Genomic DNA, 57,671 nt, shown 5'->3' on the forward strand with positions numbered 1-57,671 from the left:
CAAACCCGGCTGAATTGTTAGGATCGAAATCAATGAAAGAACTTCTTGGACAAGCATACAGCATGTACGATCTAGTTATTTTTGATTTACCACCAATTTTAGCGGTTACAGATGCGCAAATTATGGCAAATGTATGTGATGCTTCTATTCTTGTCGTTCGTAGTGAAGCAACAGAAAAAGAAACGGCAGTAAAAGCAAAAGGATTGTTAGAATCGGCTAAAGGTAAATTGTTAGGTGTTGTTCTAAATGACCGTGAACGTGAAGAAGGCTTATATTATTATTACGGTGCAAACTAATGAAAAGAGTGAGATATGGTTGAAACATATCTCCTTTTTTCCCTTGAATATGAGATGTCTCATATTCAAGGGAAAAAAGATTACTAGGAGAGAGGGAGGATAAAATAAATGATTGATTTACATTGTCACATTTTACATGGCATCGATGATGGTGCACAAACTGTAACAGATAGTTTAGCGATGGCGCAGCAAGCCGTAGCAGAAGGAATACATACAATTGTCGCAACGCCGCACCACCAAAATGGGAAATATGTAAATGAGCGTACTTCCATTATTCATCAAGTGAAGCAATTAAATGATGAACTACAACAACATAATATTCCACTTACCATTTTACCGGGGCAAGAGGTCAGGTTATATGGTGATTTATTAGAAGACTATGAAGCTGGTAAAATTGTTACTTTAAATGAAACAAATAAATATATATTCATTGAATTTCCATCTAATCACGTACCACGTTATGCTGAACAATTATTGTACGAATTACGTGTTAAGGGAATGATTCCAATTATCGTTCATCCTGAACGTAATGCCGAGTTAATCGAGCGGCCAGATAAGTTATATAACCTTGTTAATAAAGGTGCACTCACGCAAGTAACGGCAGGTAGCTTACTAGGAAAGTTCGGTAAAAAAATTAAAAAGTTTTCATTTCAACTTGTGGAACATAATTTAACACATATGGTTGCTTCAGATGCGCATAACATAACGTCAAGAGGATTTCATTTAGCGGAAAGTTACGAATTAATTGAAAAGGAATTCGGAATGAGTGTTATGAGTGATTTAAAAGAAAATCCGTATTTATTAATTGGTGGGAAAGCAATTTATAAAGAAGACCCAGAACAAATTCGCCGCAAAAAATTGTTCGGTATTTTTTAATAAAGAACAGGTGATGTCTCCTGACCGTTATCAACGGAGGCACTCGGTCGTGCTGTGGGTAGAAAATTTATTTTCGAACCTACCTTAGACGCTTGTCGTCGGGAGTATGGCGTGAGGTTGGGTTAGATGCCCATATTTTATTTATAATAGAAACTCTACCTATGGAGTTATAGATATGACTCCATAGGTAGGGTTTTTGTTATTGTTACATATAAATAAAAAGATACGGGGGACTGAAATTGAAAAAAGTAAGAAAAGCAATTATTCCAGCAGCTGGTCTTGGGACAAGATTTTTACCAGCAACGAAAGCGATGCCGAAAGAAATGTTGCCAATCGTTGATAAGCCGACAATTCAATACATAATAGAAGAAGCGATAGAATCAGGGATTGAAGATATTATTGTTGTAACAGGAAAAGGAAAACGTGCAATTGAGGATCATTTCGATCATTCTTTTGAACTAGAACAAAACCTTTTAGAAAAAGGAAAGTATGAAATGCTTGAGAAAGTCCAAGCTTCTTCAAAAATTAACATTCATTACATAAGACAAAAAGAACCGAAAGGGTTAGGGCATGCAGTATGGTGTGCTCGTAAATTTATTGGAAATGAGCCATTTGCGGTATTACTTGGTGATGATATTGTACAAGCAGAAACGCCATGTTTACGTCAATTAATGGATCAATATGAAAGTACACAGTCGTCAGTTATCGGTGTACAAACAGTACTTGAAAATGAAACACATCGCTACGGTATTATCGATCCAGTTGAACAAAACGATCGTCGTTATCAAGTACGTCAATTTGTGGAGAAGCCAGCTCAAGGAACAGCGCCATCTAACTTGGCAATTATGGGTCGTTACGTATTAACGCCAGAAATTTTTATGTTCCTTGAAAATCAACAAACAGGTGCAGGTGGGGAAATTCAGTTGACAGATGCGATTCAAAGTTTAAATGAAATTCAACGAGTGTTTGCTTATGACTTTGAAGGAACCCGTTATGATGTTGGAGAGAAATTTGGATTTATTAAGACAACGATTGAGATGGCGCTTCAGCATGAAGAATTGAAAGAAGAATTGATGAAATATATGAATGAGCTTGTAAAGAAAGAAAATATACATGCATAAAGGTGAGGTGGGAGAGCATTGAACTTGGTAAAAGTATCAAGCGGAGAATTGGAAAAGGAAAATAATATAGAGCTTGATTTGAAAAAAGTAAATGCAAGTAAAGGATATTTAGTAGCTAAACGTTGTATTGATTTTATTGGAGCGTTATGTGGACTAATCTTATTATCTCCTGTTTTTTTGATTGTAGCAGTGTTAATTAAATATCAAGATCCGAAAGGACCTGTGTTGTTTAAACAGATTCGTATTGGAAAAGATGGAAAAGAATTTTATATGTACAAGTTTCGCTCAATGGTTGTAGACGCGGAAGAGAAATTAAAAGATTTATTAAAACATAATGAAGTATCTGGTGCAATGTTTAAAATGAAAGAGGACCCTCGAGTTACAAGGATTGGGAAACTTATTCGAAAAACAAGTATTGATGAACTACCACAGTTATTAAATGTATTAAAAGGTGAAATGAGCTTAGTAGGACCACGTCCACCACTTCCAAGGGAAGTAAAGGAATATACAGCATATGATAAGCAGCGTTTACTTGTTACTCCAGGATGTGCGGGGCTTTGGCAAGTAACGGAGAGAAATAGTGTTGGATTCAAAGAAATGGTCGAGCTAGATTTAGAATATATAAACAAACGAAGTGTAATCTATGATTTGAAAATTATTTTTAAAACGATTCAAATCATGATTAAGTCTAATGGCGCATCTTAGTAGTAGCTAACTCATAGAAAAGAGGTTGGAAAAATGGATAAAAAGATTTGTGTAATGGGTCTAGGATATATTGGATTACCAACTGCTAGTTTACTAGCAACTAAAGGATTTCAAGTACATGGTGTGGATGTAAATGAAAACGCAGTTGAAATGATTAATAGTGGTAAAGTACATATTTATGAACCAGATTTAGATATTTTAGTTAAGGCAGCTGTACAAAGTGGGAAATTGAAAGCTTCATTGAAGCCAGAAGAAGCGGATATTTTTATTTTAGCAGTTCCAACACCATTCCAAGATGAGCATAAACCTGATTTAGCATATGTAGAAGCAGCAGCTAAAACGATTGCTCCTGTTATAAAAAATGGGGATATCATTATACTTGAGTCTACAAGCCCGATTGGTACAACTGAAAAAGTTGCGGAATGGATCTTGGAAGAACGACCAGATTTAACAACTTCTGAGGAAATGCATAGTGATAAAGGAAGAATTTATGTAGCTCATTGTCCGGAACGTGTATTGCCAGGGCATATATTAAAGGAGCTAGTTGAAAATGATCGTATTATTGGTGGATTAGACAAAGAGTCTACAAAACGTACAGTTGAATTTTATAAACAATTTGTAAAAGGAAAAATTCTTGATACGAATGCAAGAACAGCTGAGATGGCAAAATTGACTGAGAACTCTTTCCGTGATGTAAATATCGCCTTTGCAAACGAACTCTCGTTAATATGTGATAAGTTAAATATAAATGTTTGGGAATTAATTCGTTTAGCAAATCGTCACCCTCGTGTGAATATTTTACAACCTGGTCCAGGCGTAGGTGGACATTGTATTGCTGTAGATCCTTGGTTTATTGTAGATGCTGCACCTGAAGAAGCAAAACTTATACATACTGCAAGAAATGTAAATGATTATAAACCGGTGTATGTGGTTGAGAAAGTAAAAGAAAAGGCTGATCGTTTTAAAAATCCGGTAATTGCTTGTTTAGGTTTATCATTTAAAGCCAATATTGATGATTTAAGAGAAAGTCCGGCCGTAGATATAGTAAATCATTTGGCGGAATCTAAGGTGGGGAACATCAAAGTCGTTGAGCCACACATTTCTACTCTTCCAAAGGTATTAGAAGAAAAAAATGTATCTCTTACTACATTAGAGTGGGCTGTGGAAAAAGCGGATATTATTTTATTGTTAGTAGACCATGATGTTTTTAGTATCCTAGGAGAAAATAAACTTCAAGAGAAAATTTTAATAGATACTAGAGGTTTCTTTAACTAAATATATTTTTGGAGGATGTTATGCCAGGATTTTTAGGAGTAATTGGTGATAAAAGGTCTAATAATGAATTAATCGATTTAAATAATCCTCGATATAATGAATTAATAACTAATGAAATTTATGGAGAGTCATTTTATTTAGCTCGTTTCGTTAACAATAAATTTTTAAATGATAAGGTTTTTTTTGAAAATGATAAATATATAGTAATAACAGATGGTGTATTGTTAAATAGTACTCTTTTAAAAGAAAAATATCACAAAGAAAGTATATCTGAGTTACTTATAGAAATGTATGAACAATGCGGGGAGACTTTCTTTGAACAAATCAGAGGAAGTTATTCTTGTATTTTATACAATAAAGAAGCTGATAATTGGTTAATTTATACAGATCACTTAGGTGATAAAAAAGTTTATTATAAAAACTCTTATCAAGGATTCTTTTTTGGTTCGAGAATTTATGAGCTAACGGAAATTTTAGATGAGGGCAGATTAGATAACGATAGTTGTCTTTGTATGCTAACGCTTGGTTACATGGTCGACGATAGAACGATGGTAAAAGATGTGAAAAGATTATTACCTGGTCACTATGTAAAGATAAATAAGGGTATAGTAGAAGTGCACAGATATTTCAATTTAAACAATACTCCTAGAGAAGATAAAAGTGAAGAAGCAATAATTGAAGAAATGGATAGTTTGTTTAGGGAAGCAATACGTTTACAATTTGAAAAGGATCGCGAATATGGATATAAGCATATTGCATCATTAAGTGGTGGTTTAGACTCTAGGATGGTCAACTTTGTCGCTCATGATTTAGGATATAAGGATATATTAAATTATACTTTTTCACAATCTAATTACCTTGATGAAAAAATTGCAAAGGATATAGCTAGTGATTTGAACCATGAATTTATTTTTAAGTCATTAGATGATGCCAAATTTTTATTTGACCTGGAAGATATTTTGAAAATAAATGGTGGAACTAGTATTTATTACGGTGTTGCCCATTCGAAGAATAATCTCGAAAAGTTAAATTTAAAAAGTTACGGGATGGTCCATACTGGACAACTTGGTGATGTGGTAATAGGTAGCTTTTTGAAAGAACCGAATTATAACCAGCCAATTGATTTAACATCCTATGTATATTCAACAAAGTATAAAGATAGGTTAGATACTATTGATAAAAAAGAGTATCCTGATGACGAGATATTCAAAATGTATAATCGTGGATTTAATTTTGCTTTAAATGGAAATTTAGCATTTCAGGAATTTACGGAATCAATGTCACCATTTTGCGATGTGGATTTTTTACAATATTGCATGAATATTCCGTTAAAACATAGGGTTGGTCATAATTTATATTTTAAGTGGATAGTAAAAAAGTATCCGAAAGCAGCAGAATATATATATGAGAGTATAAAAGCAAAAATAACTACACCAAAAGTATATATTCGTTCAAAAGACTTCTTTATTCGAGGAACTAATAAAGTATTAAGGAAATTGAATTTACCAACTCTTTATGGATATAATACAAAAAATGGAATGAATCCTTTTGATTATTGGTATAGAACTAATAGTGAGTTAAAGGAATTTATAGATTCATATTATAAGCAAAATATAAAATTATTAGATGCACTGAACGAAAAGGAATTAAAAGTTATGTGTGAAAATCTCTATAATAATGGTATTACTGTTGAAAAACTACAGGTATTAACTGTCTTGGCAACGGTAAAGCTAATTATTGGAGCTAAATTATGAATGAGCTAATAAAAAAGGTTAGAAAAAAAGGTTTTTTTCATATTTTTAGTGCAAACGTATTTAATAAGATTATTCAGTTTTGTAGTGGAATCTTTTTAGTGAGATTGCTTACTCAAAGTGAATTTGGTAATTACAGTTATGCTCAAAATATCCTTAATATATTTTTAATATTTAATGGGTTGGGGGTATTATATGCATTATTGCAATTTGGCAGTGAAAGTGATACTAATTCAAAAAGAAATACCTACTTTAAATTTGGTTTTAAAGTAGGTATTTCTTTTAATATAGTTATTGTTCTAGCGATGAGTGGATATGGATTATTTGTTGATTTTCCTAATCATCAGACTCAGTTAGCGTTATTTATGATGTTACTAATGCCCTTTATGATGTTCAGTTTTGAATATATTCAGAACTATTTAAGGACAGGTTTACACAATATTGAATTTTCAAGATTAAGTACGCTGAATACATTTCTTATCTTTGGATTTTCTGTTGTAGGTTCTATTCTAAATGGTGTATACGGAGTAATTATTGGAGTGTATATAGCATATTTAGCTTCAATTATTGTAGGCTTTTTCTTCATAAATAAGAAGGGAAAACTTTTCAGCCAAACAGGAAAAATTTCTAAGAATGATAAGAAGGAATTTTTGAATTACTCCGTAATTTCTATGTTTAGTAATGCTGTATCTCAATTGGTATATCTAATTGATATTTTCTTAATTGGTTTACTTATTAGAGATACAGAAGTATTAGCGATTTATAAAACAGCTACATTAATTCCATTTGCTTTAAATTTCATTCCGCTGTCAATAATGACATTTATTTATCCGTATTTTGCTAAAAATAGGGAAGATAAAAATTGGATTCGTGTAAATTATATTAAAATACAAAGATTACTAATTGTATTTAATGCCTTTGTAGTATTGATATTAATTATAGGGGCACCAATAGTTATTAAAGTATTATTTGGGGATAATTACCTGGAGAGTGTAACTTTACTTCGAATTTTGTGTATAGGATATTTTATTGGTGGAAGTTTCCGCATACCTGCAGGAAATGTTTTAGCTATGATGAGAAAAGTAAAATTCTTGTTTATTACTAATGTTATTGTTGGGATTATTAATATTTGCATGGATATTATATTAATAAAAACATTTTCAGCTATGGGTGCAGCTGTGACAACAGTATTTATTATCACTTTAACTTCAGCTATATATAATATATATTTATTTTTTATTCTAAAAAAGAATTGAATGTAATTACGGGAGTGAGAAAGAGTAGTATGCATAGACCTAAAATAGCAATTTATCAACAAGAGTATTTGACAATATCAATGACTTTTATTTATCGTCAGTTACAGGGAATACAGGAAAGTTATAATCCCATTGTTTTAGCAAGTAGGTTACAGAATACAGATGTGTTTCCTTGTGATTATATATATTCGCATCAAAAAAATGTATTTGAAAAAATTGTTAATAAATTGTATAGAAAATATACATCTAAATACGCAGCACTTTCCAATGTGCAATATAATTACTACATAGATGTATTAAATAAAGAAGATATAAAACTAGTACATTCACATTTTGGCCCTTCGGCTCTTGAAATATTACCAGTAGTGAAGAAACTTGATATTCCACTATTGGTAACATTTCATGGCTATGATGCATCTACCCTATTGAAAAATAGAGAGTATGTTAATCAGTTGAAAGAATTATTTAGTTATGCTGAAGTTATCACTGTATCTCAAAAAATGGCAACGGATTTAATAAAATATGGAGCAAATCCTTCCAAGGTACATGTACATTATATAGGTGTGCCAGTAAATGATTTTATCTTTAATGATAAAAAATCAATAAAGGATAAGGTAAACAGTAAAGAGACTATTAGATTTCTGCAAGTATCAAATTTTGTTGAAAAGAAAGGACATAAGTATACAATACAAGCATTCGCTGAATTTTCTAAAAAACACCCTAATAGTGAACTTATATTAGGTGGAGATGGGCCTTTACGTGAATCTATCGAAAAACTTTGTATAGATTTAAAGGTGCAAGAAAAAATTAGATTTATGGGTAAGGTTGTTAAAGAGGAAGTAGTGACACTTATGCAAGAAGCAGATGTGTTTTTACATCATAGTGTTACAGCTGAAAATGGAGATCAAGAAGGGATTCCTACAGTAATTATGGAAGCTATGGCTAGTGGGCTTACTGTTGTTAGTACATATCACGCGGGAATACCAGAATTGATAAAGGATAGAGAAACTGGATATCTAGTTGTGGAAAAAGACGTAGATAGTTATGTGAAACAGTTGGAAAATGTAATGTACTCTGATAATACGATTAGAGATAATGCTCTTAAACATATACGTGAAAACTTTAATATTGATGTTCAAAATAAAGAGCTTATGAAAATATATCGAAATATATTAGCAAGATAAATTTAAATAAATCCAGAGGTTTTTAGAAAATGTTGAGGGAAAGGAATATGTTGTTGGATTATTAATTGCATTAGCTAGTATTTTCATTTTACTAAAAAATGATGAAAAGAAATTATTTTATCTATTTATTTTTACAGTTATAGCTATACCAAATAACTATAATATAAAACAATCAGTTGGGATAATAATTTTTAATTTTGATTTTATTTATTTCCCATTAATTTCAGGATTCTTAATGGTGTTAATTTCTATCTTTGCAGGAAAGGTTAGGATTCCTGTTTTGAAGAGAGACATAGGATTTTTTATGTTTTTTTTATTAATTATTATCTATAGTAGGATTTTATAATAGGAATTACTTTTTTGCCGAGGATTTAAAAATTTATATAACACTTTTTATGGTATTCTTTCTTTCAAGAATGGTATTAAGTAAAGCTGAGGATTTTTTAAATGTATTAAAGGTAATTTGTATTGGTACTTTGGGATACTCTTTAGTTGTTATATATATATACTTATTCAAAAGTGATCAATTATATTGGATTTATGGTGAAATGCTAGGGAATTGGTGGGGAAACCGGATAACTTTCGGTAATACATCTTTATTGGTAATTTCTTTGATACTATCTATGTATTTTTGGGTAGAACGGAAAATACTATATTCACTTGTAATAGTAACGAATATAGGTGCTATCTATCTTTCACAAAATAGAACAGTTATAATGATGAGTCTGCTAATTTTTGTTATTGGTTATCTTATTTATATGTTAAATAATAAAAGTTTAAAAGTTTTTAGTAAAAAGATTGCTTTTTCAACATTGCTATTCTTTTTATTAGTTGCGTGTACAGGGATGTTTATTAAAAATGATATTGATTTTCAAGATAATATTATAATACAACGTTTTCTGGAAACTGATAATTTAAATGTAAGGAAAGTAAGTAATGAAAAGGCCTTTGATAGTTTAATGGATAATCCACTTGGTTATGGGATAGGAAAAGAAGTAGTACTATATAATATAGATACATCTATAGCAAATACAGGTTTGTTTATTGATAATGTATTTGCGACAATAGGTGTTAAATTTGGAATATTGGGTATTATGATATTCAGTTGGATTTTATTAATGACACAATTATATATATAATGTATCGCTTAAATAATGAAAAATTATGTTTATTATTATTTATTATTCATCCCGCATTTTTAATTGTTACAGCATATATGAATGCATAGATAATATATTCTTTTCCAGTTATGGTGTTTTATGTTACTTTTAGTTCTTTGATTAGTATAAAATATAAAACGTATAAAAAACAGAAAAATTCCTTAATATAAGGAGGAATCATAGAAATGAAAAATGAAATCCTTTATGTAGTTATGAGTGATTTAGATAGTAATAATATTAATTCTGGGCCATCTGTTCGTTCATACTCCATGTTAAAGGAATTTGAAAATCTAGATGCAGATGCAGATGTAGATGTGGTATATGGAAGTAATCCTAAGGAAAGATATGAAAAGGTTAAAAGTCTAATAGATAAAAAAAAATCATATAAATATTGTTATATTGAATCTAGGGTTGGTGTAACTAGATTTTATGATACGTTATTACTTATTTTATTGAAGAATTCGATTAGGCCTTTGAAAATTGGATTTTACTATAGGGACATGTATTGGAAATATGGAATTAATTTAAGTAATGGTAGATTAAAGCAAAGTTTTGTACCATTAATGAATAAAGTATATTTAAAGCTAATAGATAATGTTTGCGATGTAATCTATGTACAAAGTAATGCTTTTAAGAAGGCTTTACAACCATTAGTTAAAAAAGTAGATATTTTATTATTGCCTCCAGGTTGTGAAAAAATAGTATGTAATGATTTGATACAAGAAGATGCGTTTTATGTTGGAGAAATTGATTCGGTATTTAGTGGAGTAGAATTATTGATTCAAGCTTTTGAAATTATAAATATGAAAAAAGAAATAAACCTTAATTTAGTTTGTAGAAAACATGAATACGAAGAAAATCTTTTTTTAAAGGAGGCTAATCAAAAATTTAGTTGGTTAAAAATTTCTCATCATAATAAGGCAACTATAGGAGAAGTATATCAGAGAAGTAAAGTTGCTATAATTCCGAGAAGTGGAAATGAATATACTAAATTATGTTTACCTATAAAATTGTTTGAATATATATCACAAGAAAAACCAATTGTGGCAGTAAATCACGGTGAAACAGCAGATTTTTTAAATTATAATAAGTTAGGATTACTTTCTAATGATACACCTGAAGGTTTAGCTAGCTGTGTCTTAGATATGTTTAATAACGATAAATTGTATGAAGAATTTAGGATGAATATAAAACAATATAAAAAAAATAATTTATGGATGGATAGAGTTAAGTATATTAATAAAACGTTAGGATAAGATTTTAATATGAATATTAAGGAAGTTTAAAGATGAATATTTTGCACATTTCTTTGGGGCTACCGCCATATCGTACAGGTGGCTTAACAAAATATTCATTGGATTTAATGATTGAACAATCCAATGAACATAATGTATTTCTTTTATACCCTGGAAAGTTTACTATTTCTCAAAAAGTAGCTATTAAAAAGAATAAACCATATGAAGGCATAGGGGTTTACGAATTAGTAAACCCTTTACCTATTTCTTTATTAAATGGTATTAATCAACCGCCTTTATTTATGAAAAAAATAGATAAATGCATTTATGAAGATTTTCTAAAAAAGATAAACCCAGATGTTATTCATGTTCACACATTAATGGGAATGCATAAAGAATTTTTTGAAATAGCAAAAGAGTTATCTATAAAAATAATATTTACTACACATGATTATTTTGGCCTTTGCCCCAAAGCAAATTTAATGGATGCAGAAGGGAAAGTTTGTGAGGATTATGAATCTGGTCGTAGTTGCCTGTCGTGTAATGTTAATGCTCTAAGTATTCCAATGATATATGCCATGCAATCCTATCCATATCGTTATTTAAAAGATAGCCGGATTGTCAAGAGATTAAGAAGGTTAAAAAAGAACCAAACCAAAGAGAATATAGGAATAGCCGATGTAACAGGCGAGGTAAAAAAATTAGATGACAGTCTGGCAATTCAATATGTAGAATTACGCGAGTATTATTTAGACATATTGAAATTGGTAGATTATTTTCATTTCAATAGTTCGATTGCAAAAGAACAGTTTGAAAGTTTTTTAGATTTAAAAGGAAAAGTCATTTCCATTAGTCATAATAATATTCATGATTACCGTAGAGAGCGTCCTTCTAGAAAGAAAAACAGTTCGATTTTAAGGTTGGGCTACTTGGGTCCTATAGATGTGTATAAAGGATTTTATGCTTTAAAAGATACATTGGACTGTTTAAAAGGAAATGGATACAAAAATTGGCATTTAGATGTGTATGGTGATTTTATGAATAATCCAGAAATCTATAGTCCAGAACATTATACTTTTCATGGTCGATATGAATACAGCCAGTTGAAGAAAATGTTTGATCAAATTGATTTATTAATTATTCCGAGTGTTTGGAAAGAAACATTTGGATTTATTGGGCTAGAAGCTCAATCTTATGGCGTTCCAATCATGGTTTCTGAACATGTGGGATTTAAGGATCTAATAAAAGACGAGGAGACTGGATTTATTTATAAAACAGATGGAAATGATTTTATTAGTAAATTATCTTCAATATTAGATAACCCTTTGAAACTAGAGAGAATAAATGAAAATATATCTAAAATGAAATTTCCTTACATTATGCAACAACATACGAATGAAATAATAAACCTATATCAAGAGGTAAGAGCAGGAGTAGAAGAATAAATGAGGCATGTATTTATAATCGGATCCAAAGGGATTCCCGCAAAATATGGTGGATTCGAAACATTTGTAGAATACTTAACAGCTCGAAAGCAAAGCGAAGATATTCAGTATCACGTATCTTGCCTAGCTAATAATAATGATGAGTTCAAGCATAATAGTGCAAGATGCTTTAATGTAAAAACACCTGAAATCGGTAGTGCTAAAGCAGTAGCATATGATATTTTAAGTTTAAAAGAGTGCATCCGTTATATTAAAAGAAATAACCTGACAAACTGCATTGTCTACGTGCTTGCTTGTCGTATTGGCCCATTCTTTTCTTTCTATAAAAATAAACTAGAAAAAATGGGTGTAAAAGTATTTGTAAATCCAGATGGTCATGAGTGGAAGAGAAGCAAATGGAGTCCTGCTATTAGAACGTATTGGAAAATATCTGAGAAGCTAATGGTCAAACATGCAGATTTATTAGTATGCGATTCTAAAGGAATTGAGTCATATATTAAAACAGACTATAAAAATTATACCCCTAAGACGACATTTATTGCTTATGGTGCGGATGTCACAGCATCATCTTTAACAGACGATGATGTAAAATTAAATGAATGGTATAAGAAGCATGATATAAATGATAATGAATATTATTTAGTAGTTGGTCGTTTTGTTCCAGAGAACAACTATGAGCTAATGGTCCGTGAATTTATGAAATCAGATTCTAAAAAAGACTTTGTGATTATTTCTAACGTTGAACAAAATCAATTTTATCAAGATTTATTAGCAAAGACGAATTTTGATAAGGATCCTCGTGTTAAGTTTGTTGGAACTGTATATGATCAAGAACTATTAAAGAAAGCTCGTGAAAATGCATTTGCATATTTCCATGGGCATGAAGTAGGTGGAACGAATCCATCATTATTAGAAGCGTTGGCTTCTACAAAATTAAATATGCTTTTAGATGTAGTGTTTAATAGAGAGGTTGGGGAAGAAGGAGCTGTTTACTTCTCTAAAGAAAGTGGCTCTTTAGCTAACTTAATTCATGATGTCGAGAGATATTCACAAGAGCAAATTGATGAATTGGGTAGTAAGGCGAAAGATAGAATTATCCATGAATACTCATGGGAGAAAATTGTAAGTGATTATGAATCTTTATTTTTAAAGTCATAACAGAAATTAGAAGGGGATGAATCGAGGCAGATTTATTCCCTATTTCTATGATATAAAAAGGAGTGCGAGTAATTTATGAAAGGTATTATTCTAGCTGGAGGTAGTGGAACGAGATTATATCCACTGACACAAGCTGTATCAAAGCAATTGTTACCCGTTTACGATAAGCCAATGATTTATTATCCATTATCAGTATTAATGCTTGCTGGTATTCAAGAAATTTTAATTATATCTACACCACAGGATACGCCTCGTTTTAAAGAGCTATTGGGAGATGGTTCACAGTTTGGAATAAAGCTTGAATATGCTGTACAACCTTCTCCAGATGGCTTAGCTCAGGCATTTATTATTGGAGAAGAGTTTATTGGTGATGACTCTGTAGCTCTTGTTCTTGGTGATAATTTATTCTATGGACATGGTTTAACAAAATTATTACAAAACGCTGTAGAACGTCAAGAAGGGGCAACTGTTTTTGGATATTATGTAAATGATCCAGAACGTTTTGGGGTAGTGGAATTTGATGAAGATGGAAAGGCTATTTCTATTGAAGAGAAACCTCAAGAGCCAAAATCGCATTATGCTGTAACGGGTTTATATTTTTATGACAATCGGGTTGTGGAAATTGCAAAGAATATTAAGCCTTCACCTCGTGGTGAATTGGAAATTACTGACATAAATAAAGTTTATTTACAATTACAAGAGTTACACGTTGAAATTCTTGGACGTGGTTTTTCTTGGTTGGACTCTGGAACGCACGAGTCATTATTAGAAGCATCTCAATTCATTGAAACAATTGAAAAACGTCAAAGTTTAAAGGTAGCTTGTTTAGAGGAAATAGCGTTTAGAAAAGGATATATTACCCGTGAGCAACTACTTGAATTAGCAGAGCCAATGAAAAAAAATCAATACGGTCAATATTTAATTCGATTGGCAGAACAAAGTAAACAAAAACAACCAATTTATCAATAAAGGAGTACGTATAATGAAGATTGTTGAAACTAAAATTCCTGATGTAGTTATTTTAGAGCCTAAAGTATTTGGGGATCATCGCGGATATTTTATGGAAAGTTATAATAAAGAGATTTTTAATAAGCTTGGTTTAGATTATGAATTTATTCAGGATAATCAATCTTTATCCGTACCAGCCGGAACATTACGTGGATTACATTTTCAGTTAAATCCTAAAGCACAGACAAAGATAGTACGCTGTATCACAGGTGCTATTTATGATGTAGCTGTTGATATTCGTAAAGGTTCACCTACATATGGCCAATGGATTGGTGTTATTTTAAGTGAACATAATAAGCGCCAATTAGTCGTACCAAAAGGATTTGCACACGGATTTTGTACATTAGTGCCAAATTCGACAGTGGCTTACAAAGTAGATGAATACTATTCTCCTAATCATGATGCAGGTATTCTATGGAATGATCCAGCATTAGGAATCGATTGGCCGGTAAGTGAACCGATTCTTTCAGAAAAGGATACTAAACATCCACTATTAGAAGAAGCAAATATTAATTTTGTGTACGAGAAATAAGGAGGAATAACATGAAAGTATTAGTAACGGGTGGCGCAGGGTTTATTGGAAGTAATTTTGTTCGATATATGGTGAAGAAGTATCCTGAATATAATATTGTAAATTTAGATGCGCTAACATATGCAGGGAATTTAGAGAATCTAAAAGATATTGAAGAATTATCTAATTACAAATTTATCAAAGGCGATATAGCAGATCGTCAGTTTATTAATCAATTATTTAAAGAAGAAAATTTTGATTATGTGTTAAATTTCGCAGCAGAGTCGCATGTTGATAGAAGTATTACAAATCCTGATATCTTTATTCAAACAAACATTCAAGGTACACAAGTATTACTAGATGCTGCTAAAAATGCAGAAGTAAAAAAATACTTGCAAGTTTCAACAGATGAGGTATATGGAACTTTAGGCGAAACTGGTTACTTTACGGAAGAAACACCTTTGGCATCAAATAGTCCGTATAGTTCAAGTAAAGCTGGTGCAGACCTATTAGTTCGTGCTTATCATGAAACGTTTGGTTTACCAGTAAATATTACACGTTGTTCAAATAATTACGGACCATTTCATTTCCCAGAAAAGTTAATTCCTTTAATGATTATTAATGCACTGAATGATAAACAATTACCTGTATATGGTGATGGTTTAAATGTACGTGATTGGTTACATGTGGAAGACCATTGTCAGGCAATCGATTTAGTACTTCATAAAGGAAAAAATGGTGAAGTGTACAATGTTGGTGGAAACAATGAACGTACAAACATTGAAATCGTAAAAACAATCTTAAAAGCATTGGATAAACCAGAATCTCTGATTAAGTATGTTACAGATCGTCCAGGTCATGATCGCCGTTACGCAATTGATGCAACAAAACTCCGTGAAGAATTAGGGTGGTCACCGAAGTACAACTTTGATACAGGTATTGAGCAAACTATTAAATGGTATTTAGAAAATCAAGATTGGTGGAAAAATATTATTTCTGGAGAATACCAAGAATACTTCAAGAATCAATATGCGAATAGATTAGAGGTATAAAACATGAAAGTATTAGTAACAGGGGCTAAAGGTCAATTAGGACAAGATGTATTATGCTTATTAGAAAATCAACAATGGGAAGTTTTTGGATTTGGTAGAGAAGAGCTAGATATTACAAATGAAGAAAAAGTACGTGAAAAAGTACTATCTATAAATCCTGATATTATTATTCATACAGCAGCATATACACAAGTAGATCAAGCTGAGAGCGATGAAGAAACTGCTTTCAAGGTTAACGCTGAAGGTACAAAATATTTAGCGCAAGCTGCCGAAGCAGTGAATGCAAAGTTTTGTTATGTAAGTACTGATTACGTTTTTGATGGAACGAAAAATGAACCATATAAAGTGGATGATCAAACGAATCCTCAAACTGTATATGGTAGCTCAAAATTAGCTGGAGAACATTATACACAAAAGTATTGTTCAAAAAGTTATATTGTCAGAACGTCTTGGGTATTTGGCTTGTACGGTAATAATTTTGTGAAAACGATGTTGCGTTTAGCGGAAGAGAAGGCAGAATTAGGAGTTGTTCATGATCAGGTAGGTTCACCAACCTATACACCTGATTTAGCGAGATTTATTATTAATCTTGTGAAAACTGATAAGTATGGCATATATCATGGTTCTAACTCAGGAGTTTGTTCTTGGTATGAGTTTGCAAAAGAGATATTCAAGCAATCTAATATTGAATTAGTGGTCAATCCACTAACAACAGAAAACTTTCCAAGGCCTGCTGCACGCCCTAAATACTCAGTGCTGGACAAAGGGATGATTGAAGAAAATGGATTTGAATCGTTCCAAGACTGGAAGGAAGCTTTAAAAGATTTTCTCAAGAAGCTATAAGATAGTGGAAGAATCAGTGGTTTACAAATGATTTGTAAATCTGTATAGTTTTATGTGAAATAATAGTAAGTATAAGATTACTGAATTTGTTATTTGAAAGAAGGAAAAACGATGAAGAAAAAGATTCTATTTTGGATTCTAGGTATCATTGGTGTTCTTGTTATTGCTGGTGGTGTATATGCATATACTGTTTACTCTAATGTATCTAATACGTTAAATACAGTGCATAAGCCTTTGGATCGTGATAAGTCTGACAAACGAGATAAGAAAGTAGAGATTTCGGATAATAAACCTATATCTATTTTACTGATGGGTGTAGATCAGGAAGATAATGGGACAGGTAGATCGGATTCACTTATGTTATTTACCTTAAACCCAAAAACAAAATCTATGAAAATTACGAGTATTCCACGCGACTCTTATACGGAGATTGTAGGGAAAGGTAAAAAAGATAAAATCAACCATGCCTATGCTTTTGGTGGTATTGATATGTCTGTAAAAACAGTAGAGAATTTCCTAAATGTACCAGTTGATCATTATATTGAAGTAAATATGGCTGGATTTAGAGATATTGTAGATGCTGTTGGCGGTGTTGATGTAAATAACGATTTAGAGTTTACATCAAGAGATCAACATTTTGCTAAAGGTAATATTCATTTAAATGGTGAAACTGCATTAAAGTATACTCGTATGCGTTACGAGGATCCACGCGGTGACTTCGGTCGTCAAATGCGCCAGCGTCAAGTTATCCAAGCGGTAATTAAAAAGGGCGCAAGTGTATCTTCTCTAGCAAGTTACGGTGACGTATTAAAAGCAATTGAGAAAAACGTAAAAACAAGTTTAACGCAAGAGCAAATGTTTGAGATTCAAAAGAACTATAAAGATTGCATGGAGAACAGTGAAGAGATTCAAATCCCAGGCGACGGCCACAAAGCCGCTGATGGCATTTGGTATTATTATGTTCCAGATGCAGCGAAACAAGATATAACGAATAAGTTAAGAGCACATCTTGAAGTGACTAAATAATATGTAATAACCCAACTCCTTTGGAAGGAGTTGGGTTTATTTTTGCATGGATTTATATTAATATTATATGTTGTGAGATTAATAGATGAGGTGAATCGATGAATAAGAAAGCAGTACTTGTTCTTGTTGTTTTTGTATTGTTTGTTGCTTCGATTGTGAGCGGTAAATTGTACTGGAATAAGAAAGTTGCAAATGCAACGGGACAGACGAGTGAAGTGACGAAAACAAAGGCTGAAGTGAAAGATAGCGGAGCGAAGAAAGAAGAGAAAAAAGCAGAGAAAAAGCAAGGTGCGAAGTCATCTTTTAATGAAGCATATGCGAAGAATTTGCCAGATGAAGTGAAAGAGAAGTTGAAGAAAGCTGCTAAAGAGAAAAAGGCAGTGAATCTTGTTATTGTTGGTGATGAAGCTTCTTCATCTGAAAAAGATGCTTGGGCAGCTAAGTTAACAGCTAATTTAGAAACTGCTTATGGTAAAGATTTATGGAATGTGACAGTAAAGGAATATAAGGGTGAAAGTACAGAAGAGCTAATCGCGAATAAGCGTGATAAAGAGATCGCGAAAGACAAGCCAGATGTGATTTTATTTGAGCCACCATTTATTACTGATAACGGTAAAACTGGTAATGGGAACTCTGTTGTGAGTACACAGAAGTTTGTTCAAGCACTTTCTACTAGTGCAAAAGGCGCTACAATTATGATTCAACCATCAAACCCAGTATATGGTGCGAAGAATTATCCGAAAGCAATTGAGGCATTAAAGCAATTTGCGACGCAAAATGGTTATACATATGTTGATCACTGGGGAGCATGGCCTGATGCAGCAACAAAGGCTATTTTACCTTACTTACAAGAAGAGTTTGGTTTCCCAAGTGCTAAAGGACATGAAGTTTGGGCACAATATGTAACGGATTATTTCGTGGCTAAGTAATGAAAGATACACAAAAGGTATACGAGAAATCGTATGCCTTTTATTTATAATATGTGGTAAGTTACTGTTCAAGTTTGGTGGTTATTTGTTATAGCATAAGTAATTTTCTTTCATTTATACAACACGATCACTCCAAAAATCTGACTTTACCTTTGAAAAATTTGGTGTCAAATAGTATGATGGTGTAGGAAACGGAGAAAATAACGGAGATATGTGAGTGATTTTATTCCGTTATATTACTTTAAATAGATGTTATTGCGAGGATTTTTATATGGGATTTAAACAAGAAATTAGAAAATTTATTGAAGGAAATAAGCTAGTTCGTACATTGTTAAAAAAGCCTTTAGAATATCGTGCGAATAAGCAATTGCAATTAGTACGAAACAATATTAAACAATATGGAGTAGAGTGTTTACTATTAGTGCAAGAAGCTTTTAAGGAGCATGACCAAGAATTTTGGTTAGATTATGGCACGTTACTTGGCGCTGTGCGAGAAAAAGATTTCATAAGCCATGATTTAGATATGGATATTGGTACTTTTAATATAAGTGAAGAGAAGAAAAGAGCACTAGAGAAAACGTTAAATGATAAAGGTGTTAAGACGTTTAGGGAGTTCACAGTTGATGGCCATGTTGTAGAGCAAACTTTCACTTATAAAGGAACTCATATCGATCTTTTCTATTATTTTTCGGAAGATCCTAATAAAGTATGGTGTTACTTCTTTGAAGGAACGGATGAGATGTCGACGCAGGAAAGAGGAACTGAAAAGATCCTTACAGGGTGGAAAACGAAAACAGCAAGTTCTACATTGTTAGGAACGAAATTAATGCCATTCAAGGGCGAAGAATTCCCTGTTCCTTCAAATGTTGAAGAGTATCTTATTGAAAACTATGGTCCTAATTATATGATTAAGGATGAGAATTGGGATTTTGCAAATTCTGCTAGTAATATTAAAGTTGTGTCAGCCAATAACGTTGAGGCTATTTATAAATAAAAAGAAGTGCCCCTGTGCAAAATAAGCAGGGGCACTTCTTTTTATTTTAGATGATAGGAGAAATGTAAAACTGTATTTACTGAAATTTTACAACAAATTTACATTACACCTTATTAGTGATAATATTAATGTTGCGTTCAAATTTTGAATGTATTATCAATGTTATGGGGGACCACATATGCAACATGTGCTTGATATATTAGAAATTATTAATAAAGAACCACATTTAAGTCAGAAGAAAATTGCAGAACGTAGTGGGATATCTACCGGAAAAGTGAATTATATTATAAATGATTTGACGAAAAAAAATTATGTTGTTAGTGAAAAAAATGGAAAACATATAAGCTATTATGTGAAAGAACAGGGTCTTAAATTTTTGCAGAGCGAGTTAGCTACAATGCAGAAAAAAAAGATTCGTATTCATCAGCGAGAGTATAAAAAAGTTAAGCAAGCAGTTATTCTTGCGGCAGGAAATCGTAAGGAATTAGGTAAACCATCTGGGTTATTATCCATTGGTGATAAAATACTTTTAAATCGAAATTTAGAGATATTACACAATAACGGAATTGAAAAAGTTGTTATTGTTTCTGGATATAAAAAAGAAAAATTTGCTTCTTGGAATAAAGAGCAAGGAGTATACTTTGTAGAAAATCCGAAATATAAATGGACAGGCTCTATGGCTTCACTTTCAAGTGTTCAAAGTTTAATTACAGATGATTTTCTATTAATTGAAGATGATATTTTAATAGAAGAAGATGCGATTTCTCAATTGCTACAATATCCGGAACGGGACTGTGTATTGATTACGAATGAAAGTGGTTCTGGTGATGAGGCATTTGTAGAGATTCAAAACGGGAACTTGTATAAAATTTCGAAAGATGTTCATCAATTAAATCGTATTGATGGCGAGATGATTGGAATTTCAAAACTTTCTTATGATGTTTTTCTTAATATGTTGGAGTTGTTTAATCATAATCAAAATCCGTATGTGAATTATGAGTATTTACTTCTTGATGTTGCGAGAACATATGATATTGGGCATATCAAATTACAAAATATTGTATGGGCAGAAATTGATACAAAACAGCAATATGAAGTTGTGAGAAATAAAATTTACCCTCGTTTATTGAGGAAAGAAGCAGAGTTTAAAGAAAAACAAATTAAAGGCCATGTTATGGAGGCTTTAAGTATTTCAGAAGATGCTATTACAAATATTCAACCATTTGGTGGTATGACAAATACGAATTTCAAGGTAAGTGTCGGGGATTCAGAATATGTACTTCGTATTCCAGGAAGCGGTACGGAAGAAATGATTAGTCGTCATGATGAAATGGTGAATTCTAATTTGGCAAGTGAGCTAGGAATTGACGCTGAGCTTCTATACTTTAATGAAGAAACAGGTGTGAAGTTAGCAGAGCTTATTTCAAATGCAGAAACATTGAATCCGAAAACGGCGCGACGTAGCGATAATATGCAGTTAACGGCAGCTATTTTGAAGGAATTACATGAATCAAGTGCAGCGATGAGTAATACGTTTAATGTATTTGAGAAAATTGAGCATTATGAAGGTTTATTAAGTAAATCAAATGGTTCAAACTTTGCTGATTATAAAAAGGTAAAGAAGCAAGTTATGCGATTAAAAGCAATGTATGAGAAAATGGATGTTCAGTTAACGCCTTGCCATAATGATACTGTTGCTGAAAACTTTGTGAAAAACGGAGAAAATAAGATGTATTTAATCGACTGGGAGTATGGCGGCTTGAATGATCCGATGTGGGATATTGCAGCGCATAGTTTAGAGTGTGAATTCTCAGCTGAAGATGAAGAGTTATTTTTAGATTACTATTTTAATGGAAAAGTAGAAGAAATGCATCGACAAAGAATCTTATTAAATAAAATTTTCCAAGACTTTTTATGGAGTATTTGGACAAAGATTAAAGAAGCAGCGGGTAGTGACTTCGGAACATATGGAATGGATCGTTATACGCGTGCAAAAGAAAATTTACAGTTATTTTTAGAGTACTATGGAGGATACCAGTATGAATCGAAAGCAAAGTAGAGGAATTTTTTATGGTGTGTTCTCCGGATTTGCTTGGGCTATAGATACGGTTTTAATTGGGATTATATTATCCTCGACAGTTATGTTGGAAACGGAGCAAGTTATATTCCTTGCGCCGCTTGTTAGCACATTTTTACATGATTTTATGTCGACATTGTGGATGATGGTCTATATGGGACTTAAAGGTCAATTACGAACAGCGCTTTCTAAATTAAAAACAAGAAGTGGTCGTTTCGTAATGTTAGGTGCTTTAATGGGCGGACCTTTAGGGATGACGTTTTATGTATTAGCTGTAAAGTATATAGGGGCTTCGTATACGGCAGCAATTTCAGCCATATATCCAGCCGTTGGAGCATTTTTTGCATTTATGTTTTTAAAAGAACGTTTACGCTCTTGGAATTGGTTAGGACTTGTAATAAGTATTAGTAGTATTATTATTCTTGGCTTTACCGGTGATGGATTTGCAACACAAAACTATATGTTAGGTTTTATCTTTGTTTTGATTTGTATTATAGGTTGGGGATTAGAATGTGTTATTTGTGCCTACGGTATGAAGGATGGGGAAGTTTCACCAGAAGAGGCGTTGCAAATTCGCCAACTTGTTTCGTCTGTAACATATGGACTGATCATTTTACCGACATTAGGCGGGCATTTTTTAACGAAAGAAGTTATGGTAAGTAGTGAATTTATCTTAATTATATTTGTGGCGTTAATTGGGACAGCTTCGTACATTTTTTACTATAAAGCAATCCATGAACTGGGCCCAACGAAAGCTATGGGGCTGAATATTACATATTCAGCTTGGGCGATTTGGATTTCTATATTAGTAATGGGAACACCATTTTCTTGGAAATTAATTATTTGTTGTTTATTCATTATTGTAGGGGCTGTTTTAACAGTCGCGGATGCAAATGAATTTATTAAGAGAAAGAAATATAGAGGAGAGGTAGCATGAGAGCGATTTTATTAGCAGCTGGTATGGGGACACGCTTGCGCCCATTAACATTAACGAAACCAAAGTCATTAGTAGAGGTAAACGGGAAACCGATGCTAGAACGACAAATTGAATATTTACAAGAGATTGGTATAGATGAAATTATTGTTGTTACTGGATATTTATCGGAAAAATTCAATTATCTTGTTGATAAATATGAAAATATACGTCTTGTATATAACGATAAATATAATGTGTATAACAATATTTATACGATGTATGTAGTGCGTGAATATTTGGCAGATGCGTATGTGGTAGATGCTGATGTATATTTACATCGTAATATATTTATTGAAAAACCAGAGTCATCATTATACTTTAGTGCAAGGAAAGAAGATTTCCGCAATGAATGGATTATTAAGCACGATGAGAGCAAGAAAGTGTACGATATTGAAATTGGTGACGGTCATGATGATTACATTTTATGTGGCCTTTCCTATTGGTGTAAGGACGATGCGGATTATATCGTAAAAGAGTTAGAAAAAGCAGTGGAGCAAGAAGACTTTAGTGAGCTGTATTGGGATAATATTGTGAAAGATAATATTGGTCATCTGAATGTTTATTTATATGAAATTGATAGCAATGACAGCTTTGAAATAGATTCTGTCGAGGATTTAGAGAAGGTTGAAGAGAAGCTTGCCACTTTAAGAAGTTAGTTGTCGTTACGGTTCACATTATATTATTTTAAATGAATGTTTATGGTAAAATATAGGTAAGCATAAAATGTATGAGAGAAACTATATATTTGTTGTATTGAGTATAGTAGGAGGAATAACATGAGTTCAATTTTGGTTTGTGGTGGAGCTGGCTACATCGGTTCACACGCTGTGAAAAAATTAGTAGATGAAGGTTTATCTGTAGTAGTGGTTGATAATTTACAAACAGGTCATGAAGATGCCATTACAGAAGGCGCAAAGTTTTATAAAGGAGACCTTCGTGATAAAAGTTTCTTAAGAGACGTTTTTACACAAGAAAATATTGACGCGGTTATGCATTTCGCGGCTGATTCTTTAGTTGGTGTTAGTATGGAGAAACCTCTTCAATATTATAACAACAACGTGTATGGTGCACTTTGCTTATTAGAAGTAATGGACGAGTTTAAAGTAGATAAGTTCATTTTCTCTTCTACTGCGGCAACTTACGGCGAAGTAGATGTGGATCTTATTACTGAGGAAACTGTAACAAATCCAACGAATACGTATGGCGAGACAAAATTAGCAATTGAAAAAATGCTTCATTGGTATAGCCAAGCGTCTAACTTAAAATATAAGGTCTTCAGATACTTTAACGTGGCTGGTGCAACTCCAAATGGTATTATTGGGGAAGATCATCGCCCAGAGACGCATTTAATTCCTCTTGTATTGCAAGTGGCGTTAGGTCAACGTGAGAAGATTATGATGTTTGGTGAAGATTATAATACACCAGATGGTACTTGTATTCGTGATTATATTCATGTTGAAGATTTAGTAGCAGCTCATTTCTTAGGGCTTAAAGACCTACAAAACGGCGGAGAAAGTGATTTCTATAACTTAGGAAACGGTAATGGTTTCAGTGTAAAAGAAATCGTTGATGCAGTTCGTGAAGTTACAAATCATGAAATTCCTGCTGAGGTAGCACCGCGTCGTGCGGGAGATCCAGCACGTTTAGTTGCTTCTTCTCAGAAGGCGAAAGAGAAGTTAGGATGGGATCCTAAGTATGTAAATGTGAAAACAATCATTGAGCATGCTTGGAATTGGCATCAAAAACAACCGAATGGATATGCTAAGTAAATATAATAAGTGAAAGAGAGAGTATCGTCGACAAAATATGTTCGACAATATCCTCTCTTTTTTTGTATGATTTTTGCTATACTAAACTGTACTATAATACAAGATGAAAGGAGGATAAGGATGAAAATACTTGTAGTTGATGATGAATCGAGTATTCGTAATTTGATTCGAATGCAGTTAGAGATGGAAGGATATGAAGTATTAGTAGCGGCTGATGGTAGAGAAGCGCTAGAGAAGTGGAATGAAGGGCCGGATGTATTGATTTTGGATGTTATGCTTCCAGATACAGATGGGTACGAGTTACTTCGCTTGTTCCGTGAGAAAGATAGAGATATTCCAGTACTCATGTTAACTGCCAAGAGTCAGATGAATGATAAATTGCTCGGCTTGCAACTCGGTGCGGATGATTATGTAACGAAGCCTTTCAATTATGCGGAGCTCATTCTTCGTGTGAAGAATATGAGTCGGCGTGTGAAGAAGGAAGAGGTTACGGCAAGCCACGAAGTAATTCGAGCTGGAGAGTTAATAATTTGTCCTAAGGAAAGAAAATTACATGTTAGTGGACAAGAGATTCAGTTAACGTACCGAGAATTTAATTTATGTCAGCTGTTTGTTTCAAATCCACAGCGTGTATTTATGAGAGATGAGTTACTCGAGAAAGTGTGGGGCTTTGAGTATATCGGAAATACGAGAGCGGTTGATATTATGGTGCAAAGATTACGTAAGAAGCTTGGTACGAGCGGAGAATATATTAAAACAATTTATGGCGTTGGCTATAAGCTGGATTGTTAAGTGGTGATGATATGTCGTTAAAACGGAATATGGTATTTGGAATAGTTGGATTGTTGATTCCAATTCTTTTTCTTTTGTATACGGTTGTTTATATTTCACTAGAGAAGAATATGTATCATAATGCAGCAGATTCTCTTGAGAAGTTAAGTGTAGAGGCACAAATTTATACGATGAATTATTTAGAGAAAGAAGCAGAAATCGAGACGTTAGGTCCGAATTCGCTTTTAATTGCTTCGTACTTAGCGAAGCGGATGGATGTCCGTGTACAGATGATAGGAAAGAATGGAGATGTTGTTGCAGATACACAAAAAGGAGCGTTACTTCATCGAAATATTGATATTGAGAGTTCTTTGAAGGGTAAGAAAGCTTTTGTTTTTGCGGAAGGAGAGCCAGCACCCATTCTTTTGTTTTCAAGCCCGGTTTATTATGGAAACGATGTCATTGGGAGTATTCGTTTTATAGATGAGTTAACGGGTGAGAAGGAAGTTTTAACAAATGTGAGCTGGACTTTTTTAATGACATCTCTTTGTTTAGTGGCTGCAGGTATTTTCTTTGCGGTTCGCTTAGCTAGGTCTCTTCATAGGCCAATTGATCAGTTGAGACAAATGGCAAAGCGGCTTGCGAATGGCGATTATGAAAGTAAGATTGAGCTAAATGAGTATGTGGAAATTGCACAGCTTTCAGCATCCTTTAATGCGATGGCTGATGGAATTGAACTGCATATTAAGCAATTGAAGGAAGAAAAAGAGAAACAGAAAGATTTCTTGGACCGTATTACGCATGAGTTGAAGACACCACTTACGGCAATTATCGGTTATGTTGATTTAATTCCGAAGTTACACTCGAAGGAAGATGTGCAAGAGAGTCTCCGGTATGTAGCTGTAGAAAGTGAGCGTCTATTATCACTTGTAGAGGAATTACTTAAGTCTTCCAAGTACGGGACGAGTACGTTTGAAGTGTCACCTACAGTTGTGAATATAAAAGAATTAGCAGAAGAAGCAGTTTCAATTGTGAAACCTCGTCTGCAGCAATTTGAGATTGAAGTGATAAATGAGTTAACGGATGTACATGTCGTTGCGGATTTTGATAAGACGAAGCAAATCTTTTTAAATGTACTTGATAATGCAATTAAATATAGTGATGCTACGCAAATTCGCATGAATGTAATTGTAAGTGAGCATGAGGCGAAGGTTTTTGTTCATGATGATGGTATCGGTATAGATGAGGATGTACTTGCCGAGTGGAATGGGTCTCCAGGAGGGAAAATGCTTCCTTCTAGTTACGGGAACGGCTATGGTTTGTATATTTGTCAGGAGATTATGAATAAGCAAGGCGGAAGTATGCGAATTGAGAGCAGTGAAGAGATTGGTACTACGATATTTATTACATTTTTGCTTCCAAGACGAATGGAAGACATAAAAAACTTGAAAGCGGTTAAATGATACATTTATGAAACAATTATGCGGTATTTTCGAAACAACGTTTTTTTATCTTGGAGGTAGGCAGAAATGAAAAGGCTATCATTTCAAATTCTTATGTTTGTCTTTTGTATCATTGTTTCTCTTGTTTTGTTTTATGTCGTGGAGAAACAAACATATAATCGAATCACAATTGTGAATGACAAACAAGCCGTTTTACAAAGAGTGAACGAATCTCTTCCAATTGAAGTGAAAGTAAGACATGAAAAGTGGGGAGAAATTGTTGTAACGGATGAAGTTCGTTTACATACAATTGTTTCATTCTTTGACCGAATTCGAATAGAACCGAGAGAGGCAGAGAGCCAAGAACAAGTATTTACTGGAGAAGTAACGTACTTGAATGGACATAAGCGTACTTTTGCAGTAGGTGACTTGTTCCAGTATGAGGCGAACGTATACGGAAAGAAGGGCACTGATCCGATGATCTCGGCATTTCAAACGTATTTGTTAAGCCTGTATTACACGCCCGAGCGTATTAGTGATTTCTTCGCTTCAGCAAAGGATGTCATAGTACGTCAAGGGAATGTAGTACGTACTATCAATCTTACGCACATGCTTGATTCTATTCGGTACGCAAAACAAATTACAGATTACGGAGAAATTCAGAAATTATTACAATCACAGAATGAACCGATTGCTTATATTACAGCTTATAAATCAGGTAAGCATGTAAAGAATGAGCGTGAAGATATTCTTACGATTTCTGTGTATCCATCATACTTTGTTGTGCAATACCTCGGTGATAATAACGGGAATGTCATGTATATGAAAGGCTCTCTAGCAGAGTTATTCGTAAAGGAGAATGCGTCATGAGAAAGATAGCCTTTTTCTTCTTTTTGCTAGTAATTGGAGGAGCGATGTCTAGTTGCTCTCGAGATACAACCTCTATTAAATATAATAAAAGTGGTCTCCCTATTTTGGATGATCGTCATCTTGTTGCATATGTAGCGGCCCGTGAGGAAGTTGGTGAGGCATTGCTTTCATCATTTTGTAAACCGCGTGGATGTACGTATGAATTTATTCGTCTTTCGACAGAAGAACTTCTTCGAAGAGTGGAAGAAGAAGCTGGAAATCCGAAAGCGGATATTATTATTGGCGGTACAGTAGATGCACATCAAATGATGAAGCAAAAAGATCTGTCTATTCCTGTGACGAGCCAGCATGCGAATCGTATTTCAAAAACTGTTAAAGATAAAGATGGTTATTGGTACGGTTACGAAGTAGAGAAATTGGCAATCGCAATTAATAAAGAGCGGTGGAACGAAGAAATAGCACCGCTTGGCCTACCGTATCCATCCAGGTGGCAAGATTTATTAAACTCTGCGTACACAGGAAAGATTGTTATGCCAGATCCAAATGTTTCGGGTACTGCATATACGTTTTTTCAATCACTTATTGATACTTTAGGTGAAGAGGAAGCGAAGGCGTATGTGAAGCATCTTGCAGGACAGGTTGGAGAAGTAACAGTGAATGGTTACATACCAGCAGAACTTGTGGCAAGTGGTGAATATATGATAGGCATCAATTTTATGGGAGATCAGAGAATGCTTCAAAAACGAGGCTTTCCTATTTTAAGTAACGAACCTGAGCAAACAGGTTTGTCTGTCAATGCGATTTCGAAACTAAAACGTGCACCGAGTGGTATTATTGCGGATTTATTTATTGATTATTGTTTATCAGAAGAAGCGGGTCACATTTTAGAAAAAGTTTCGTTTGGCGTACCAACGATGTTTGCGAAGAATGAGAAAGAAATAGAAGGACAGCCGGTTAGAAGGGCGAACCAAAATATATCAAATAGTGGAATAATCGAGATATGGAATAGACAGCGTCTCTCTCAAAAGTGAGAAAAGGAGACGAGTGTATATGTTTAAATGGCTTAAGCCAGCACCTGCAATTGAGAGATTACCAGCGGATATGATCGCGAAAGTATATACGTTACTACGTATTCGTGTGCTAATCGGAATCTCTGTTGGATATGCTGCTTATTATTTAGTACGCAGTAACTTTACGTTATCAAGTACGTATTTAGTACAAGAATATGGTTTTAGTACAGCTGAAATTGGACTACTAGGTTCAGTAATGGCGATTGTTTATGGGTTTAGTAAGTTCTTTATGGGGAATTTATCAGATAAAGCTTTTGCCCAGCGCTTTATCGCAGTCGGATTATTCTTATCAGGGCTTGTAAATATTTGTTTCGGGTTTGCATCTTCATTTGGAATGATTGTTACATTACTTGTCCTGAACGGTATTGTACAAGGTATGGGAGCACCACCTTGTAGTATCGTTATGACGAAATGGTTCTCAAAGAAAGAACGCGGTACGAAAACAGGTATTTGGAATATTTCACATAACGTTGGCGGAATGCTTGTGCCACCACTTGTCGGAATTGGTGTAGGTATTTTCGGTGAAAGTCATTGGCAAGGCGGCGTGTTTATTTTCCCAGCGATTATCGCAATGGTAATTTCAGTTCTTGTTTGGATCAATGCGAAGGATACACCAGAGTCTGAAGGTCTTCCTCCAATTGATGAGTATCGTAATGACTATGAAAATCTTGAAAAAGCAGATAATGCTAACAAGATGTCACCAAAAGAGATTTTAATGAAATATGTAGTGAAAAATAAATTTGTATGGTTCTTATGTATTGCAAATGCATTTGTTTATTTAATTCGTTTCGGTGTTATTAACTGGGTTCCACTTTATTTAACGACAGTTAAAGGTTTTTCAAAAAATGAAGCACATGCAGCATACGCAATCTTTGAAGGTATGGCAATTCCAAGTTCATTAATCGTTGGTCTTCTAAGTGATAAATTATTTAAAGGGAAACGTATGCCATTGTGTATTATTAGTATGGTTGGAGTTGTTATTGGTACGTTTGTATATTGGCAAGCAACTAGCGTACTTGTTGTAAGTATTGCAGTTTCTATTATCGGATGTTTAATTTACGTACCACAGTTCTTAATCGGTTTAAGTGCGATGGAATTAGTACCGAAATTTGCGGTAGGTACTACAGTTGGTATGTGTGGTCTGTTCGGTTATGTGGGCGGAAGTCTTGTAGCAAACGCAGCAATTGGTGTTATTGTTGATCGTTCTGGCTGGGATGGTTGCTTTATCTTACTATTAACAGGTGCGATTTTATCAACAGTCTTCTTGTTCATCGTTCAACGTGGACATGAGAGAAAAGATCCTAAAGCGGCGTAATATTTTGTTTGAAAAGCTATCCAATTTTTATATTGGATAGCTTTTTCTATATAATATAATATTTCCTTAAAACTATCTTAAAAGATACGATGTCATATTTCTAATCATTGGAATTTTTGTTACAATATAAATGAATGTGTAAAACTTTGTAAAATGATTGTAATAATATATGATTATTTTTCAGAAAGTTTTATACAATTATGGTGTTTATTAAACTATTAATTTATAAAGGGAGAGAGAATATGTTACCAAATACGGTTCGTACTCCAAATAAGAAGAAAAAATGGATTATTATCGGAGTTATTGCACTAATTGTTATTGTAGCAGCAGTTAATATTTTTATTATGCAAGGTAAGAAGAAGGGCGCATCAACAACGGCTGATGCTGTAAGTTTTGAGAAAGTGACAGAGCGTAAGCTGAATAATACGAAGTTAGTTTCTGGTCAGGTGAAGCCTGGGAATATTGAAAGTTTCTATGCGGATCCGGCCAAAGGAAAAGTGAAAGATATTGAGGTAAAAGAGGGACAAGAGGTAGAGAAAGGTACGAAGTTATTCTCTTATGATAATGAAGAGATTAATCTTCAAATGAAGCAAGCTGAGCTTGATCAGAAGATGGCAGATATGCGTTATGATCAAGGGAAAAAGAAGATTGATTCGCTTAAGAAAGAAATTAAGAAGGTGAAAGATAGCGGAGCTGGGAAAGAAGTAACAGATCCGATGGAAGAGCAAGTAAGTGAGTTAGAAATAGCGCAAAAAACAACTGACCTTGAGAAAGAGAAAGGGAAGTTACAGAAAGAAGAGTTAAATAAAAAGCAGAAAGAGCTTACGATTTATAGTAATTTTGCTGGTGTTGTTCAAAAGTTAGATAAAGATGCGGCGCAAAGTTCATCTCAAGCGTTAGGTGGACAAGGGAAGGCATTTTTACAAGTTGCTTCTAAAGATCCGTTCCAAGTTCAAGGGACTTTAACAGAGCTTCAGAAGTCACAAATCCAAAAGGATCAAACATTCACTGTAACTGCGAAAGCAAATAATAAGAAGAAGTGGACAGGTAAGATTACAGAGGTAAGTGAATTCCCAACGAGTGCAGAGATGGGTCAAGCTGGTGGTGTAGGTGAAGCAACTCAAAATATGTCCCAATATACATATAAAGCAAGTCTTGATAGCCAAGACGGTTTATCTCCAGGTTACCATGTTTCATTACAAGTAAACTTAGAGAATAAGACGATGATTGCTGTTCCAAGTAAGAGCATTGTAGAAAAAGACGCTGATGCATTTGTTTATATCGAAGAAAAAGGAAAGCTTCGTAAACAAAATGTGAAAAAAGGTGCTACGGATGGAGATTGGACAGAGATTACTGAAGGCGTAACAGTGGGGCAAAAGGTGGTTAAAAATCCTTCCGACAACGTGTATGACGGAATGGAAGTGAAAGAGAAATGATTACGCTAAATAATATTGCTAAGACGTATTATCAAGGGAAGCTTGCGGTACCGATTTTGCATGGTATTAGTTTAACGATTCAGAGTGGTGAGTTTGTTTCGATTATGGGGCCTTCTGGTTCCGGTAAGTCAACGCTTATGAACATTATTGGTTGTTTAGATCGTCCAACAGAAGGCGAATATATGCTGAATGATGTGAATATCTTAACAGCAGACGAGTCAAAGCTCGCTTTAATTCGTAATGAATATATCGGCTTTGTATTCCAGCATTTTAATTTACTGCCGCGTCTCTCTGCGGTGGAAAATGTTGAACTTCCGCTCGTATACGGTGGCGTGAAGAAAGCAGAACGTCGTAAGCGTGCCTTAGAGGCGTTAGGTAAAGTTGGATTAGCGGACCGCGTACATCATTTACCGAATGAATTATCAGGTGGACAGAAGCAACGTGTAGCGATTGCAAGGGCAATTGCGAATAACCCAACGTTCATTATGGCCGATGAGCCGACTGGTGCGCTAGATACGAAGTCTGGTGAGCAAGTTATGGATATTTTTACGAAGCTTAATGCAGAAGGTACGACAATTGTTATGGTTACGCATGAAGAGGAAGTAGCGGCTTATTCGTCTCGCCGCATTGTACTGCGAGACGGGAAAGTTACAGAAGATAGAAGGTGTGCAGTATGAGTTTACTAGATAGTATGAAAATTGCCTTATCGTCTATTTTAGCTCATAAACTACGCTCGGCTTTGACGATGCTTGGGATTATTATCGGTGTAGGCTCTATTATTACCGTCGTTGCGATTGGGCAAGGCGGGGAAGCTGCATTGAAATCTCAATTTGTTGGATCAGGTAATCAAACGGTTCCGATTCATTATAGTGCTGATATGAATGATCCTTTTGGTATGGGGATGGTAGAAGCACCGAAAATAACTGAAGAAGATATTTTTGAAATTAAAAAAATTCCAGAAATTTCACATGTTGTAACAACAAATTCAAGTATGGAACCACTTGATATTGAAGATAAAGTAGAAATGGTGAGTATTACTGGATTAGACAGTGAGTATTTTTCAGTAAATAAAGTAAAGCTGTTAAAGGGACGTTCTTTACAAGAATCAGATGTGGATCAAGGTAATAACGTTGTCATGATTAGTAAACAAATGGAAGAAAAGGTATTTAAGGATGCCAATCCAGTCGGTAAAATTATTGAAATGAAGGGTCAACCGATGCAAATTATCGGTGTCTACAAATCAGATAACGAGTTTATGGGAATGGGACCATCAGAAGCATTAATTCCAATTTCATTATGGCCGACACTGTATGGAAAAGATGAAATTCAAAATATTTCTGTTCAAGCAAAAAATGTAGATAACTTAGAAAAAGCAGGTAAAAAAGCTGCAGATGTCTTAAACAGTCGTAAACCGAGTGATGCAACTGGTAAATACGAAGTTATGAATTTAAAAGAACTTCAAGAAGGTATTTCAAAGATGACCGGTATTATGACAATGATCATCGGCGGTATCGCTGGTATTTCACTAGTCGTTGGTGGTATTGGTGTTATGAACATTATGCTCGTATCTGTAACAGAACGTACGCGCGAAATTGGAGTACGTAAAGCACTTGGAGCGACGCGTAGTAAAATTTTATTACAGTTTTTAATTGAAGCAGTTATGTTAACGCTTCTAGGTGGTTTAATCGGAATTGGTCTTGGGTATGGCGGGGCATATATCGTTTCCACATTTGCGAAGTGGCCACCGCTCGTTTCATGGGAAGTTGTCGTTGGAGGAGTACTATTCTCTATGACACTTGGTATTGTTTTTGGATTAATTCCAGCAAACAAAGCTGCGAAATTAGATCCAATTGAAGCATTACGTTATGAGTAATTAATAGTGTAGTAGAACTACACATTACCGTTCTAGTGGGCGGTTCGTAGCCTCTTACAATGAGGAAGTGAACCGCCCGTTAGAACGGGTTATATAAATAGAAGGAGGCGTTATAATGGAAGCGAATTTGAATACGCAAAAGGTTGGCGGAGAGAAGCCATCATTATTTGGAATGATTACTTCTCCTGGTTTACAGTTTGAGAGAATGAAGGCGAGCGAGAAAGTTTGGGGTATGTTCTTTTTAGTTGCGTTGTTACAAGGGCTTGTAGGTGGTTTGACAACATATGTTGTGAACACGTCACCTGAAATGGTTAAAATGCAGAAAGAATTAGGTGAACTTGCTGGTAAGGGTTCAATAACATCAGAAGTTATTTATGGAATTGGATCTGGTTTTGTTGGAGCGATGATTGGAGCGCTATTTGTCGCAGCTATTTATAAAGTATTTATGATGTTCTTTGGAAATGATACGTCTTATAAGAAGTTATTAACGATTGTTGTATATACTAATATTATTCTTATTATTGGTGGACTTATTAATGGTATTATAGCCCTAATTTTAGATGGTGGAGCAACCCAGTATACAAGTTTAGGACCATTATTTGATCAAGGTTCACTTGCATATGGAATAGGTAATACAATTGAATTGTTCTATTTATGGAATTTAGTTTTAATTTGGTTAGGATTACAAGTTACAGCTGGATTAAGTAAAGTGAAAGCAGCTATTCCAATTATTGTTTTATTCATTATTAAAGCGGCATTCTTAGCTGCATTTGTTGTGTTAATGGCAAAAATATTACCAAATATTCCTGTATAATATGATCTGACAAAAAAAGGTGGCTCTCTAGAGTCACCTTTTTTATTTTTGCCCTTACTTCAAATACCACCAACAAAATTTCAAATACTGCCTAGTGTAATTTCAAATTCCTTCGGTAGTATTTGAAATTACTCACAGTGAAGTCTCTTCTTTATTTTTATATTGTAAAGGTACCGCGGAATAACAAAGAGGTATACCTTTTAGAAATAGGTACTATGTGAAGCCAGCGACTTTTACAGAGACGGTTGTTTTGTATGAAGGAATGATTGTAAATCAAATAAAGAAGTTAAGTATTTATCAAGATCATGAAGAGTATTATCAATGTGGTTTAATCGGTCTTTGGTATGCGTATGAAAGATATGAGGAGGGGAAAGGAAGTTTTCCTGCTTATGCGGTGATAACGGTACGTGGTTATATATTGGAAAGACTAAAGAAAGAATGCGTAATGCAGGAGAGGTATGTGTGCGTCGGAGAGTACGATGAACAATTTGAGTCTGAAGAAACGGGAATGAGAGCACAGGATTTTATGAGTGTGTTAAATAAGAGGGAGAGACACATTATTTCGGAACGATTTTTTGTAGGGAAAAAGATGGGAGAAATAGCCTGTGAAATGGGAATGACATATTATCAGGTGAGGTGGATATACCGGCAGGCACTTGAGAAAATGCGAGATAGTGTAAAGGGATAAAGAGAATAAGTAGAATGGAAGATAAGAGAAAGATCACCTTCCATTCTATTTGTTTTAAGATAGTAAATGTGGCATGAGGTTTTATGAGTGTAGTGAATCTTGCATGTTCATTTGGGATAAAACATATCCAGCTTTCCATAATTGCTGACTTAACTTATGGGAACTAATTTGTATCGTTACGGTAAATCCGTTTGAGAAAAAAATTTTAGCTTTTTTAGTTTTTTTGAAAAACTCTATTGTATGGATATGCTTGTAGAACAACCAAATACAGTTTGGAGAAGCAGGAGATTCTGTTGGAAAAGCGCAAATATATTCCTTATGATTAATTGGAATCGGAACGTTTTGTTTGAATTTAAAGTTTGCTTGGACTGCATTACGTCTGCCCTGATAAGTAGAATAAACATCTGTTAGACAAGATTTCTGTATGAGCTGGAGAGCGGTTTGGCGGGAGTAAAGGTGCTTCCCGCTACTGTCGATAATTTTTGTACGGTAAGAGGGGTGCTTACATGGCTCTAACATCATTGTAGAACTAGAAATAAAAATATCATTTTCATTGTTCATTAGTATAATGCCTCCCTTGTAATTTTTATTCTGAATATAATTATATATAAATTTTGTAAAGTCACTATTAATATTCTGTTTTATATTGTAAATTTTAGTTATTCGTTTACAATCAACAGATGATAGTCTTTCTAATTTGCATCGCTTGTACATATATATGAAAATAGAAAAGAATAGGCGGTGATATAGCATGAAGAAAAAGTATATTATTATAGTTCTAGCTGTTGTTCTCCTAGTTTATTTAGCGAATAGTAATCCGAGTAAAGGAGAATATACGGATTGGGCAGCGAAGCAGTTTATGAAACGTAATGATGTAAGTAAGAAGCTAGATGAGGTTCAAAAAGAAAATGAAGAGGGTCTTCTTGGCGATTTAGCATCGGCAGGTAAGAAGTTGGCGAAAAAGTATGTTGAGCCACAAGTTGGATTATTAATCGACCATTATACAAAGCGAAATGATTATATTTTCTTCTCAACATATACGACTGATTTCGATTTAGGTGGAGAAAATTATAAATATGTATGCGTCGGTTTTTCAAAGATTTTTATTCCGATTGAAATGCCGAAGAAAAAAGACGAATCTGCAAAATAATGCAGATTCGTCTTTTTCGTTTATTCCGCTGTTTGTGGGCAGTCAGACTCCTAGCTCAAAATTCGGCTGGAGAGAAGAAGTTAGTTGGGAGCCTTACTGCCTGTAAATGCCCGATTGGTGAAGGTTAATAATCAGTAGGGATGAACAAAATCCCCACTGATTAAAGTTTTACTTTATAGAGTAATTGGAACTTCGGATACATTTTTTTCTACGAGACGGGCTCCTTTTTTTCGGGTATTTTCATCAATTGATGAAAATATAGATGACGCAAGAATGGTATCCATTACTTGATTTACGACTTGTGCATCGACGGGTGTGATGGGCTTATCGATAGAAAAAACAACTGTTTTTCCATCTTCTTTCGTGAAAATCAATTCGAGTACTTGCATGCTTTATTCCCTCCTTATTATTTATACGTTAGCAAGATCTGAAGTACTTACAAGTTGTACAGCGTGAAGTGATGATTCTTGTAAGGAAGCAAGGGCACGGGCTACGTTGTGTACTTGCTCTAAGTTTGCATTTGTTTTAACGCGTTTAAATTGTTTGTTCTTCAAAGTTGTTTTTCCATTCTTATCTAATCCATTGTTTAATACAAGACGTAGAGTTAAATCCATTACAATTGTTTCAACTGCCATGTGTATCACCCCCTTTCACTTTATAAATAGGGGGCAAATGTCATGTTTTGGCGTGAAATTTTTTCTTTTTTTTGGTACTCTTAAAAGACTAAGAGAGGGGTTTCGGAAGAATGAATCGTAAATGGTTATTTTGGATTCCTGTATTACTATGGATGGGGCTTATCTTCTATTCCTCAGCACAACCATATAAAAAACAGGATATGCGCTCGGATATTGAACAATATGTAAATGTTGAATTTGTGAAAGAGCATTTTTCGTGGGTATCTATCGATTATGGTGGAGGTACACCTGTTAGTATTGCAAATAAAGGTGTGGGCGGATTTGTTGAATTTTTCCTTCGTAAAGGTGCTCATTTTATGGTGTTCTTCATGCTCGGTTCTTTGACGTATTATGCTTTTCATCGATCGGGTTGTTCGAGAAAAAGATGCTTTATATATGCCCTTCTTTTCGTTGCAGGGTATGCAACATTGGATGAAATCCATCAATGGTTTACGGGAGACCGTACACCGATGTGGCAAGATACATTACTTGATACGTGCGGCGGATTGACAGGAATTATAATAAGTAATTGGTTTTGGAATAGAAAAAGGAGCTAATCTCATTTCGAGATTTGCTCCTTTTGTTTATACACCAAGTAATTCTTTTAATTCGTCTGTTGATAGTTCAGTCATCCAACTATCACTTGTAATGACAGCATTGTTTAGTGATTGTTTTCGTTCTAACATTTCATCAATCTTCTCTTCTAATGTTCCTGTTGTAATAAGTTTGTGAACATGAACGAATCGTTTTTGACCAATACGATATGCACGGTCCGTTGCTTGATTTTCTACAGCTGGATTCCACCAACGATCGTAGTGAATGACATGATTAGCGGCAGTTAAGTTTAAGCCTGTTCCGCCAGCTTTTAAGGATAAGATGAAAATGTCATACGTTCCGTTTTGGAACTGTTCGATCATCTTATCACGCTCTTTCTTCGGCACACTGCCGTTTAAGAAGAGGACGCGCTGACCAAATGTTTCCTCTAATATGCTCTTTAGCATGTTTCCCATGCTGATGTATTGAGTAAAGATTAAACAGCTCTCATTCTGATCTTTAATATTTTCGATTAGTTCCATTACCGTTTTTGTTTTCATAGAACGTTCAACGATATCTTTCGGTTCTGTTTCTTTTAAATAAAGAGCAGGGTGATTGCAAATTTGTTTTAGTTTATTCAACATTAGTAATATGAACCCGCGACGTTCAATCCCGCTTAGCCCTTCAACATTTTGTAATGTATCTTGAACAAGTTGCTCGTATAAGGAAGCCTGTTCACCAGTTAGTGGGCAGTAAGCTTTCTGTTCCTGTTTATCTGGTAAGTTTAATGCGACTGTTTGATCTTTCTTCGTTCGACGCAGTAAAAATGGTGAGATAAAGCGTTGGACTTGTTGGATTTTTCTTTCATCACGGTCTTTTTCAATCGGTGTGACGAAGCGGCGCTGGAATTGTCCTAAACTGCCAAGATATCCATGATTAATAAAGTCGAAAATGGACCAAAGCTCGGCAAGTCGGTTTTCCATTGGTGTACCAGTTAAAGCAATTTTATGATTTGCCTGCAAGTTGCGTACTGCTTTCGACTGTTTCGTATGTGGGTTCTTAATATTTTGTGCTTCATCCAAAATAACAGCGTCCCAGCATAACGAAGTAAGTTCTTCCTCGTCAAGTTGAGCTAACGCATAAGACGTTAATACAACATCTGCTGATTGAAGAAAATCTTTAAATGAATCTCCCTTATCGCGGTTACTTCCATAATGTAATTGAACGCGTAAATTTGGTGCGAAACGCTCAAATTCTTTTTGCCAATTTCCAAGAACGGATGTCGGCGCCACGATTAATGCAGGACCTGTTTTGAGCTTGTTTTCTTTTACATATAGTAAGTAAGAGATCGTTTGAATACTTTTCCCAAGTCCCATATCGTCCGCTAATAATGCCCCAAATCCAAGTTGTCGTAAATATAATAACCATTCAATGCCGTGTTGCTGATACGGACGAAGTGTTGCGTTTAGTGAAGTAGGGACATCTACTTTTGGAATATCTCCAATATGGAGTAGCTTTTGGAATAGCTCTTCATAATATCCGTCTAGTTCGATTTCAATATCAGTAAACGGACTATCTTCTTCTACAATTTCTGTTTCAGCAGTGTTTGATAAATGTTGCTGGAGGACATCTTTCATTTCTAGTCCGTATTTATCGGCACGGTTCATTAGTTTTCTTACTTCTTCAATAAAGGCTGGATCCAGTCGCATCCATTGACCATTTATATTGAATAATCGTTTGTTTTGTTCAATGAGTTCGAAAAATTCGCTTTCCGATAAATCAATTCCGTTCGTTGAAATGCGCCAATCAAAGTTAACGAGCGTATTCATGCCGAAGAAAGATTGTGTTTGTGCTGTGCTTTGCTTCAGCTGTACACGCAGCTTCGGTTTTGCTGCTTTTAAATTTTGCCACCATGATGGTAATAAAATTGTAATACCAGCTGCAAGTAACTCGTCACTTGCTTCTGTTAAGAAATTCCATGCTTCCGTTTCAAACAGTTCTTTTCTGAACGTATCCTCTTCTTTTAGCCACGGTACGAGCTTACTAAAGCCTTCTTGCGTTTCCGTAATACGCTCTTCGTAATCGTGCCATCTTTTCGGTAAGGAATCGATGTTTTCATATACATATATGCGATGTGCCCCGCGCTTTGGTGCCATAATCGTTTCAAGCTTCCACATTTCAAATTCCTCTTGTGGTTCTTGCAGTCTTAGTCCAATTGTAAAGGGAAGGTCATCTTCAATGTAACCGATTTTTCGAAGCCAATCTTCTTCATGTAGCGCTGTTTCCAGCTGTCTTTTCGTAAAGTCGTAATGTTCGTATAGTCTCTTTGCATCTTCCCATCCGTCATTTGATCGGTTATCTTGCAATATACTTTCATTTACCGAGGTTGAGAAAAGCGTTGCTAATGTGTCATCTTCGATTGGTGTATTTTGAACTTTCCAAGATGGTTGTTTGGACCAACGTTCCATATCGGGTACGAAGCTACCGCTTACGAAGGCATCCCATAATTCATTTGCATCTTTCGTAAGTGCTGTAATAGGATCGTTCATTTGAATATGTGCAAAGGAGTTCATCGGTTTGTTTGCGATGTATTCAAATGCTTGTGCGTTTGTTAGCATAACACCTTGTTTCCCTTCAAAGGTTGCTTCTTTTAGAAACGTGCCATAGAAGGAAGTGGCGTGCCATGTAAATGCATTTCGTTTCCAACTTGTTACGGATAATGGAGTACCGCTGTCATCTTCGCCCCAAAGGAACCAACCTTGACTAACATGCTGGAGCCTAATTGTTACTTCAGTTTGATTGATCATCGATTAATTTTCCTTTCCGTAATTCCTCTTGTAGTGCACGAAGGCGTGAATGTAGATTGGCGATATGAATAATGAAAGCATCCCATTCATCGGTGCGTTTTAAACGTTTATATAATGTACGTAATTTCTTTAAGTAGCGAACTGCACGTCTATATGATTTACGGTTTCGTTCTTCAATGGCCTCTACAGCAGCAAGATGATAAAGAGGAAGTGCCGCTTCTGGCGCTTCTTTTTCAATATCTTTCAATGGCTCTTTCAATAGTTCAATTGCTTCAAATCCATATAAGAGATGAAGTTCGGACCATGTACGATACTGCTTCTTCGCGAGTACGTATTGTTCGTAGTTTGTGAAACTATACGGTAATAGTTCTTGTAAAATCATTTCGAATCCAGCTTGTTCATTTGTATGCGTTGCATATGTTTCGTACATGATTACAAATAACCGAACGATATCTTTTATGAAGATTGTATCCTCGTGCTCATGTATGGTTTTCTTTACTTGTTTATACGTAAACGAAAGCCAGTTTTTTCCGCGATCCCACTGCATGGCGCTTAATAGCTCTTCTAACCAATAGAAATAAAGACTTACAACAGAAGCAGGCTGTTTTTTTAGTAAGTCCATTGCTAGTAGGTCTTCGTCATTTAAAAAGAATAGATGAGAAGAGGCTAATGCTTTGGAAAGTGGATTTATTTTCGTTTCAATTCGTTTTTCTTCTTCTTGCAGTTGATCTTTATTGTTTAACAGTTCACTCCATATGTGACGATAAATAAAAAATCTCTCTTGTGTATAGGCATCAGTGGAGAAGAATACTTCGTGAACGAGACGAGCAGTTTCTTGTAAAATTGATTCAGACTCTGAAGGAATCGCTTCTGATTGTAGGTCCCGAACGATGGATTCCACTTTATCCACAAATAGGCGAACGACGTTAACAGGTTGGTGATAAGAATACGTTTTATTTACTTCGAATGCCTGAATCTCTTCTAATAATTTTTGAAAGCAATAAAGTGCCGCGTGTAGTCTGAACAATTCATGTATCGCAATGATACGCGGAGCTTTCCGCTCGAGTTTCGTATAGAAGTCTGTAAAAATACTCATAAGAAAATACATTTGTTTATAAGTAAGCCGAGCTTGTTCTTTTTTAAATGATTCATATTCGTTGTCAAAATATGATTGCCAACTTTTATAATCCGTTTCTTCAAAAGCTGATGATTGCAATACTTGTCTTGCAGTTCGAATAGGAGGAAGAGAAGGTTTCGTATTATTTTTAAATAAAGTTAATACATCTCCTACTTGCCCGAAACTAGACGCTGCAGATAGTAACACAGCGAGCATATGCTCACATTGCGTTGGTGCGAAGCAATCGCAATAGCTTTCAGCGACGTTACGAATCGGGATATGAACGCTATATACGCTGCCTTCAGCATCTACAGTTCCTGATAGCGTGTAACCATCAAAGTCAACGTTGTAGACAACACCACTACGATATAGGTGCCGAGCTGTAGCGACATGTTCCTGATCAGCTGTTTGCTGTGGATCTAGTCCTTGAACGAACTCATTCGCAATCATCATAATTTCATCTTTCGTAATTGAGTGTTGCAGCATAATATTCCTCCGTACACATATTTCTTTCCTTTACCATTATAAACAAAAAATGCTCAAAACAGAAAAAATGAAATTTAGATTATCATATCGTAACTGTGAATGGGAGGATGCTGTATCATTCTCTTGGTACAAATAATACGTTGAAAACAGGGGAAGTATCTGGTCCGACTCGTTAACGTAAGAAAGACCATCTCTTGTAATTGAGATAGTCTTTTTGCGGTCAGAAGCGTGTCTGTTTTAATGTCGCTTGTACATACGGATCATTTACTATTTGTTCGACTAGCGGTAGCATTGCTTGTTCGAATGGAATATCGATAGGAAATGGCTTTTGTGAGCCTGGTTTTATCCCGTATTGTACAATTTTGTAATGTATATTTCCTTCATGGCCGAGCACAATTAATTTATAGCGATTGTCATCGCCGGCGAGTGAAAAATCAATGGAAGTAGCATCATATGTTACTTCGTCTTTATATATATAAGGTGTTGGTGTACCAATCCAGTCTACTTTTGCTTGTACATTCATGATAATAGCCTCCTCATAGCTATTATAAATAAATAAAAGCCAGCTCTCAACAAAGAGAACCGGCTGTAATTTAGCAGTCATTGGTTATTTTAAAATTTTCACTTTAACAGTTTTGCGTCCCCATTTTTGGGCAGCGCTATCTGATCCAAGTAGAATGTCGATACGGTTACCTTTAATTGCACCGCCAGTATCTCCAGCGATAGCTTCTCCATAACCTTCAACCCATACTTTAGATCCTAATGGGATTACTTTCGGGTCAACAGCGATCATTTTCATGTTTGGATTCGCAGTTAAATCATGACCCATTGCAGTTAATACACGGCCGCCATATGTGCCACCGTTTTCGCTCGGGTGAGCTGTATATGCTGTAGCTACAACTGTTAACTCACGACCACCAGAAGGTTCGCTAGTTTCAGCAGCTTTCACAGCAGGCTTAGCAGCTGGTTTCGCTTGTGCTGCAGGTGCTTGAGCTTTAGCTGGTGCTGCAGCTTTAGCAGGAGCTGGTGTTTCTTGTTTCTCAATAACAGGTGCTGTACCTGTTAAGAAAGGAACATGAACATAAGCTGTTTTCCCGTTATATTCAAATTGTAACCACTCATTTTGTACTTGGTTCGTTGTTTCGATCATATCGTCCTTCTTCAACGTTCCAAGAATTTCTGAGTTTGTGTTCGCTTCAGCACGTACGTTTAATACGTTAGCTGTTACGTAGTAGATGCTTTTTGTGAACTCTGCACTTACGAATGCGTCTTTACCATCTAAAGTGATTTTTGACCATCCGTTCTCTGTATTTAGAACATCTATTTTATTACCGTTTAGTAATTTACCGACAACTTTTGATTCAGTAGTAGGGTTTTCGCGTACGTTTAGTACGTCTGTTGTTACAACAGTTTCTGCATTGGCAGATGATGTGAAAATCCCAAGACCAAAAACTGCTGCTGTTGCTATACCAATTAATTTTTTCATGATAGCCTCCATTGCGTTTGTTTTCGTGTCCTCATTATAGCAACAGATTTTTTCGGATTTGGGGAAAACACACAATTACAAACCATTCGTAATCAGTCGTTAACATCCTGTAATATAACAAAAAATATAGGAAAGCGTTTTTCATTCTATATGATTAGTAGGTTTCTAGTTATATTCAAAATATTTAATACAACATATTTTTTTCGGCGTAAATAAAAATGTTACGATAGTATTACAAAACGTTTACTATACAGTTACATTCCTTGAGTATTTTACCGTTTTATGGGTAATATAGTTATATAAACATAAACATTTCGTTTGTGAAGCTATAAACATGTGCTATATACTAGTAAAAAAACCGCATAATTGTTACAAGAAGAAAAGGTTGCAAGGAAGGAATTTGCCCTTTTTTACATATGTAACACATCCTTTTTTGGGAAAATACATTCCCATCCGCATTTTTCTCGCACAATTTGGCAGCAGTATTTCTACCTTGTAGCTCTTGCAGAGTGAAAAGGTTATACGGAAGGTAAGGCTGTCTATAAGAATTCTAATTGGTGAAGGTGAAAGTAAGAGATTTGAAAGAAAATCACCGCAAAAATTATAGTTTTCTATCCGATTTAACATATCGGAATTTATGTTATTTACAAAAGTGAAACCTACGAAGGGGGATTTGATGAGGAAACTGACAAAGACATTCATCGTTTCATTAACATTATGTATTGCATTTACAATTTGGGGGATTATTCCCGAATCTATTATTGGACAAGGTAGCCTAGGAAATGTAACAACTGCAATTCAAACTGCACTAGTTAGTAAGTTTGGATGGTTTTATATTATTTCTGTTTCTATCGTTTTAGGTGTGTCCATCTTTTTAATTGTCTCGAAATACGGTTCTATTCGTTTAGGTAAAGATGATGACGAACCTGATTATAGTTATATGACATGGTTTGCTATGTTATTTAGTGCTGGTATGGGTATCGGTTTAGTTTTCTGGGGTGTTGCGGAACCATTAAACCATTTATACGCACCTCCGTTTGGAGATGGTGCAACTGAGGAAAGTGCGCGTCTTGCACTGCGTTTTTCATTTTTCCATTGGGGATTACATCCTTGGGGACTATATGCGTTTGTAGCGTTATGTATTGCGTACTTCACTTTTAGAAAAGGAAAAGCAAGTACAATTAGTGCGACAGTAGGTCCGTTATTTAAGGGCGGGGAACATGGGCGTATTGCTCATTCATTTGATGTGTTAGCTGTGTTCGCGACTGTGTTTGGTGTTGCGACATCATTAGGTCTTGGGGCAAAACAAATTGCAGGTGGTGTTAGCTATTTAACATCTATCCCTAATTCATTAACGACACAGTTAGTTATTATCGCAATCGTAACAGTTCTTTTCATGTTATCTGCGCAAACCGGTCTTGATAAAGGAATTAAATATTTAAGTAATACGAACATTATTTTGGCATTTGCACTTATGATAATTGTATTATTTGCAGGTCCAACAAACTTTATTATGAATTACTTCACTTCAACGATTGGTTCTTACATTCAGGAATTGCCAGGCATGAGTTTCCGTTTAAGTCCATTGGATGAAGGCGGAAATCAATGGATCCAGTCTTGGACAATTTTCTATTGGGCATGGTGGATTGCATGGTCACCATTCGTAGGTACATTTATTGCTCGTGTGTCACGAGGGCGTACGATTCGTGAGTTTGTTATTGGTGTGTTACTTGTTCCGACCGTAATTGGTGCACTTTGGTTCTCTGTTTTCGGCGGGACTGGTATTCATATGGAGCTGTTTGGTGATGCGCATATCTTCGACAAAGTGAAAGAGATGGGAACAGAAGTAGGATTATTCGCTATGTTCGATCAGATGGGTAGCTTTGGATCAGCTTTATCAGTTTTAGGTATTCTACTTATTGCAACATTCTTTATTACATCAGCAGATTCTGCGACGTTTGTTTTAGGAATGTTAACGACGCATGGTAGTTTAAATCCACCGAACCGCATTAAAATGGTTTGGGGTATCGTTCTAGCTGCGATAGCTTCTACCTTATTATATGTCGGCGGATTAGAAGCATTGCAAACGGCAGCTATTATTGCGGCATTCCCATTCGTCTTTGTTATTTTCTTTATGATGGCAGCATTATTTAAAGAATTGCAAAAAGAAGGACGTATGAAGCAACATAAATAATAGAAGGAAAAGGGCTGATTTCATATCAGCCCTTTTTTATCCCTCTATTTGTGGCAGTAAGACACCCACCTCAAAATTCAGCAAAAGCAAAGAAGTTAAGTGGGGGATGAAAAAAGCCCCACTGATTAAAGTTTCATTTTATATAGAAGAGATTTTAAATACAAATCAGGGAAATAAAATACTTTACTATATAAGTAGTATGCCTTTTATATGAAGAAAAAACGATAACTTTCGACAACATTCGATATTTTATGAATTCTATTCATATTTTTGTCAAAAATATGTCGGGAATGTGTTGTCACTTTTATGTATATGTGCTATATTATTTCCTGTAAGCGATTTCAAATAGTTTTAAAGCGCATTCAAGGGGGACATCTAGAATAATGAAACGTTACGAAAGAAAGTGGAAGCATATTTGTTTGAAACGTGTGGCACATCGAAATGTGCAAGAAAGCACGGAACCTAAGACTGAAACGCGCAAAGATCAGCAAGAGAAGCAATTGGTTCTACAAAAATAGCAATCACTTTTTCGTATATAAATGAAGGTCGATCGTTCGTTGGGGGATGGACGTGAAATTACTTTCAGCTAAGGGGTATTGTCTGATATATAATTTATACGGCAATAAATAAGCACAGAGCATACGGCGCTCTGTGCTTATTTTTATTATTTATCTTTTTTGAATCGAACGGTTTTATCCCAGCCGATGACTTGTTTCTTGCTCTTTGCACGTAAGTATAAGATTAGACTGCGAATAAATAAATACGTGAAGAGCTGTGCGTACGTAAAGTACATGATGACGCTAATAAAAATATTCGTCGGTGTAAAGGTTCGTTCGACGCTCTGGGCACTAAATAATTGCGAAACATATGTAATATATGCAACATACCACATAAATAGTAACGGAATACTATATTGAATCTGGAATATCCCGAGTAGTCCAATGACAAACCAAACGTTTGAAATGATTAAAAATAGCCAAAATACGACATACACTAACACTTGCTGTAAGGAATGGACAAGAAGTTTCCCTTTAAAGAAACTTAATGAAGAAAACATCTTTTCTAAAATATAGAGGTTTCCTTGGAGCCAACGTGTACGTTGTTTAATAAGAATTTTTAAATGCTCAGGTTCTTGTTCCCATGTAATCGATTCTGGAACGATTGGTAAGAGATAGCCTTTTTGTGTAATTCGTAATGTTAATTCAGCGTCTTCTGCAATTGCATAAGGATCATAGCCACCAAGCTCTTCTAAGGCAGAGCGACGAAGAAGCATGTTCGTTCCTGTTAGTGAACCTGTTTGGAATAGTAGCCAGCGTCCAGATTGCATAAGGAGCTGGAAGATTTGAAACTCTAGTGAAATCATTCGTGTCAGCCAGTTTTTATTTTCATTGACTGTACGAACGTGTCCAACAGCCCCAACAGCATCTTTGGTTGTTTCAGCATGTTCGACAAGCATTCGCAGAGCATGTGGTTCAGGTTGATTGTCTGCATCGTAAACGCAGAAATATTCACCATCCGAAATACTAAGTCCATAGTTTAATACACGTGATTTTCCTTTTGGTTCACCAGGAGGGACACGAATGTGACGGATATGAGCATAAGCTTTGTCAAAATCATCACCAATTTCAGGTGTTTCATCCTGAGAATTATCGTTTAATAAATAAACAGTTAGTTTGCCTGGATATTCAATCTTTGCCATCGCCTCTAATGTATCTTTAATAACGACCCCTTCATTATGGGCGGGTATTAAAATATCAACGCTCGGATAATGTTCTAGCGTACGATCTTTTCGTTTACTATTTCGGTGAATTAAGCCTGCGAGTGTTAAGAAAGAATAATAAACGAGTAAGCCAGAGAATAGAAAGGCTGTAAAAATAAGTACGTATTTAATTGAAAATGCGATGCTAATCCAAAAAACGAGTACACAGAATAAAAGAAATAAAAGGAGTATAACAAGCGTCATCATAATAATGTCGGTCCTTTACTTCCGATTTGCTCTCGCGAAATTTTTATATCTTGAATTGCTTCAGCTGCAAGCCATTGCCCCATTTTTGGCTGTAGGCGGTTCATTACAATGTTAGCACCGGCCTCATTTGTGTTTTGTAGTAAAATAACCAGTGTATTGCTATCGTATTCAGCAGCAAGGTCAAAGTCATTTCTTATCGTTTCAACTAATAATGAAGCTACACGGTCCATGACGCTTTCTTTCGTGTATTTACTAAAGGAAGCGAAATCGAAGTAAATGATAATACCTGATTCATTGCGACGATTCATCGCATTTATTAATAATGCTTGTCTTCTTTCGAATTCTTGTCTCGTTAATAATTTTGATTCTCCAATGTATTGTTCTAGCGTTCTCACACGTTCAGTTAATTCTTTATTCTCATGAATAACTTTCTTTAATAGATGTGTTGAGATATAAACGATGAAGAAGTTAGCTGCCATCAGGAAGTGGGTAATAATATATTCCCATTGATCCGATGTACTCCATAAGTTGAGCCACGCTTCATAAAACAAGTAGAATACTGAAATAATGGTTCCTAGTATAAAGAAAACAAATGCAGTTTTATCAGGCAAAAATAGAAATAGTACATTAACGATTACATATATAATTGTAAAAATGAGAGCATGCTCATAATGCGTCACATGTACAGTTGTAAAATAAAATAAAATTTGTAAAATCCACATAGAGAAGACTTTATAGAAATTATTTTTCAAAAAACTTTCCTCCTTAAAGGTAATTCAGGCAAGGATACTTGTAGTATGCGCAATTAATAAGAATTAGACCATGTAACTGCAATTCTTTTTTAATAGAACAAAATGAAGTAGTATCTCCCTTGCACAAGAAAAAATAAACAGACTTACTAATTATTGTATCATAATGTTTTCATATTTCAGCATAAAGTATTTCGTATATATAAAAAATACATTTATACATACAAAAACCCCTCCTCTATAGAAAGAGGAGGGGTGATATAAATTTATAGGAACATCATACCTGCAACTGCTGCGTTTAAGAAGTTCGCTAGTGTACCAGCGATAACTGCTTTAATCCCTAATTGTGCAATTTGTTTACGGCGAGTAGGAGCTAACGTTCCAGTTACACCTAATTGAATTGCAATAGAAGAGAAGTTTGCGAATCCACAGATTGCGAATGTTAAAATCAGATTTGTTTTTGCAGAGAAATCTGCCATATGTGGTCCTAAGTTTGCATATGCAACGAATTCGTTGATTGCAAGTTTTTGACCGATAAAGCTTGCTGCTTGTATAGCTTCACCTGGAGAAACCCCGATTAAGATTGCAAATGGTGATAATAAGTAACCGAAGATTAAATCTAGGCTAAGTTTAATATCGAACCAAGAACCAACCCATCCTAATAATCCATTTAATAAAGCGATTAATGCGATGAAAGCCATTAACATTGCTGCTACGTTAATAACAAGTTGCATACCTTCAGATGCACCACGTGCAGCTGCATCAATAACGTTTGCGTCTTCACGTTCTGTAGAAAGCTCAACGTTATTATCTACTTCTTCTGTTTCTGGCATAATTAGTTTTGCAATTAATAAACTTGATGGAGCTGCCATAATTGCTGCTGCTAATAAGTGTTCTAACGGAATTCCCATCGCTGCATAGCCGACAAGAACTGACCCGGCAACAGCCGTCATACCACTTACCATAATAGTGAAGAACTCACTATTTGTTAAGCGTGCTAAGTAAGGTTTGATTAAGATTGGTGCCTCAGTTTGTCCTAAAAATACAGTTGTTACTGAGTTTAAACTTTCTGCTTTAGAAGTTCCAAGAAGTTTACTTAATGCACCACCAACGACACTAACAAATTTCTGCATAATACCGAAATGATATAAGATTGCTACTAATGAACTAATAAATACAATTGGAAGTAGTGCCTGAATAAAGAAGACAAATCCCCAAGGGCCTTTTGCGTTGACTAAATCCCCAGCAACGAACTTAATTCCCTCGTAAGAAAAATTAATTAATCCTTGAACACCATCAGCAGCGTGTTTTAAACCTGCTTTACCAGCATCCCAGCGTAATACGATAAATGAAAATGACATTTGTAATGCTAGCGCGATTAAAATTGTGCGCCAATTAATAGCTTTGCGGTTGGAAGATAGTAAAAAAGCAATTGCTAATACTCCAATCACGCCGCCAATTCCCCATAAAAGATTCATGCAGTGTATGCTCCTTCCTCATAGTAAAAAAGTGTATAAACCAGTTGTCTATACTTTTGCGAATATAACATCTTAAGTAACTTATCATAATGGACATCGGAGGTCAAACGTCTAACGAAAAGTTTAAATAAAAAGAAAATTCTTCAAAAAAACACATATGAAATGAATAGACATGAAATAGGTTATGTTTTTTGTGGGAATATATTCATTGTGATAACGTTTTGAGTGATTTTTATAGAATATAGTGTACGAAATAGGAAAATGAACGCATAATTTTTGTGTGGAGAAAGAACGAAAGGGGATTACTATATAGAGTTTTTTTTAAAAAGAGCCTTCTAGTAATCTAGAAGGCTCTGAAACTATAACTTAAGGTGCTTTCGTATAACCTAAGAAGTGGCTCTTCCAATAAGAGTTACTTAGTGAAGCAATTGCTACACCTTTATCTCCAGATTGGATAAATGATCCGCCCCCAAGGTAAATTCCCATATGAGAAGGACCTGCTTTATAAGTGTTTTGGAAATAAATTAAGTCGCCTGGTTGTGGACTTGAAGTTTTCGGTAAGCTGCTCCAATATCCTGCAACACTTTGACGGCTAATGTTATGACCAAATTTCTTAAATACGTGGTAGATGTAACCACTGCAGTCAACACCGTTAGCAGAAGTACCGCCCCAAACGTATGGTACACCTTGCATAGATTTCGCGTATGCAAGTAGAGAAGAAGTGTCACCGCTGTTGTTGCCTGTATTGTTGTTGTTGTTGTTTTGATTGTTGTTATTTTGATTATTATTGTTGTTAGGCTTATCTACTGCACCACCAACTGGTGTTTTAGATAGGAAACGTGTTCCGATATAACCATTTTGGCCATTATAGTTAATTTTACTCCATCCAGAGTTTTCAGAGATTACTTGCACCTTCTGTCCTTGTGAAAGTGCCCCTATGATTCTATAATTTGTACCTTCGCCACTACGTACATTTAGTGCAGAAGCATTAATGTAGTAGTCACCAATTGCACCTTGGTTAGGTTTTTCAGGTTGTTTTGGTTGTTCAGGAGTAGCAGTGCCACCTTTAACGAATTTTACAAACTCGCTACTCACAAAACCAGTTTTTCCTTGGTAATTAACTTTAAACCAGCTACCATCAGATCCAACTACGTTTAATGTTGTACCATTTAACACGCCGCCAATTACACTATGGTAAGCAGCAGGGCCTGTACGAACACGTAGAGACGTTGCGTTAACAACGTAAGTACCACCAGTTTGAACAGTTACGTTATTGTTTTGATTGTTGCCTTGTGAACCGTTTTCGTTAGAACCGCCCTTTGTTACGTAGTCTTTACTTATGTAGGCAGCTTGTCCTGCATAATTGATTTTGAACCAATCTTGAACTTCGCCAACAACTTGTACTACTTGTCCTTTTGTAATAGAAGCTATAGTTGTGTGAGAAGTGCTAGGACCTGTACGAACACGAAGGGAAGATACATTTACTGTATAGTTTCCGCTTGCTGGTTGTACAGTTTGTTGATTCGTATCGTTTGTAGCTCCTGTATTTGCAGAAACACCTGATACGAATTGGCCACTAACGTAACCAGTTTGTCCATTGTGGTTGATTTTCACCCAACCATTTTCTTGACCAATTACGTTTAATGTTTGTCCTTCATACACGCGTCCTGAAACAGAACTAGAAGTGTTAGGAGCCGTACGTACACGTAATACATCGGCAGTAACTTTATTCTTTCCACCTGTTGTACTTACATTGGAATTAGTTGCTCCCTTTTTTGATACAAATTCGCCACTGACAAAGCCAGTTTTTCCATTATGGTTAATTTTGAACCAACCATTTTCTTCGCCAATCACGTCTAATGATTGACCGTTATAAACACGAGAGATGATATCTTGAGAAGTGCTTGATCCTGCACGAACATGTAATACATCAGCATTTACCGTGTAAGATGAATTGTTAGGTGCAGAAGCTTGTACAGTTTGTGTAGCAGCTTTTTGTGTATTTTGTTCCGGGGCAGCTTGCACACTATCAAGTGTAGGGGCTGCTCCTCCTGCTACAGACACTGCCGCAAGACCGGCAAGGTATTTTTTCATAGTTTGTCGATTCCTTTCTGTCTGTAATGTAGTGAAGAAAAATTTACCAACTATTAAAAATTCTAAAAGGCATGTCGATTACTGTCAAGACTTATGCGGGAAACTGAATGTGACAAAAAGATTACAAGAAAAAAATCAAGGCAGGAATTTTTACCTTGATTTTGATTTAAATACATATATTAACATTATAAGGAGTGATAATTATTCGTATTTAAGAAGATGGAGTGTTCGATTTTAAAAGGCTTTGAGAAAATGATTTTTGTATTGTTTTTGTAATGGGGCCAACTTGGCCATCTTGGATCGCAGCTCCATCAAGGTGAGTCATCGGTAAGATTTCAATCGTCGTGCCTGTAAAGAAACATTCATCGGCTTGGTAAACGTCACGAATGCTAAAAAGTTCTTCTTGTACAGGAATGTGAAGAGTATTAGCTAAAGAAAGGACATACTGACGAATAATTCCGTTTAAAATAAGGTGATTGGCCGGATGTGTGTAGAGTGTTCCATTTTTAATTAAAAAGAAGTTGGAACGGCTACCTTCAGTTACAATACCATTTCGTACGAGAAGGGCTTCTTTACAACCTTTGCGTTCAGCTTTCGTAGCAGCTAATACATTTGGTAGTAAATTTAATGATTTAATATCACAGCGAAGCCAGCGAGTATCTGGTTCTGATATAGCACGTACACCATATTCAATCCATAAAGCCGGTCTTTCCTTTTTTGTGATATAGGCATAGATTGTCGGGGGAATGTCATATGAGAATGCATGAGTACGAGCTTGTACACCGCGAGATACTTGCAAATAAATGGTTCCATCTTCGTAGAAATTATTACTTTCAATGAGTTTGTAAAGTAAGGTGATGAGCTCTGCTTTTGAGAAAGGGAGCGATAATTCTATTTCTTCTAGGGAGCGATATAGTCTTGTTATGTGCGGATCTAATAAGTGAAAGTTTCCGTTGTAGAGCCGCATTACCTCGTAGACACCATCTCCAAATTGCAAGCCTCTTTCTTCTAGTTCTATGTATGTTTTTTGTTTTGTTGTATCAATAACTGCATCATTCCAAAGTACAAATCTTTCATATGCCAATTTCCATCCCATCCTTTCGTAAGTACTGAAGTAAGGTGAAACTTTGATTAATCGAGCTATACGGTTAGATCACCCATATGACTTTTGAATCCGGCCAAATTTTGAAGTGGGATTCCTATTGCTAGTTAACGCGGCATAAAATCGCTATAGTAATTTTTATGTAAGTAATACTCTACATATGACGTATATGTATTTGTAAATAATAGGGAAGTAATAGAGATTTATAGCATTTTGTATATACAAATTCGAAAATAAGAAATAAGAATCCTGCCTATAAATAAAAAAAAGCAACATTCATATGGAATGCTGCAAAAGGAGGGTAGCTATCTTTCATAGGGATATCATCTTATTGAAGGTTTTGTACATGAGAACAAAACACTTTAAAAGACAATTAAAAGAAAGTAGAAAACAAACGGTTCGCATATTTCTTTAAGGGATCTTATTGAAGATGAGAGATAAGAAATATGTAGAACCTTGTTTGCATATTTTATTATAGAGATGTTTGGTTAATGTGGTGTGAATATTTGGTAAAGGTTATGTAATTTTAAAGTTAATGAATAGGAGAAGAAGGATAGCGGAAAATAAAAAAGAGGCTGAGATTACTCAGCGCTCTTCTTTTCTTCTTTAATAGCTGTTTTTACTTCACCAGTTTTAATCTTGTTACTTTCAGAGAAGCGAAGTAAGTCACCTTCAATGAGTTTGTCTGACATGTTCAATTCATTTTGGGCACGATCAATGAGTGGTTGAGATTCTTCTTTCGGTAATTGTACAACTTCGCCAGTAGCACGGTCGTAGAATGTACTGTTCGTGTACATGTACTTATCTGTAATGAAGCTACCGTCACGAAGAACAACGAATCCTTTATTATCAGGTGAGAATACGTCATGGCCAAATTGAATTTGATTCGTAGAATCTACACCAAGTAAGTTTAGAATAGTTGGTTTAATATCAATTTCACCAGTTGGTTTTGAAATTGTTTTACCTTCTTTTTGACCTGGAACGTGAATAAACATCGGTGTTTTTTGTAAGTTCATATGGTCAAATGCAGTAATTTCTTCTTTTCCTAAGAACTGTGCCATTGCACGGTTATGGTTTTCAGAAATACCATAGTGATCACCGTAGAATACGATCACAGAGTTGTCGTAAATGCCTTCTGCTTTTAGACGCTCAATAAAATGTTTCATTGCTTCGTCTAAATAGCGAGCAGTTACCATGTAACGGTCAAACACGCCATCACCAGAATTATATTCATCGATTAATTTCGTGTTGTCATCATAAGTGAATGGGTAATGGTTCGTTAAAGTAAGGAAGCGAGTATAGAATGGTTGCTTTACTTCTTTTAACATATCGATAGATTGATCAAAGTATTCGATATCTTTTAATCCCCAATTTAATTTTGTTTCTGGCGTAATCTTGTAGTCAAGCTCGTTGTAGTAACGATCATAACCAAGTGCCGGATACATAATGTTACGGTTCCAGAATGTTGCGTTGTTTGCGTGGAATACCGATGTGTGGTACCCTTGCTGACGTAAAATTTCTGGAGTTGCTGTGTATTCGTTGTTACCGTGTGTGAAGAATACAGCACCACGGTCTAGTGGATATAAAGAAGTATCTACTAAGAATTCAGCATCAGATGTTTTACCTTGCCCAGTTTGATGGAAGAAGTTATCAAAGTAATAACTTTCTTTCGTAAATTGGTTTAAGAATGGTGTAACTTCTTGTCCGTTAACTGTTGCGCCAATTAAGAATGTTTGTAATGACTCAAGAGAGACAACAATTACGTTTTTTCCTTTTGCAGTACCGAACATATTTGGATCTGGTTTACTTTGTGTTGTTTTCACATAGTTTTCTGTTTCTTGTAATTTACTACCGTCGGCAAATGCCTTTTGTGAACTTGACTTCGCTTGTAAGCCAAGATCGTATGCTTGGTGTACATATAATCCTAAGTTTTTAACAAGCATAACGCGGTCGAATGAACGTGTTAATAGTTCTGGACGTTCAGCTTCTGCAAACCCTAGGTTTACGAAGAAAATAGCAACTGTTGACACGAAGTATAGAGAACGCATCGGACGTGCTACACGCTCTGTCGGTGCAAAGTTTTTCTTCTTCTTTAATAAGATGAAGAATACGATAATATCCGCAAATGCAAGGATAATTTTGTAGTTAAATAATTCTTTTACACTAGAACCTAAGCTTCCAAAGTTAGAAGTTTGCCCTAGTACTGGTAAAGTAACGAAGTCGTTGTAGAATCCGTAGAACATTACGTTACCAACAAGAATGAACGTTAAAACAAAATTAATTCCAAGTGCTATATAGTTACGTTTTTTTCCTTTTGCAAATAATGCAAGTCCCACAAACAGTAATGATGCTGCTAATGGACTAATGAATAAAATGAATTCTTGCATGAAAGATTCAAGTTTTAAATCAAAGCTTGTGCGTGTAATAATGTAGGTTTTCAGCCATACGGCTAAAGCTACGAATAAAGTGAAACGCACATTTTGAAATTGTGATTTCAAGGTTTCTTTCATTCATTTCCACCCTTTCTCTATCAGGCTTGGTCGATTTTGGAGCGAAAAATGTTAAAATAAAAAATACATAGTTTCTTTTGCCATAATTAGAGCTTCTATATTCACCCATATACGACTTTAACTATGCATACCCTTTTTTGGTTTCTTTTGCTGCTCATAAGTATAACGTCATTTCTGTATTATACAACAAAATTCATTTCTGAGAAACACTATAACATTTTACATTTTTTGTATGTGTTTTGTCACTACCAGAGAAAACTTTATCATTCGTTTATATGTCCGTCAACTAGAAAATATAACAAAGATAGAGAAGAATGTTAAGTGAAAGTGAAAATTTTCATGGTTGAGAAATAAGAAGTGGAAATATGTAATGGTTTGTCTAGAAAACTATTATATGAAGGAAAGGATATGAAAATTAACGAACACTTGTTCTTTTTAAGTTTGTTTGTTAAAATAAAAATTCATTGATAGATTATGTGTAATTTTGATGAACTTTTACTGGTAATATATTGTAGCTTATTTCTTTTAAAAAATAGGGGGGCTTTTACATGAAACAAAAATTTTCAGTTGAAGCGTTTTGGAAAAAAGTAAAGCATGTTGCAAAGCAAGCCGGACAGTCGGTCATTTATGCCAGTTTATTACTGTTTTACGTTTTGCAAAGACCTGATGTTCCAAAGCGGGTGAAAATTATTGTAATTGGAGCACTTGCTTATTTTATTGCGCCGATTGATGCCATCCCAGATTTCATTGCTGGAGTTGGTTATACGGACGATTTAGGGGCATTAACGGCCGCACTAATACAGGCGTCATTATATGTCAATGAAGATGTGAAAGATAAGGCACGAGTGAAGTTGGCAGAATGGTTTGGTTCGGATATAGACACATCATTTATCGATCAGAAATTAGATCAATAGGTGAGAACTGTCATAGAGTGACAGGGCGAACGTAAGCGAGGAAGTGCATTATGCCATCAGGAAAAACGCATACGAAAATAAACTTAATATCCCTTCCGGTTGTTTTGTTTCTGCTCTTTTCGTATGGATTAACAAATTTTGATTTTTTATTAACTTTTGCAATTGGCTTTTTAGTAGGTACTTCATTTTTAACACCTGATTTAGATACGTACAGTAATGCGTATAATAAATGGGGATTCCTGCGTATATTTTGGTATCCGTATAAGAAAGTAATGCCTCATCGTTCCTTTCTTACACATACGATTATACTTGGTGATGTAATTCGTATTGCATACATGTTAATCGTATTTTCTCCGTTTTTATTTCTATTAAATGTAATAGCACTGGACGGGAACTTAATAGAAATTGCGAAAAAACATGAGGTGGAAATTAAAACGTTCCTAATGGGAATTGTTGTGGCGAGCACGCTTCACATTATAGCGGATAAAACGAATACGCGCCGAAAGAAAATGATGAGAAAAAAGAAGAAACGAAGAAGATAAAGTGAAACTTTAATCGGTAGGGGCATCCCCCGCTAATTATTAGCTCACACTAATCGGAAAAAGGACACTTGCAATTTGCAAGTGTCCTTTTTTAAACAAACGTTTGTTTAAAGTTAAGCTTTCAGCACTTTAATTCCTTTTACAATGTTCCAGATGAAGTAGTATAAGCTGATGATTCCGCAAATAGCTAAGACAATCATTGCTCCAATTCCAAGTGTTACATCTGGTTGGTCCGATCCGATGCCCATAATTCCTAAAATGGCTACGCCGATAAATGTAGCGATACTTGGAATGATATGTGTCCATAGAGCACGTTTTGCATGTGGCTTTGTTTCAGCATCCCCCACAATCCAAACGATGATTGGGAATAAGATAGGGGCAAATAGTACACTAAAGTATGATAAAGCAGCTAGTATTTTGTTTCCATTCATATATATCACCTCATAAATAATTTCCGTTGTTATACTATTATTATGCAGTAATTTTTACAAGCTTACTATCGATGAACATTACAAGAACGTGACGATTTTGTAAGATTTTTTCTTTAAATAATAAAATTTTCAAAAAAATCTTTTTTTATGGAAAATGCTGTGATAAAGTATAAATGGGATTAGATGAAAACGTTTTCTTGAACGTTTTTTATTTTTAGACTTAAAGGTATGATGACCTGATAGTCTATTGATGAGGTTATTCTATTTAAAAGGGGATTCTTTAGGGGGAGAGAACAATGAACACATGGACACAAGTTTATGATCCGTTCGGTAACATTTGGATTTCGGCAGCAGTCGCACTTATTCCAATCATCTTTTTTTTCTTAGCTTTAGCAGTTTTCCGCATGAAGGGGTATGTGGCAGGGTTTATTACAGTTGTACTTACAATTTTAGTAGCGTTATTCGCTTATAAAATGCCGTTTACGATGGCGATGGCAGCAACTGGATACGG

Annotated in this window: 54 protein-coding genes (2 of these 54 running past the window's edge); 40 read left to right on the forward strand and 14 right to left on the reverse strand. The window is 35.0% G+C overall.

Features of this window, described 5'->3' with window-relative positions:
- From JDS98_RS12455 to JDS98_RS12615, 33 genes are all read left to right on the forward strand, one after another.
- Window positions 1–296, forward strand: partial view of a CpsD/CapB family tyrosine-protein kinase gene (locus JDS98_RS12455; RefSeq protein ID WP_199633925.1) — the 3' portion only. 406 nt of this gene lie to the left of the window's left edge; 296 of the gene's 702 nt are visible here — the last part of the coding sequence; the start codon falls outside the window, past its left edge; it ends in the stop codon at window positions 294–296.
- Between the two features lie 108 nt (window positions 297–404).
- Window positions 405–1,172 (forward strand): tyrosine-protein phosphatase, encoded by a 768-nt coding sequence (locus tag JDS98_RS12460; protein ID WP_199633926.1) that lies wholly within the window; start codon window positions 405–407, stop codon window positions 1,170–1,172.
- A gap of 239 nt (window positions 1,173–1,411) precedes the next feature.
- Window positions 1,412–2,293 (forward strand): UTP--glucose-1-phosphate uridylyltransferase GalU, encoded by an 882-nt coding sequence (gene galU, locus JDS98_RS12465; protein WP_199633927.1) that lies wholly within the window; start codon window positions 1,412–1,414, stop codon window positions 2,291–2,293.
- An 18-nt stretch (window positions 2,294–2,311) separates the two neighbouring features.
- A complete protein-coding gene (locus tag JDS98_RS12470; protein ID WP_097936429.1) occupies window positions 2,312–2,998 on the forward strand; it encodes a sugar transferase in 687 nt (228 codons plus the stop codon).
- Window positions 2,999–3,031: 33 nt separating this feature from the next.
- Entirely contained in the window at window positions 3,032–4,273 is a 1,242-nt protein-coding gene (gene wecC / locus JDS98_RS12475; RefSeq protein WP_199633928.1) for a UDP-N-acetyl-D-mannosamine dehydrogenase, read from the forward strand.
- 20 nt (window positions 4,274–4,293) lie between these two features.
- Window positions 4,294–6,027, forward strand: a complete 1,734-nt coding sequence (locus JDS98_RS12480) for an asparagine synthetase B family protein (protein WP_199633929.1) — start codon at window positions 4,294–4,296, stop codon at window positions 6,025–6,027.
- A complete protein-coding gene (locus JDS98_RS12485) occupies window positions 6,024–7,280 on the forward strand; it encodes an oligosaccharide flippase family protein (RefSeq protein ID WP_199633930.1) in 1,257 nt (418 codons plus the stop codon). Before JDS98_RS12480 ends, JDS98_RS12485 begins: the two co-directional genes overlap by 4 nt.
- A gap of 29 nt (window positions 7,281–7,309) precedes the next feature.
- On the forward strand, window positions 7,310–8,464 hold the full coding sequence (locus tag JDS98_RS12490) for a glycosyltransferase (protein WP_097936436.1): 1,155 nt from the start codon (window positions 7,310–7,312) through the stop codon (window positions 8,462–8,464).
- 548 nt (window positions 8,465–9,012) lie between these two features.
- Window positions 9,013–9,603, forward strand: coding sequence for an O-antigen ligase family protein (locus JDS98_RS12495; RefSeq protein WP_199633931.1), 591 nt, complete (start codon window positions 9,013–9,015; stop codon window positions 9,601–9,603).
- A gap of 206 nt (window positions 9,604–9,809) precedes the next feature.
- Window positions 9,810–10,880, forward strand: coding sequence for a glycosyltransferase (locus JDS98_RS12500; RefSeq protein ID WP_199633932.1), 1,071 nt, complete (start codon window positions 9,810–9,812; stop codon window positions 10,878–10,880).
- A gap of 32 nt (window positions 10,881–10,912) precedes the next feature.
- Window positions 10,913–12,304 (forward strand): glycosyltransferase, encoded by a 1,392-nt coding sequence (locus JDS98_RS12505; RefSeq protein WP_199633933.1) that lies wholly within the window; start codon window positions 10,913–10,915, stop codon window positions 12,302–12,304.
- Window positions 12,305–13,462, forward strand: a complete 1,158-nt coding sequence (cps2T, locus tag JDS98_RS12510; protein ID WP_098648644.1) for a beta 1-4 rhamnosyltransferase Cps2T — start codon at window positions 12,305–12,307, stop codon at window positions 13,460–13,462.
- A gap of 75 nt (window positions 13,463–13,537) precedes the next feature.
- A complete protein-coding gene (gene rfbA / locus JDS98_RS12515; RefSeq protein WP_000676107.1) occupies window positions 13,538–14,431 on the forward strand; it encodes a glucose-1-phosphate thymidylyltransferase RfbA in 894 nt (297 codons plus the stop codon).
- 13 nt (window positions 14,432–14,444) lie between these two features.
- Window positions 14,445–15,002, forward strand: a complete 558-nt coding sequence (gene rfbC, locus JDS98_RS12520; RefSeq protein ID WP_000706202.1) for a dTDP-4-dehydrorhamnose 3,5-epimerase — start codon at window positions 14,445–14,447, stop codon at window positions 15,000–15,002.
- A gap of 11 nt (window positions 15,003–15,013) precedes the next feature.
- Window positions 15,014–16,033 (forward strand): dTDP-glucose 4,6-dehydratase, encoded by a 1,020-nt coding sequence (gene rfbB, locus JDS98_RS12525; protein WP_000866930.1) that lies wholly within the window; start codon window positions 15,014–15,016, stop codon window positions 16,031–16,033.
- 3 nt (window positions 16,034–16,036) lie between these two features.
- Window positions 16,037–16,876 carry a dTDP-4-dehydrorhamnose reductase gene (gene rfbD, locus JDS98_RS12530; protein WP_199633934.1) on the forward strand — a complete coding sequence of 280 codons (840 nt, stop codon included), beginning with the start codon at window positions 16,037–16,039 and terminating at the stop codon, window positions 16,874–16,876.
- Window positions 16,877–16,987: 111 nt separating this feature from the next.
- A complete protein-coding gene (gene tagU, locus JDS98_RS12535; RefSeq protein WP_000727068.1) occupies window positions 16,988–17,902 on the forward strand; it encodes a polyisoprenyl-teichoic acid--peptidoglycan teichoic acid transferase TagU in 915 nt (304 codons plus the stop codon).
- Window positions 17,903–18,000: 98 nt separating this feature from the next.
- A complete protein-coding gene (locus tag JDS98_RS12540) occupies window positions 18,001–18,831 on the forward strand; it encodes an SGNH/GDSL hydrolase family protein (protein WP_199633935.1) in 831 nt (276 codons plus the stop codon).
- Between the two features lie 271 nt (window positions 18,832–19,102).
- Complete coding sequence (locus JDS98_RS12545) at window positions 19,103–19,825, forward strand: LicD family protein (protein ID WP_000505982.1); 723 nt, start codon at window positions 19,103–19,105, stop codon at window positions 19,823–19,825.
- A 178-nt stretch (window positions 19,826–20,003) separates the two neighbouring features.
- A complete protein-coding gene (locus tag JDS98_RS12550; RefSeq protein ID WP_199633936.1) occupies window positions 20,004–21,884 on the forward strand; it encodes a phosphocholine cytidylyltransferase/choline kinase family protein in 1,881 nt (626 codons plus the stop codon).
- Window positions 21,865–22,839 (forward strand): DMT family transporter, encoded by a 975-nt coding sequence (locus tag JDS98_RS12555; protein ID WP_001080586.1) that lies wholly within the window; start codon window positions 21,865–21,867, stop codon window positions 22,837–22,839. The genes JDS98_RS12550 and JDS98_RS12555 overlap by 20 nt, the downstream gene beginning before the upstream one ends.
- The gene (locus tag JDS98_RS12560; protein WP_199633937.1) at window positions 22,836–23,534 is read left to right on the forward strand and encodes a sugar phosphate nucleotidyltransferase; all 699 of its coding nucleotides are present in this window, start codon (window positions 22,836–22,838) and stop codon (window positions 23,532–23,534) included. The genes JDS98_RS12555 and JDS98_RS12560 overlap by 4 nt, the downstream gene beginning before the upstream one ends.
- 120 nt (window positions 23,535–23,654) lie before the next feature.
- On the forward strand, window positions 23,655–24,647 hold the full coding sequence (gene galE, locus JDS98_RS12565) for a UDP-glucose 4-epimerase GalE (RefSeq protein WP_000095039.1): 993 nt from the start codon (window positions 23,655–23,657) through the stop codon (window positions 24,645–24,647).
- 120 nt (window positions 24,648–24,767) lie between these two features.
- On the forward strand, window positions 24,768–25,439 hold the full coding sequence (locus JDS98_RS12570; RefSeq protein ID WP_000699589.1) for a response regulator transcription factor: 672 nt from the start codon (window positions 24,768–24,770) through the stop codon (window positions 25,437–25,439).
- Between the two features lie 11 nt (window positions 25,440–25,450).
- Entirely contained in the window at window positions 25,451–26,881 is a 1,431-nt protein-coding gene (locus tag JDS98_RS12575; RefSeq protein WP_199633938.1) for a sensor histidine kinase, read from the forward strand.
- A gap of 66 nt (window positions 26,882–26,947) precedes the next feature.
- Window positions 26,948–27,730: a DUF3919 family protein gene (locus JDS98_RS12580; protein WP_000826601.1), complete on the forward strand. Its 783-nt coding sequence runs from the start codon at window positions 26,948–26,950 to the stop codon at window positions 27,728–27,730.
- Window positions 27,727–28,761 (forward strand): ABC transporter substrate-binding protein, encoded by a 1,035-nt coding sequence (locus tag JDS98_RS12585; protein ID WP_098912472.1) that lies wholly within the window; start codon window positions 27,727–27,729, stop codon window positions 28,759–28,761. Before JDS98_RS12580 ends, JDS98_RS12585 begins: the two co-directional genes overlap by 4 nt.
- Window positions 28,762–28,780: 19 nt before the next feature.
- Complete coding sequence (gene pgtP, locus JDS98_RS12590) at window positions 28,781–30,115, forward strand: MFS transporter (RefSeq protein WP_000477572.1); 1,335 nt, start codon at window positions 28,781–28,783, stop codon at window positions 30,113–30,115.
- Between the two features lie 242 nt (window positions 30,116–30,357).
- Entirely contained in the window at window positions 30,358–31,551 is a 1,194-nt protein-coding gene (locus JDS98_RS12595; RefSeq protein ID WP_199633939.1) for an efflux RND transporter periplasmic adaptor subunit, read from the forward strand.
- A complete protein-coding gene (locus JDS98_RS12600) occupies window positions 31,548–32,228 on the forward strand; it encodes an ABC transporter ATP-binding protein (RefSeq protein ID WP_000631624.1) in 681 nt (226 codons plus the stop codon). Before JDS98_RS12595 ends, JDS98_RS12600 begins: the two co-directional genes overlap by 4 nt.
- Window positions 32,225–33,424 (forward strand): ABC transporter permease, encoded by a 1,200-nt coding sequence (locus tag JDS98_RS12605; RefSeq protein ID WP_000054399.1) that lies wholly within the window; start codon window positions 32,225–32,227, stop codon window positions 33,422–33,424. Before JDS98_RS12600 ends, JDS98_RS12605 begins: the two co-directional genes overlap by 4 nt.
- Before the next feature lie 115 nt (window positions 33,425–33,539).
- Complete coding sequence (gene yknW / locus JDS98_RS12610) at window positions 33,540–34,238, forward strand: YknW family membrane protein (protein ID WP_098912197.1); 699 nt, start codon at window positions 33,540–33,542, stop codon at window positions 34,236–34,238.
- A 217-nt stretch (window positions 34,239–34,455) separates the two neighbouring features.
- A complete protein-coding gene (locus JDS98_RS12615; protein ID WP_000801309.1) occupies window positions 34,456–34,926 on the forward strand; it encodes a sigma-70 family RNA polymerase sigma factor in 471 nt (156 codons plus the stop codon).
- A gap of 81 nt (window positions 34,927–35,007) precedes the next feature.
- Here the strand turns inward: JDS98_RS12615 and JDS98_RS12620 are convergent, their stop codons facing one another.
- On the reverse strand, window positions 35,008–35,487 hold the full coding sequence (locus JDS98_RS12620) for a competence protein ComK (protein ID WP_001058457.1): 480 nt from the start codon (window positions 35,485–35,487) through the stop codon (window positions 35,008–35,010).
- 190 nt (window positions 35,488–35,677) lie between these two features.
- Between JDS98_RS12620 and JDS98_RS12625 the strand changes: the two genes are divergently transcribed.
- A complete protein-coding gene (locus JDS98_RS12625) occupies window positions 35,678–36,076 on the forward strand; it encodes a DUF4359 domain-containing protein (RefSeq protein ID WP_000731398.1) in 399 nt (132 codons plus the stop codon).
- Window positions 36,077–36,249: 173 nt separating this feature from the next.
- On the opposite strand, the gene JDS98_RS12630 is transcribed toward JDS98_RS12625, so the two are convergent.
- Complete coding sequence (locus JDS98_RS12630) at window positions 36,250–36,465, reverse strand: DUF2922 domain-containing protein (RefSeq protein WP_001197606.1); 216 nt, start codon at window positions 36,463–36,465, stop codon at window positions 36,250–36,252.
- Between the two features lie 21 nt (window positions 36,466–36,486).
- Entirely contained in the window at window positions 36,487–36,711 is a 225-nt protein-coding gene (locus JDS98_RS12635) for a DUF1659 domain-containing protein (RefSeq protein WP_000257697.1), read from the reverse strand.
- A gap of 110 nt (window positions 36,712–36,821) precedes the next feature.
- Here JDS98_RS12635 and JDS98_RS12640 point away from each other — a divergent pair, with 110 nt between their 5' ends.
- Entirely contained in the window at window positions 36,822–37,307 is a 486-nt protein-coding gene (locus tag JDS98_RS12640) for a VanZ family protein (protein WP_001080720.1), read from the forward strand.
- A gap of 27 nt (window positions 37,308–37,334) precedes the next feature.
- Here the strand turns inward: JDS98_RS12640 and JDS98_RS12645 are convergent, their stop codons facing one another.
- The 4 genes from JDS98_RS12645 to JDS98_RS12660 all read right to left on the reverse strand — a co-directional run bounded on the left by JDS98_RS12645 (window position 37,335) and on the right by JDS98_RS12660 (window position 43,180).
- The gene (locus JDS98_RS12645; protein ID WP_199633940.1) at window positions 37,335–40,091 is read right to left on the reverse strand and encodes a DEAD/DEAH box helicase; all 2,757 of its coding nucleotides are present in this window, start codon (window positions 40,089–40,091) and stop codon (window positions 37,335–37,337) included.
- On the reverse strand, window positions 40,075–41,694 hold the full coding sequence (locus JDS98_RS12650) for an SWIM zinc finger family protein (protein ID WP_000939162.1): 1,620 nt from the start codon (window positions 41,692–41,694) through the stop codon (window positions 40,075–40,077). Before JDS98_RS12650 ends, JDS98_RS12645 begins: the two co-directional genes overlap by 17 nt.
- 220 nt (window positions 41,695–41,914) lie before the next feature.
- Window positions 41,915–42,217 (reverse strand): DUF3910 family protein, encoded by a 303-nt coding sequence (locus JDS98_RS12655; protein ID WP_199633941.1) that lies wholly within the window; start codon window positions 42,215–42,217, stop codon window positions 41,915–41,917.
- 84 nt (window positions 42,218–42,301) lie between these two features.
- A complete protein-coding gene (locus JDS98_RS12660; protein ID WP_098657169.1) occupies window positions 42,302–43,180 on the reverse strand; it encodes a cell wall-binding protein EntA in 879 nt (292 codons plus the stop codon).
- Between the two features lie 676 nt (window positions 43,181–43,856).
- Between JDS98_RS12660 and opuD the strand changes: the two genes are divergently transcribed.
- Both opuD and JDS98_RS30475 read left to right on the forward strand, forming a co-directional pair.
- Complete coding sequence (gene opuD / locus JDS98_RS12665) at window positions 43,857–45,374, forward strand: glycine betaine transporter OpuD (protein ID WP_001230123.1); 1,518 nt, start codon at window positions 43,857–43,859, stop codon at window positions 45,372–45,374.
- Between the two features lie 383 nt (window positions 45,375–45,757).
- Window positions 45,758–45,892 carry a hypothetical protein gene (locus JDS98_RS30475; protein WP_000833064.1) on the forward strand — a complete coding sequence of 45 codons (135 nt, stop codon included), beginning with the start codon at window positions 45,758–45,760 and terminating at the stop codon, window positions 45,890–45,892.
- 146 nt (window positions 45,893–46,038) lie between these two features.
- Here the strand turns inward: JDS98_RS30475 and JDS98_RS12670 are convergent, their stop codons facing one another.
- The 6 genes from JDS98_RS12670 to JDS98_RS12695 form a co-directional block, all read right to left on the reverse strand.
- A complete protein-coding gene (locus JDS98_RS12670; protein WP_199633942.1) occupies window positions 46,039–47,340 on the reverse strand; it encodes a glycosyltransferase family 2 protein in 1,302 nt (433 codons plus the stop codon).
- Entirely contained in the window at window positions 47,337–48,092 is a 756-nt protein-coding gene (locus tag JDS98_RS12675) for a diguanylate cyclase domain-containing protein (protein ID WP_199633943.1), read from the reverse strand. Before JDS98_RS12675 ends, JDS98_RS12670 begins: the two co-directional genes overlap by 4 nt.
- A gap of 263 nt (window positions 48,093–48,355) precedes the next feature.
- On the reverse strand, window positions 48,356–49,567 hold the full coding sequence (locus tag JDS98_RS12680; RefSeq protein WP_001051016.1) for a NupC/NupG family nucleoside CNT transporter: 1,212 nt from the start codon (window positions 49,565–49,567) through the stop codon (window positions 48,356–48,358).
- A gap of 366 nt (window positions 49,568–49,933) precedes the next feature.
- Window positions 49,934–51,661, reverse strand: coding sequence for an SH3 domain-containing protein (locus tag JDS98_RS12685; RefSeq protein ID WP_199633944.1), 1,728 nt, complete (start codon window positions 51,659–51,661; stop codon window positions 49,934–49,936).
- A gap of 211 nt (window positions 51,662–51,872) precedes the next feature.
- Complete coding sequence (locus tag JDS98_RS12690) at window positions 51,873–52,757, reverse strand: D-amino-acid transaminase (protein WP_002060282.1); 885 nt, start codon at window positions 52,755–52,757, stop codon at window positions 51,873–51,875.
- Window positions 52,758–53,344: 587 nt separating this feature from the next.
- Complete coding sequence (locus JDS98_RS12695; protein ID WP_000665340.1) at window positions 53,345–55,273, reverse strand: LTA synthase family protein; 1,929 nt, start codon at window positions 55,271–55,273, stop codon at window positions 53,345–53,347.
- 548 nt (window positions 55,274–55,821) lie between these two features.
- Between JDS98_RS12695 and JDS98_RS12700 the strand changes: the two genes are divergently transcribed.
- The gene (locus tag JDS98_RS12700; RefSeq protein ID WP_000810376.1) at window positions 55,822–56,187 is read left to right on the forward strand and encodes a YkvA family protein; all 366 of its coding nucleotides are present in this window, start codon (window positions 55,822–55,824) and stop codon (window positions 56,185–56,187) included.
- A 50-nt stretch (window positions 56,188–56,237) separates the two neighbouring features.
- Window positions 56,238–56,729, forward strand: a complete 492-nt coding sequence (locus JDS98_RS12705) for a metal-binding protein (RefSeq protein WP_001139015.1) — start codon at window positions 56,238–56,240, stop codon at window positions 56,727–56,729.
- A 113-nt stretch (window positions 56,730–56,842) separates the two neighbouring features.
- On the opposite strand, the gene JDS98_RS12710 is transcribed toward JDS98_RS12705, so the two are convergent.
- Window positions 56,843–57,160: a magnetosome magnetite crystal formation protein family gene (locus tag JDS98_RS12710; protein WP_001014094.1), complete on the reverse strand. Its 318-nt coding sequence runs from the start codon at window positions 57,158–57,160 to the stop codon at window positions 56,843–56,845.
- Window positions 57,161–57,456: 296 nt separating this feature from the next.
- Between JDS98_RS12710 and lldP the strand changes: the two genes are divergently transcribed.
- On the forward strand, window positions 57,457–57,671 hold the start of the coding sequence (gene lldP, locus JDS98_RS12715) for an L-lactate permease (RefSeq protein WP_001099311.1). 1,444 nt of this gene lie beyond the right edge of the window; the window shows 215 of its 1,659 coding nt (coding positions 1–215); it begins with the start codon at window positions 57,457–57,459; its stop codon lies beyond the right edge, outside the window.

This window comes from Bacillus cereus group sp. N11, from assembly GCF_016483605.1.
In the GTDB taxonomy this organism is placed as follows: Bacteria; Bacillota; Bacilli; order Bacillales; family Bacillaceae_G; genus Bacillus_A; species Bacillus_A toyonensis.

Excerpts from the sequence above, each read along its gene's own strand:
- JDS98_RS12545 (WP_000505982.1), top strand. The coding sequence starts at position 19,103 with ATGGGATTTAAACAAGAAATTAGAAAATTTATTGAAGGAAATAAGCTA.
- rfbD (WP_199633934.1), top strand. The coding sequence starts at position 16,037 with ATGAAAGTATTAGTAACAGGGGCTAAAGGTCAATTAGGACAAGATGTA.
- JDS98_RS12620 (WP_001058457.1), bottom strand. The coding sequence starts at position 35,487 with ATGAACAATGAAAATGATATTTTTATTTCTAGTTCTACAATGATGTTA.
- JDS98_RS12550 (WP_199633936.1), top strand. The coding sequence starts at position 20,004 with ATGCAACATGTGCTTGATATATTAGAAATTATTAATAAAGAACCACAT.
- wecC (WP_199633928.1), top strand. The coding sequence starts at position 3,032 with ATGGATAAAAAGATTTGTGTAATGGGTCTAGGATATATTGGATTACCA.
- JDS98_RS12625 (WP_000731398.1), top strand. The coding sequence starts at position 35,678 with ATGAAGAAAAAGTATATTATTATAGTTCTAGCTGTTGTTCTCCTAGTT.
- tagU (WP_000727068.1), top strand. The coding sequence starts at position 16,988 with ATGAAGAAAAAGATTCTATTTTGGATTCTAGGTATCATTGGTGTTCTT.
- JDS98_RS12595 (WP_199633939.1), top strand. The coding sequence starts at position 30,358 with ATGTTACCAAATACGGTTCGTACTCCAAATAAGAAGAAAAAATGGATT.
- JDS98_RS12480 (WP_199633929.1), top strand. The coding sequence starts at position 4,294 with ATGCCAGGATTTTTAGGAGTAATTGGTGATAAAAGGTCTAATAATGAA.
- galE (WP_000095039.1), top strand. The coding sequence starts at position 23,655 with ATGAGTTCAATTTTGGTTTGTGGTGGAGCTGGCTACATCGGTTCACAC.
- JDS98_RS12540 (WP_199633935.1), top strand. The coding sequence starts at position 18,001 with ATGAATAAGAAAGCAGTACTTGTTCTTGTTGTTTTTGTATTGTTTGTT.
- JDS98_RS12660 (WP_098657169.1), bottom strand. The coding sequence starts at position 43,180 with ATGAAAAAATTAATTGGTATAGCAACAGCAGCAGTTTTTGGTCTTGGG.
- JDS98_RS12560 (WP_199633937.1), top strand. The coding sequence starts at position 22,836 with ATGAGAGCGATTTTATTAGCAGCTGGTATGGGGACACGCTTGCGCCCA.
- JDS98_RS12635 (WP_000257697.1), bottom strand. The coding sequence starts at position 36,711 with ATGGCAGTTGAAACAATTGTAATGGATTTAACTCTACGTCTTGTATTA.
- JDS98_RS12460 (WP_199633926.1), top strand. The coding sequence starts at position 405 with ATGATTGATTTACATTGTCACATTTTACATGGCATCGATGATGGTGCA.
- JDS98_RS12490 (WP_097936436.1), top strand. The coding sequence starts at position 7,310 with ATGCATAGACCTAAAATAGCAATTTATCAACAAGAGTATTTGACAATA.
- JDS98_RS12580 (WP_000826601.1), top strand. The coding sequence starts at position 26,948 with ATGAAAAGGCTATCATTTCAAATTCTTATGTTTGTCTTTTGTATCATT.
- JDS98_RS12600 (WP_000631624.1), top strand. The coding sequence starts at position 31,548 with ATGATTACGCTAAATAATATTGCTAAGACGTATTATCAAGGGAAGCTT.
- rfbB (WP_000866930.1), top strand. The coding sequence starts at position 15,014 with ATGAAAGTATTAGTAACGGGTGGCGCAGGGTTTATTGGAAGTAATTTT.
- rfbC (WP_000706202.1), top strand. The coding sequence starts at position 14,445 with ATGAAGATTGTTGAAACTAAAATTCCTGATGTAGTTATTTTAGAGCCT.
- JDS98_RS12505 (WP_199633933.1), top strand. The coding sequence starts at position 10,913 with ATGAATATTTTGCACATTTCTTTGGGGCTACCGCCATATCGTACAGGT.
- JDS98_RS12555 (WP_001080586.1), top strand. The coding sequence starts at position 21,865 with ATGAATCGAAAGCAAAGTAGAGGAATTTTTTATGGTGTGTTCTCCGGA.
- JDS98_RS12705 (WP_001139015.1), top strand. The coding sequence starts at position 56,238 with ATGCCATCAGGAAAAACGCATACGAAAATAAACTTAATATCCCTTCCG.
- JDS98_RS12630 (WP_001197606.1), bottom strand. The coding sequence starts at position 36,465 with ATGCAAGTACTCGAATTGATTTTCACGAAAGAAGATGGAAAAACAGTT.
- pgtP (WP_000477572.1), top strand. The coding sequence starts at position 28,781 with ATGTTTAAATGGCTTAAGCCAGCACCTGCAATTGAGAGATTACCAGCG.
- JDS98_RS12690 (WP_002060282.1), bottom strand. The coding sequence starts at position 52,757 with ATGGGATGGAAATTGGCATATGAAAGATTTGTACTTTGGAATGATGCA.
- JDS98_RS12680 (WP_001051016.1), bottom strand. The coding sequence starts at position 49,567 with ATGAATCTTTTATGGGGAATTGGCGGCGTGATTGGAGTATTAGCAATT.
- JDS98_RS12700 (WP_000810376.1), top strand. The coding sequence starts at position 55,822 with ATGAAACAAAAATTTTCAGTTGAAGCGTTTTGGAAAAAAGTAAAGCAT.
- JDS98_RS12485 (WP_199633930.1), top strand. The coding sequence starts at position 6,024 with ATGAATGAGCTAATAAAAAAGGTTAGAAAAAAAGGTTTTTTTCATATT.
- opuD (WP_001230123.1), top strand. The coding sequence starts at position 43,857 with ATGAGGAAACTGACAAAGACATTCATCGTTTCATTAACATTATGTATT.
- JDS98_RS12575 (WP_199633938.1), top strand. The coding sequence starts at position 25,451 with ATGTCGTTAAAACGGAATATGGTATTTGGAATAGTTGGATTGTTGATT.
- JDS98_RS12570 (WP_000699589.1), top strand. The coding sequence starts at position 24,768 with ATGAAAATACTTGTAGTTGATGATGAATCGAGTATTCGTAATTTGATT.
- yknW (WP_098912197.1), top strand. The coding sequence starts at position 33,540 with ATGGAAGCGAATTTGAATACGCAAAAGGTTGGCGGAGAGAAGCCATCA.
- JDS98_RS12650 (WP_000939162.1), bottom strand. The coding sequence starts at position 41,694 with ATGCTGCAACACTCAATTACGAAAGATGAAATTATGATGATTGCGAAT.
- JDS98_RS12495 (WP_199633931.1), top strand. The coding sequence starts at position 9,013 with ATGCTAGGGAATTGGTGGGGAAACCGGATAACTTTCGGTAATACATCT.
- JDS98_RS12710 (WP_001014094.1), bottom strand. The coding sequence starts at position 57,160 with ATGAATGGAAACAAAATACTAGCTGCTTTATCATACTTTAGTGTACTA.
- JDS98_RS12500 (WP_199633932.1), top strand. The coding sequence starts at position 9,810 with ATGAAAAATGAAATCCTTTATGTAGTTATGAGTGATTTAGATAGTAAT.
- JDS98_RS12695 (WP_000665340.1), bottom strand. The coding sequence starts at position 55,273 with ATGAAAGAAACCTTGAAATCACAATTTCAAAATGTGCGTTTCACTTTA.
- JDS98_RS30475 (WP_000833064.1), top strand. The coding sequence starts at position 45,758 with ATGAAACGTTACGAAAGAAAGTGGAAGCATATTTGTTTGAAACGTGTG.
- JDS98_RS12585 (WP_098912472.1), top strand. The coding sequence starts at position 27,727 with ATGAGAAAGATAGCCTTTTTCTTCTTTTTGCTAGTAATTGGAGGAGCG.
- rfbA (WP_000676107.1), top strand. The coding sequence starts at position 13,538 with ATGAAAGGTATTATTCTAGCTGGAGGTAGTGGAACGAGATTATATCCA.
- JDS98_RS12685 (WP_199633944.1), bottom strand. The coding sequence starts at position 51,661 with ATGAAAAAATACCTTGCCGGTCTTGCGGCAGTGTCTGTAGCAGGAGGA.
- JDS98_RS12670 (WP_199633942.1), bottom strand. The coding sequence starts at position 47,340 with ATGATGACGCTTGTTATACTCCTTTTATTTCTTTTATTCTGTGTACTC.
- JDS98_RS12640 (WP_001080720.1), top strand. The coding sequence starts at position 36,822 with ATGAATCGTAAATGGTTATTTTGGATTCCTGTATTACTATGGATGGGG.
- JDS98_RS12645 (WP_199633940.1), bottom strand. The coding sequence starts at position 40,091 with ATGATCAATCAAACTGAAGTAACAATTAGGCTCCAGCATGTTAGTCAA.
- JDS98_RS12655 (WP_199633941.1), bottom strand. The coding sequence starts at position 42,217 with ATGAATGTACAAGCAAAAGTAGACTGGATTGGTACACCAACACCTTAT.
- cps2T (WP_098648644.1), top strand. The coding sequence starts at position 12,305 with ATGAGGCATGTATTTATAATCGGATCCAAAGGGATTCCCGCAAAATAT.
- JDS98_RS12605 (WP_000054399.1), top strand. The coding sequence starts at position 32,225 with ATGAGTTTACTAGATAGTATGAAAATTGCCTTATCGTCTATTTTAGCT.